Genomic DNA, 57671 nt, shown 5'->3' on the forward strand with positions numbered 1-57671 from the left:
CCAGTACCTTCTTTCCTTTGATCTCGTTCATACCGTAGAGGTTGATCCACTTGTACACCGACATCGCGCAGCCGATCCCATAATATCTGCAGGCTTGCGAAACATTCATGATGCCTGCCTCGATCTCCTCTACCACTGTGCGTTTAAACTCTTCGCTGTAGCGGACTTGGGGACGTGTTTTCTTCATTGGTCATACTCCTTACTATAGGTTTTTGGTCAACCTATTTCAGGACGGGTCACCCTCAGGCCTGGCTCTTAATCACTTCTCTATCCACTGTCTATCACTTGTCTATTATAGACAAGTGATAGACAGTGGATAGTCAAGTGATAGACAGCGTGAAAAGAGGGCGGAAAAAGAAAGGCCGGGGATTCCGCGGGCAAAGCCTGCTTCGATCCCCAGCCATGTTGAATCAACTTGTCAGGCCGGGCTAACGATCTGGCCCAGAGCTCCGTTTACAGGTATTCCAATCCGTAGCCATAGGGGAACATGGGGTGGTAGCCCGGATCGCCCAGATTCCAGTTCTCGTCGTCGTAGCGGGGCCAGGAAAAGCTCAGCTTGCCCTGCATCGGATAATCGCCGAAGAGCACATCCGCCACGCCCTGTCCCTCTGAACCGGGGAACCAGGCGACCACGAAGGCCTTGGTTTCGGCCAATTCCTGTTCGATGACGAGGGGGCGCCCGCAGATCATGACCGCGACCACGGGAATCCCTTTGGAAGTGATGTTCCGGATGGTGGCGATATCCTCGGGATGCAGCTCGTGCAGGTAGAGATGGGATCCGTAGGGGCCTTTCTTCATGATGGGGATGTCTTCGCCGGGCAGGGTTTCGTCCGAGGTCGAGCCCGGGCCGATGTTCAAGCCCTTGGCCAGGCCTTCGACGCGGATGTCGCCGAGCATTTCGGCATAGGGGACTTCGCCGATGACCACGATGGCCAGATCGTGTTTGGAGGGATCGGCATCGGAGCCGTCACTGCTCAAAACGGCGTTGGGCGCCAGGTTCCGGATCCCCTCCCAGACGGATGTTCCGCCGATGATGGCGGAGCCCCAGGAATCGGCGCTCTTGTCACTGGCGTCCCTGGGCTTTTCTTTTTCGGCCTGATCATAGATCCCCGTTTCGATGGGAGCTTTGTCATTCACGCCCTGCCAGGCGACAGTGAATCCGCCGCACTGATGGCCCCGGTTGTGGGCGTTCTTTCCTGTGACCAGGATCCGGGCGTTTTTGTCCAGAGGCAGGATGTCGTCCTCGTTCTTGAGCATGACGAGGGATTTGCGGACCGCTTCGCGGGCGACCTCACGATGCTCGCGGGAACCGAAACTGGAGTGGTCCAGGGAAAGTTTCCTGAGGGCGGGACGGGGCTTGTCAAACATGCCGAAGGCGTATTTGACGCGCAGGATCCGCCTGACGGCATCGTCCAAGCGTTCCTGGGGTATGCGGCCGTTGGCAATGTTGGTTTTGACGTGCGAGATGAATTCCTTCCATCTGGAGGTGACCATGAACATGTCCATTCCCGCGTTCAGGGACATGACCACCGCTTCGCCGTAATCTTCTGATAAATAGTCAATTCCATCCCAATCCGAGATCACGAAGCCTTCGAAGCCCAGTTCCTTTTTCAGCAGATCGGTGAGCAGGAATTTGTGCCCGTGGCACTTCTGACCAAACCAGCTGCTGAGCGAAACCATGACGGTGAGGACGCCGGCCTTGATGGCGGCCCTATAGGGCGGAACGTGGATCTTCCGCAGTTCCTCTTCTGAGATGCACATGTCGCCCTGATCGATGCCGTGCAGCGTGGCGCCGTCGCCGACCCAGTGCTTGGCGCAGGCGATGACCTTGTCTTCACCAAAATCGCCCTGCAGGCCTTTGACAAATCTGGGTGCGTATTCCGCCACGATCTTCGGATCTTCGGAATAGCTTTCGTAGGTCCTGCCCCAATGGTCATTGCGGGCCACGGCCAGAGTTGGCGCAAAGGTCCATTCGACCCCGGTGGCGGTGATCTCTTTCGCTGTGGTGGCGGCGATCCGCTCGACCAGATCTGGATCATGGGCCGCGCCCAAACCTATGTTGTGGGGAAAAACCACGGCTCCGAGCACGTTGGTGTTGCCATGGATGGCGTCGACCCCATAGATCAGGGGTATGGGCAGATGATCCTCGTCTTCCTCCATGGAGGCGGCCCAATAGGCATCGTTCATCGCGATCCAATCTTCGGGTCTGTTTTCCCCGGGGACCGATCCGCCTCCGCTCAGGACAGAGCCAATGTGGTATTTCTTCACTTCCTCGGGTGTGATGAACTGGCGTTCCGGCTGGAGGATCTGGCCGATTTTTTGCTCCAGGGTCATTTTCGCCAATAGGGCGGAGACCTTTTCTTCGATCTGGTTCATGTTTGTTCTCCTATGTTTTCTTAAAATCTTATGCTATCTAACGCAGTTCCACTGCTATGCTCAGGATCTCACGAGCACGGATCTGCCTGACAATCTCTCCGCTGAGGGCCGCTGTTTGAAACTCCCGCGAAATTCCCTGGAGGTCAAGCACTTTCCAACTGGCCGGGGAAACTGAATCAGGCCCGAAAGTGTCCTTGCGCGAGGGATTGAGGTAGGTCACCAGGATCTTCCCCAGGAACATGAAGCTGAAAGTATCGGCCTCAAACTGGACATCCTGCCATGCGTCTCCGATCAACAAACGGCTGCGCCTTGCTTCCGGGGTGAACAGCCAGCCGGGCAGGACAGGTTTGAGGTTAAGCCGCAATTCTCCCGCGGAGTCCAGTTCGAAAGGATTTTGCCCCACCGTCATCAGGTGCAGGATATGGATGAATTCAGCCGTCGCCCCGCTCAGGCGGGCCACAAAGCCATTGCCGTGCAGCGAGGGATCGGGATTGGCGCTGCTGACGATGAAGGAGGAATTTTCCAAGATGCTGCGGCCATAAACTTCGGGATCGAAGAAGGGAACGAACACCTGTTTGAAATCCCGGAAAAACTCAGCATGGAGCCCGTTGCGCAAGAGTTCCAGCATGTATTTGTATTCCATGTGCAGCCAGATCGATTCATTCTCAAACCAGCCGGGGGAAAAGGTTCTGGCCCGGCCGATCTCCATGGGCTGGTCTGCCAGGGATTCATTGACCTTGTACATCTTGAGTTTGGCGTCATAGAGCCCGCTGTTCCTGACTCCAGCGGCAAGTTTTCGGGCCTCCTGGGGGTCCGATTGGGCGCGCAGGAAATGCACCGGACCCTCCAGAAAGAGGGGTAAGGGAACCTGGTTGAACTTTTTGGCCCGGAAGCAGGATAGGCCTTTGGCATTGCACTTGGCTTCCAAACTGCCGTCCCGGGAGGGTACGGTGATCTGATCATATTCCACGGCTTCGTTGATGAAATAAGTGGAAACCACATCGTTGTTCCAGGCCCTGGCTATGCCGGCGTCCAGTTTCTGCAGACTGGCTTGCAGAAAATCGATCAACTCGCTGAGCGTGATATTCTTTTCTTTTCCGCTGACTCCCAGCCTGGTTTTGGCCCGGTAGTTTTCCTTGAGCGCGGTGGCCCGGTCCCAAAACTCAAAGGCGGAAAGCCCGGATCCAAGCAGGCCGCTCAGAGTTGCGATGAATTCATGCAATTCCTCATATACGGCAAACTCCAGGCCTTGATTGAAGAATCCGGCCAAGGTATCTAAAAGGAAGAGGATATGGCGTTTTAGCTCCAGGGTTTCGCAGAGGCTGGAACCGATCAGGCCGGGCATGCCGTTCAAGGCGTCGTACCAGCCGGGTTTGTCGGCCTCCATTTCCACTCCCACGCCTTCGGGATCGAGAGAGGCGAGTTTGTTGGTGATCAGACTCAGCATCACCGTAAACAAGGTAGTTTTGTAGACCTCTCCTTGCCCGTATTGCATGCGGACCTTGTTTTGGTCGTGGCAGCGCTGGCTGATGAGCAGTTCTTTCTCTTTGTCAAGAACCACGGAATTCAATTGCATGGCCCGCCCCCCCCAGATGACGTATTTCTCGTCCCGGGGCTGGACCCGCTGCGGGTTGTCGTAAAATGTGAAAGTTTTGTTTTCGAACAGAATCTGCTTTTTTTGCTCAGGATAGACAGCCAGAAAGTTCTCCAGCAGGTCCAGGTTGTAGGTCCAGTGATCGATCCAGAACCCTTCGCCGGGCTCGGTGCCGTAATGCTTGGCGCTGATGCCCAACAGGTCGCCGATAAAGATGTTCGCATCGCCCTTGATCGCGATCCCCCGGTCATGCAGGTGAAGCAGCAATTCGCCCGGTGTGTAGGTATCTTGAAGATAGGCCGCGACCTCTCCCACCCTGCCGGGATCGAGATATTGGCCGAGGACCTCATCCAGCCTGGCGTGCTGGGAGATGCTAAAACGGCTCTCTTTGACGACCAAAGGATTGAAGCCATCGAGCTGGATCAGGCTGGCAAACTGGAGCACATTGCCCTCAGCCACCTGGGGGTTGAAAAACAGGTCGCAGCGCCGGTTCTGGTTCACATCCCGGAAATGCCCGTTACCTTGGGAATAGGGTGTGGGAGTAAGACGGTAGTCGTTGTAATCCCGTTCCAGGTCTCCATGCTTGCGGGAATAGAGATGAAGTACGGAAGAGCTTTCCCTTCCCTTCAGCGTGTGCGGGAATCCGCCCCGCATCACGTTATCCAAAAAATTCTGCCTTGCGTATTGATCCAAAACGAGTTCTGCACTGCAGATGAAGTTCTTTTGGGTCAATGCCGAAACGATCTCCTGATTGGCAACAGCCTTTCTCTCAATGTATCCGTTGTGGACAATATTGGGGACCAGTTCATTCAACTCACTGGCTGAACCGGCGTGGCCAATAACTGAGGTATAGGTGCATGTGCGATGCGTGGCTATGGTCGTCTCAAAAGATCCCATCGCGCAAGGCAGACGGTTCTCATAAATCTGTCCGGCAGCGAGTTCCTCGCTGGAACTGCTCAAAAATCTCTCAGGGTGGGCGTAATCGCCCCGGATGCCAAATATCTTCACGGGGTCATAGATCGGATCGACCAGCTTGGAATCATCCATGAATCCAAGATAGAAATTGCCCTTTTTGATCCTGACCACGTCCGGACGGTCGGAGGGCTCGACTTTCAGCTTGTAGAAGGGAACCTTGTTTTCAAAGTTGGTGACCTCTACAAAGGCCTCGAACAGGCGCCGCATATGTTTGAGGCCATAGTCGTCCAGACCATAGGGCACTATTAAAGGAAGGCCGTCCAATACCTGCAGTCGTACCGGATCCGGGTTCAGGTTTTGGATCGTGAGCCTGCGCACGAGGCCGGCATAGTTTTCCTGCGGGATGTTGAAATACTCCACGCTGAATTTCAGACCCAGGGTTTTGTTCACTTCCTCAAGGGTCAGTTTGGCTGGGGCGATGATCATTCTTTGCGCTTTCTGGTACTGCTGATCATCGGCTTTGTTCTGAAACGGTTCGTAGAATCTGTTGGATGACTGGTCCACCAACTTGATAAAAGTCCTGAACCCCTGGGTGGATACGAGATTATAAGCCCAGTTGGCGGGCAGGAATTCCATGATGGGATGATGTTTGCCTTCAATGCCCATGCTGCAGACGCATTGCCCGCGATTGACGTAAAAGGTCCACATGGGAATGCCGTTCTTTCCGGCAATGCCCGGGAAGAAACTGGAAAACAACTTGGCGGAGTTGTAATCCGTGATAATGAACTCACCGTTGTCAGTGAGCTGGTATTTGGCTTGGGGGCTTCGATCCAGCACTATTATGTTTCCCAATTCTGTTCTGAGTTTGTTTTTAGAAAGATCAGCCGATACAATAATCCGTACCGGCTGATCTTCATGTTCATTTAAGCAGCGCCAGGCATTTGAGTTCAGACGCTTGGTCGCTGACTTTCATTTAATTATTAGCCGGGTTATCTGTGTTCCTAATTGGCATTTGCCGTCACATAGTAGAATCTGGCCGGTTCAGTGACAGAAGAGGACCAACTGGTCCCGTTGTAGGTTCCGTCAGCAACCGGAGCATAGGTCCCGAAGGGATCTTGCGAGGCATACACCGTATAGGAAGTCGCGCCGGCAACGGGGTCCCAGGTGACCGTCACCGTATTCGCGGTCTCGGTTATGGTGACATTCGCGGGTATGTCGAGTCCCATGGCGTAGAAATAGAAGTTATCGATATACATGGTGCCCAGAGGGTCTTTGGACAGGATGTACTGCGCCATGTTTCCAGTGATGTTCAGACCGGTGAAAGCTGACAGGGGGATGTCGTAGGAGATCCAAGATCCCGTTTCGGGAGTTTCAAACATCAACTCATGTTCCGTGTCATCACCACCGCTCCAGGCGCCGTCGGCACCCCAATCCACCAGCTTGAACCTGAAGTTGTTGGCATCGGGTGTCCAGAGGTCCAGATGCACGTGGGTCATGCCGGAAACATCGATCAGATTCGGTCCCACTGTTTCGATCCCGACAAAGTTCACCAGGGTGTACTTCTTGACCGGATTTCCCGCGACCACAACCTCTTCATAAACTCCCTGCGACCAGGGGGTCAGCCAGGTATCGACAACTACATCGGTGTAGGCGTCGCTGAACAGGGAAATGACGTTAGCGGGGTTATGCGTCGGAACGGGCGGCACGGAATTGGGATAGGTGATCGCAAAGGCCACTGTGTAGGTTTTGGTGTTAATTCCATTCTGGGCTGTCACCAGCACGGAGGCGGTTCCGGGAATGCCGGAAGCCTGGGTGATAACGTAGGTGGCATTGGGATCGGTGGTAGTGACTGAGGTGATCTGGGGAACGATCACGGTTCCTTCGAGCAGGCCGTAATTGTAGCCCTCGGTCAGGGGCGTGAAGCCGGCTAGCGTGGCTCCATCGACCTGCAGATCGCTCAGAGTGGCGTCCGTGCCCTGAGCAGTGGGGTTTTTCCAGAAGTAGAGGTTGTCAAACCATATATCCCCGTTCCCTTCCACCTTGAATTGGAAGACATTGGCCAGGTTGACCGGAGGAACAAAGTAGGAAAGGGGAATATCCACGCTGACCCAAGTGCCGGGAACGATCGTGAACACATACTCCGTCTCAGCGCCGGGGCTGATCAGATAGATGCCCAGGTCGGTGGAATTGACGGTCCAGAAATCCACGTGCAGATATTCGTAGGCCGAAACATCCTGAGGAGTGTATTCCGTTCCCTGGTAGTTGAGGTTTTGATAAAGCAGAGTGTTGTTGCCCGCTATCACAACGTCAACGGTGACAATTGTCTGTTGGCCCCAATAGGGGTTGAAATTGGTGCCTGGCAGATTGGCGTAGGCATCGCTGTAGATGGATATGACATCCTCAGGTTCGTGGGTTGGAACGGGTGGAGCGTCAACAGGAGCGGTTTGGGTAACAAAGTTAACCGTATAGGTCAGGGAGGTGATTCCATCCTCAGCGGTCACCACGACTGTTGCGGTTCCTGGAACTGCCGTGGCCTGGGTGATCACCATGGTGGCGTTGGGATCGTTTTTCGTGGCCGAGACGACCGGCGTTCTGGCCCCTGTAACCTGGTAAGTGTAATTGAAGGTAGCCGGGGAAAATCCCGGGATCGTGACATTGTCGACCCGCAGATCACTTAGAGTGGCGTCACTGCCGGCTGCTCCGGAATCATAAAAATAGACATTGTCCACATACACGGTGTTGGGGTCGCCGGAAATGATCAATTGGGCCAAATGTCCGGTGGTCGTCAGGTTGATGAAATTCGCCAGGGGGATGTCGAAACTAATCCAGTTTTCGCTCACCAGGGGCGGGATTGAATCGGCATTGAAGCTAAGCTCATGCTCAACATCATCTCCGCCTCCCCAGACTCCATTGGCCCCAAAATCAACCAGTTTGATCCTGAAGGCCGCCGGCAGGGCAGTGGGATCCGGGGTCCAGATGTCCATGTGGAAATGGGTCATGGCTGTGGCGTTGATGGTCTGGGAGGTGAATTCGATCCCTGCATAAACCAGATTGGTATAGAGCTTGGTGTCATTGCCCGCGATCTGGACATCAGCAACATCCGCCATGTCCCAACCAGCAGACCAGGTGTCCACGGGAACATTGGTATAGGCGTTGCTGAACAGGGAGATCACGTTCGCGGGATCCACGGTTGGGGTTGGCGCTGCCACGGTCGGTTCCGTTGGAGGAGCCATGTTTCCCTCAGGGATGCGGATGTTGTCGAAGTAGATGATGTTATCCTGGTTTCTGGGCGCGAAATCCGGTATGATCACGATCCTGCTGTAAGTATTCCCAATGACAGCTGAAAAATCAAAGGTTAGTTCTTCCCATTGATTTACCAGGGTATTTGTAACTTGTAGTTCCAGTGGTGCGCTGCCACCCTCAAATTTTACCGCCACTGGGCTGATCACAGGTTTGTAGACCATGATCTTTACCAAGGCGTTGGACGCGTTGAACTGGAAGGTTTCGATATCGTCGGTAAAACACAGGGCCCAATCCATCCCTGCATCCAGGGCAGTGAATTGGGCTACCGTCGGCGTAGTGTTGATTCCGCCCATTACAGGGTTGGCAGGAAAGGTTAGCGGAGGGTTGGCTCCGTTTTCTCCCACCACCCAATTCCAGTCGGCTCCCAGGCCGCCTGGCTCAAAATCAACTGTGATGTATTGTGCAAACATAATGGCTGTGAACGCCATCATGAAAATCACCAGCAAAAACAGTTTGTTAGCTCTCATTTTTCTCTCCTTGCTTAAGTCAGATAGTTGTTGTTTTTCAAAGTCAGCCGGCACCAAAACGGTGCCGGCTGATCTTTATGATTATTATTTCAGCAGCACCATGCGCTTGGTGTCGATTGCTTGATCATCCACTGTCAAACGATAGAAATATACGCCGGAGGGAAGGTTTCCAGCATTCCAGACCTGTTGGTAGGAATTGGCCGCCATCTCTCCTTCCACCAATGTGTCAACCAGACGTCCCCTGCTGTCATAGATCTTCAGAGTGACATGAGCAGATTTTTGGATCGAATAGCTGATCGTGGTGGCTGGTTTGAAGGGATTGGGATAGCTATTGCCCAGCACCGAAGGATTCGGTACGGAGATGTTATCACTGATATCAACTATACCGCTGTGGAAATACACGTTGTCCACATAGACCGTATTGGGATCACCTGAGATGATCAACTGGGCCAGGTGTCCGGTGGTCGTAAGGCCAGTGAAATCAGCCAGGGGAATGTCGAAACCTATCCAGGCTTCGCTTGTCAGGGCCGGAGTTGTGTTGGCATCGAAAGTCAGTTCATGCTCAACGTCATCTCCTCCACCCCAGACTCCGCCTGCGCCAAAATCAACCAGTTTGATCTTGAACACAGCCGGTAACGCTGTTGGATCGGGGGTCCAGATGTCCATATGGAAATGGGTCATGTCAGTGGCATCAATGGTCTGCGAGGTGAATTCGATCCCAGCGTAGACTAGATTGGTATAGAGCTTGGTGTCATTCCCGTCAATTTGGATATCAGCCACATCCGCCATGTCCCAAGGAGCGGACCAGGTATCGACAGGTACATTTGTATAGGCATTGCTGAACAGGGAGATCACGTATGCCGGATCATGGATGGGATCCGGAGCGGCCTCAGCGGGTGCCGGTATCTCAATTTGCGCGGAAAAGGTGATGTTATCGAAATAGACCACGTTATCGGTAACTCTGCCGGCAAGGTCGAAATCCGGGAAGATAACGATCTGATCGTTGGTTTCACCTATCCGGCTGGAAAAATCGAAAGTTAGTTCCTCCCATTGATTGATCAGAGTATTGGGGACCTTGATCTCGCCGGAGGAAGCGGAACTTGCGGATACGAACTTGATCCCCACGTCACTGATAACGGGTTTGTGGACCATGATCTTGACGGTGCAGTTGGAGGCATTAAAGGTAAAGGTCCCAATGTCAGATCCGTGCTGGGATTCACAGCCCGCCCAAGGTTGCCCGGCCACCAAAGCCGTGAACTGGGCCACCGTGGATGAGGTGTTGATCCCGGAGGCATCAGGATTGGCCATGATCTGCACCGGAGGATTGGTGCCATTTTCAAACACGGTCCAAGTCCAGTTGGCTCCCTGGCCGCCAGCCTCAAAATTGATCGGCGCGTTTTGTGCGAATAGCACAGAGCTCATCGCAATGATGATCACTGTGGCGCAAAGCATGATTGAATTTCTCATTTTTCTCTCCTTCTGAGGAATTGATCTTCATCTTTGTTTTCTTGTTTGCTTAGGTAATTGATAAATGATGTTTTGGGGGTTCTATCCTGATAAAATACACCCCAGTTCTTCTCGATCTCATTTGGACCGGAATCCTCTCCGCCGCCTTTCCAGGGTTCGTCAAAGACTTCAAACAGAAAGGTCGTGATCTGGTTGTTTCGCACCCATTGGTCCAGCTCCAGCAAAAACGTTTCCTGGGCCTTGATTCCCACCTCTCCTTTTATCAGGGTTCCCTGTTCGCCATCACCCTTTTTATCCGGATTATAATTGGTTGCCCAGCCGATTTCTCCGAGAACCAGCGTTTTTCGGGGATGTAGCTGTTTGACATCATCGAAAGTTTCATCCAGCAACTTAATCGCATTTTCCAGCGTTTTGCCATTCCAAAGGGGATAGATATGGGTGACCATGAAATCAATTTCATCCGCCACTTGTGCGCTTTCAGCTTTATTCCAATAGTTGTAGTCGTCAGCCGTGGTCACTGGAACTTTAGTGTGAGTGCGGACGGCGCGGATGTATCTGATCAAGCTGGCGGTATCGAGTTTATGCCCGGACCAGAATACCTGGGTCTCATTGCCAACATTCACCGCCGTGACTATGTCTGGATATCCATTGGCAAGCTCTATGCCGCGCAGTACGTTTTCGATGTTCGATTTCCTGGCTGCAGGGTTGTTCTCCTCGTTTTCCAGCCAGATACCCAACATCATTTGAAGAGGAAGGCCATTTTCACTTATCACCTCAAGAATCCTCTGGGTGTCGTCATCGGCGTTGTACACCCGGATAAGGTTCCAGTGTTTGACAATGATTTCCAGATCTTCCAGAATCTCTGCCTTGTTAGGCCCTGAAACTCCGGGGGCTTGACCATCCCTGTAACAACCGTAGGAAACAGCCTGTCCGATCCAGCGGCCATTCATCCAAGGGCTAAACTCCCTATCTATAAAAGGGACCGATCTTTCAACCGCCTGTCCTGATTCGAGTGCGCTTCTCACTTCAGCAGGGGTGTAGCTGTTTCCTTTATGCGCTTGATTGCTTGCGCAAGCTGAGATCAAAGCCGCGATGAGAAGTAGGAAAGGGAGAAATGAAGGAAACTTCGTCATCATTGTTCCTTTGACAATTGGACCCGGACCGTTTGAACCGAGTTTGCCGCTATCTCCAAAACCGCGTTATCGGGGCCGATCTCGAGTTGGTAGACAATCGGCTGTTCGGTGGTGTTCAAGAGTTGGACGCTTAACATACCTGAATTGTTCAGCGTGGCGCAGGCATGCAGATCGTCTTCACCAAGCCCAGCCCTACTCAGATCTGTCTGCACGGCTTTGTCGCCGGGACGAATCGTGCGGCTGAACTGGGAGAGGACATAATACACTGGCGTATAATAAACGTATTGGGACTCCGTGTCGATCATGAGCGGAGCTCCGCAGAAATTTCCGACGTGGTTGGGGCCGCCAAACCGGTCCAGAACAATGTTCCAGTCGATCCAGCCGGTTACCCAATGATCAAGGCTGACGATGATATTGCGGGCATATCTGTGCACGGGGGTATACATGGGATGATCTTCCACGGCCACACCTTCCCAGGTAACAGAATAAGCCCAATCGGTAGCAGTTTTACTCCACCAGAATTCATCGTTGCCAAACCAATTTGATTCTTTGAAGCCAAGCGGGTCAGTTACTCCACCGGGCGCGTCTTTGCCCAGATCGTCGATGCAACCCTCGGTGTGCATGATGGCCATGTCAGGGTACTTGTCATGAACCCGGTCGAAGGTATCTTCATACACTTTGAAAGTGCTTTCATACCAGTGAACTGCCGCGCCATACAAAAAGGGACCCGTTTCCGGATCCGCATAGATAACATCCGTCCAGTGCTCCAAACCATCCCGGTTCTGATCGTAGATCAGCAGCCTGGCGTCCGCATGCGCGCTGGATTGCAGCTTTGGCCCCAGGTGATTTTTGATGAACTCGTTCTGTGATTCCGGGCTGAAGTTCATGCTTTCCCATTGTCCGTTGTTGCCGTGTGGCTCATTGACCGGGGTCAATCCCCAGATTTTCACGCCTTCTGTAAGGTATGCATCAAGATATTTGACGATATAGTCAGCATAAACGGGAACATATACTTGCTTCAGGGAACCCCCGGTGCCCTGCCAGTTATTTTCAGGTGACCCGGGAATGTACCAGGTTTCGATATCCTTCATCCAGGCCGGAGCGGTCCAGGCCGAAGAAACGATCCTCATTTCCCTATCGCTTTGCCGACTCTTGATGGCCAGAGCTTCTTTGATCATCGGCAGCAGATCGTAGGCAGTATCCTTGATCCCCGGAAATACATCGGGATCAAAGCCCTCCTTATCCGGAGCGATGCTAAAGCTGTTCAGTTCGAAGTCGCCGGGAACATCAGCATAGGAGTACTTTCCTTTTACAGTGAAATCACAGGACCCGATATGAGTGCGGGCCAAGGAAAAGTTCGCTCCCGTCATGCCGTAGATGTTTTCCATTACCTCCCATCTTTTCTCTTTGTCCAGATGGGCCAGCACGAAAGCTGAAGACTCAGTGAAGGAAGTTCCGATGCCGTCGATGGTTTGCTTCACGAGATCAGGAAAAACGCGGAGGACCGTACCTTGAACCGGCCCTCCGCCAAAGGTGACATTTTCCTGCACGGCCAGCTTGTCGCCCGCAGCCGAGGTCAACAGGATCTCGGAAGTGGATTCAATCCCATAATCGGCTGTGGTCGCGTATCCCCATGAACCACCCAGGAGCAAGACCAAGGCCAGTACTGGAAACAACTGCTTTGGCAATCTTTTTCCAAACATCCGGACAACCTATGAATCAGACACTGCAGTTTCCATGGGTTCCACTATCTTCTTGTGGCGCTCTTCCAACTCGGCGCGGATCTGGTAGACCCGCTCTTCGGTAAGCGTGTACTTGAAGATCAGCCACAGCGCGATGGCGGAAGTTATTATGGGTATGCCCACGTCGAACACTCTCAGCAGGTAGAGGGTCCGTTCTTCCTGACCCGCTCCTAGCGCCAGATCGAATTTGGAGACTTTGAGCAGCACTCCCGTCAGCAGTCCTGCCAGTGACATCCCGATTTTCACCATCCACCAGTAGATTGCGCCAAAGACACCTTCACGCCGTTTGTGGGTGGTCAATTCGTCGTAATCGCATACATCGGAGATCATCGCCCCCATCAGCGTGAACAGGGATCCGGAACCAAAAGCCACCAGCGGGGCGGCGAAGAGCAGCCAATAGGGATGCGCGGGATTGTAACCAAACCACTTAAGCGCATATCCCAGCATCGATAGTGAAATTGTGATCAGGAAAGTTCTGCGTTTGCCGATCCTGGTAGCCACCCAGGCGGTCAATTGGATCACTCCCAGGGTGGCGATGGAAGTGAGCATGCCATACCATCCCAGCAGTTTCCCGGCACTGGAGTTGTTTCCGTTGAACAAATAATAGATCATCACATAGATCGCGAATGAGGAACCCAACTGAAATCCGTTGAAGACCAGGAAGGTAGCGCCACAGAGTTTGACGAAAGGTTTGCATTTGAAGGTGGTCTTGATCCCCTTGAAGAACTCGCTGAGGTTTTTCCACACGCCCTTGACAGCCCTTTCCACGGGTTCAATAATTTGGGTTTCCCTCAAAAAGATCGCCGGAATTACTCCCAAACCTGCCACAAGGATTCCTACTGCAATTGCCAGGGTGCGAGCTCCATGCACCGTATCCCGGAACAGGGTGCTGGACATGATCGCGTAAAACCAGGGCACTCCAAGCCAGGCCAATTGGCCAACCGTATTGGCAAAGGCGTGAAGCCTTGTCCGCTCATGATAATCGGGTGTCATTTCATAACCGAAGGCGACAAAGGGAGTGGCGTAGATCGTGTAGGCAAGGAAGAAGAGAATGGACATTACCAGGAAATAGATGAAGTATTTGGTGAAAAATCCCTCGCTTTTCCTCAGCTTGAAAGTGCTGATGGCAGCAGCTCCGGATCCTTCAGCCCCTCTGAGATCGACCCTGATGCTGGCGATCGACTGGATGTCAAGCTGATTGTTTCCTTGTTGGCTTTCTTCCGAGTCAAGCCGCTTAAAGTCTTCCAGTCTGAATTTATACAGATTGCCTTTGCCTTCCTGGGAATTCTCCTGCGTAAGATCAAGATAATAGGACTCAGGTGCTTCCACGGCATCAGTTTTGGCTTCATTGATCACTACCCGCAGGGATTCATAGGCGGGGAATTTTACGTTCATTTCGATCTGAGGGTATCCGTCAAGATCGGTGGCAAATCCGGAATCATTTTTCTCCGAGAGCAGTTGGGGTCCGTAAAGCACATAGGATATATCCGGATTCTCTGTGTCATAGTTTACGGAGATCCCTGCGTCTTCATCGACAACCGCGTCGTTGGTTTCCAGGGTTATGGTTTGATGCTGCGCCACTGGGTCTTTGCCCAAAATGTTGATGTATCCAGATGGGACCTGCCACATCACGGCAAAGATCAGTCCCGCCAGTAAAGCACCAACAAAAATGAAGGGCCTGCGCCGACCCCATCTGCTGCGATGGTTGTCGGATATATAGCCCACCAAGGGGTCTGAAATGGCGTCAAAGATGCGGGGAATTGATCCGATGAGGCCCACCAGCATCACATCCATGCCCAGTCCCAGGTTGAGAATTACAACCATGGCCGGAAGGGCGGCCGCCTGCAGGTTGTTTACAAACATTCCCACAGCGTAAGCTGATTTCTGTTTTAAGGATATCCTGTCTTCAGGTCTTGTGGTATGACGTACGTTTTTACCCATTTTCGTTTCCTCAGTTCGTCAAATGAATGTCATCGAAATAAAGTTGTCCCACTATATAGGTGTTTCCACTGGTGAAGGGATTCCACAAGCCCAGGTATTTCACCGCGCTCAGGTTCACCGCTGGAAAATGGCTCACGGGAATCTCGTAGCGGGACCAGTTTCCCGAAATCACCGGCGTGTATGAAGCCAGATCGACCTCGGTGGCCCCTCCCGTGTTATCTTCGAACTTGATGCCAAGGTGGGCCAGATCAGGCATGGCCGTCTTATCAACATTGATCACAAAGGTGGAATATCCTGAGATATCCTGAGCGCCAAAGTTAAAGGCGATCCCGCCCCAGCCGGCTCCCAGATCGGTGAAATTCACGGAAAGCACATAAATGCCGTCAACCGGTGTTACCGCGGTGCTTTGTTCATTCGGTTCCGCCGAATTTCCGCTCCAGTCGGCGCTGTTTATGATCTGGCTGTAGACAAGCATGGGATCGGTATGGGTTTCAGAATATATCCCGATCGCGTCCGGGCTGCTTCCGCCTGAAATATTGGCCGTATCAGTTCTGATGGTGCCGTAGGTGTCAATGTAGGTCGCGGTGACAAAACCACCCGCCGTGATGGCGATCGTGTCCGTATTGTCATTGGTGGGGCCGAAATTCAGGATACCCGTGCCAATGCCCGCGCCCCCAAGGGTAATTCCAAGACTGACCGTCTCCGAACCATTGCTTACATTAACGGAAACAAGCTGTCCTGCTGCCGCCGCGTCTTCTACCGTGATCGTAGCCGCGGTCGTGTCTTGCGCGTAGCTGTCCATGTCAAAGTAAACTCTGCTTGCGGAAGCTCCTCCGCCATCCCAATAAATATCGTCGATGGCAAACTGGCACTGGATTCCGTTCTCTTCCAAGATGATGAATTCATAGCTGAGCACTTCCAGGTCGACATTGCCCCTGATATCCGCCACTGGTATTATGGCCTGTCCCCATTCACCGTTCCGGACCAGGCCATAGCTTGTCTGGCCGGCGGGAAACAGCACATAGCTTTCAGTCCCAGAAGCGTCGTTGATCCCGATCTTGAAGCTGACGTTGGCTGGGATCTTGATCATGAATTTGATGTTTCCTTCCGCAAATCCAGATAGGTCTAGCGGGCTGTTTGAACTGATCCCGGCTCCGAACCAACCTTGTCCGGTGGTGGACCAAGAAATTACGTTGGGACCTTCATAGGGCGGTATGGTTCCGCCGGTAAGAGTGTTCTCCCAGACATATATCTCGGCATTCACGCCAATTTCCAAACCGGCGTCCACTGGTGTTTCGTCTGTAAAAATGCCAAAAGTCTCGATCGGGATCAGCGATTCCTCGCTTTGATACACCCGGATCCAGTCGACATACATGCTCTGAGGCCAATTGGTGGTCGCGTCTGGTGCGCCACCCAAATTGCCGCCCACAGCAACATTGAGGATCAGGAAAAACTCCTTGAGGAATTCATCCATCGTACTGGGGTCAATTACCTTTATAAAATATGTGATGTCATCGATCTTGCCAACGACCCGCTGCTCATCCCATTCCACTTCGTAGACGTGGTAGTCTGCGGATAAGGGCTCGTTCAGTTTCTTGTGCTGGCCGTAGGAATTGTGGCTGCCAATCTCATCATCCCACCAATGCAAAGTGCACAAGGTTGTTCTGTCATCGTGCAGCAGGGGGCTGATCTCCATGATGTCGATCTCCCCGCACTGGGGCCAACCCAAGGTGTCATAATTCTTGCCCAGCATCCAGAAAGCCGGCCACATGCCGGTATCGGTGGGAGCTTTAATCCGGGCCTGAACTTTGCCGAATTTAAACGAGAATTTATCTTTGGTGTTAAGCCGGGCTGAGGTGATGGAACCATCGCGCTTGCCAGGGACAGGATAATTGATCGAATCCCAAACTGCCGAAATTACCAGATTGCCGTCTTCCACCCTCACATTTTCCGGAGCATTGGTATAAAGTTGCCATTCATCATTGCCCCAGCCATTGCTGCCATAACCAAGGTCATAACCCCAGTTATCGCTGTTGGGAACCGGGCTGGCCTGGTCAAATTCATCTGCCCACACTAATGTATAGTTGGGGGGAACGGTGGTATCTGGCACCAGATCCGGAGGCGTTATCCTATCGCATCCAAAGACCAGAAACAACACCATTGCCAAACTGAGCAAACTTAACGTTTTAACTGCCATTTGAACCTTCCTTTCAAAATAAGCTATTTATTGTCTATCCTAAAAGCAATGCGACTTTGACTGCTATATAGCACTATTTGAATTACCGCAATTCGTGTCAAGCTTTTTTTTCAGCTCAACCAAATTCGATCTTGCCTGGTATCTTTTTAAAGCCTACGGTAAAAAGAATTCTTGACTAAATCTGCTCCTTTGTTTTAAGTGGTAATATTGCTTGATAGCAATCCAGCGCAGTTGATGTGTCGCGGATTGGAAAGACTTGGATTGCTATATTACCTATGTATATGTAATAGAAGATGACAGAAGCTTTATGATAAACACAACACATAAATACATCAGAATCAAAAACCGGATCAAGGACATGATCACAACCGGTTTGCTGGTTGAAAGGCTCCCGGGTGAGAGAGTTCTGGCCAGTGAACTGGAAGTTTCCTACATGACCTTGCGCAAGGCCGTGGCGGAGCTGGTGGAAGAGGGCATCCTGTACAAAGACAGCACCAAGGGAACATTCATAGGCCACAAAAAGAACAATTCCAGGATTACAAAAAACATCGGTTTCTTCTTGGACGACAGCATCAAAGAAGGAATCTCAAGCCCATATTACTCTCTTGTATTCAGATCCCTGGAGGAAGAAGCCACCAATCATGGCTACAATATCCTGTTTTTCTCCGATTTTGATGATCTGAACCCGCTGAAGAACAAGAAAAAAGTCGATGGGGTGATAATTTGCTGCTTTCCCCGCTTAGAGGACAGGATCCAGGAAATCAAGAGTTTTGTGCCCATAGTCTTGTTGGATAACATCGCCTCAGATAAATCCATTCCCTCGGTAACGATCGATAATTTCAACAGTTGCAGCCACTCCACCGAATATTTGTTGTCGCTTGGCCATAGACGCATCGGGTTTGTCTCCGGACTCCTGGATTCAGATGTCTGCAAGGACAGGTTGCTCGGCTACAAGAACGCTCTGGCCCGTTTTGGCCTCAAAGAGGACAGATCTTTGGTGTTCAAGGGAGATTACTCTTGTGAATCGGGTGAAAGAGCCGGAAAATATTTTGTCTCCCTCTCCGAACCTCCAACCGCGATTGTTTGCGCGAACGATTCAATGGCAATTGGCGCATTGAAAGTGATCCGCGAAAGTGGCTTCAAGATCCCCGGGGATATCAGCCTCATCGGCTTTGACGATATCCTGCTGGCTTCCAAGGTTTTCCCTACCCTCACCACTAATGCCGCTCCCATAGCAGAAATGGCCCGCAAAGCAGTGGAAATCCTCCTCACCGAAATGAAAGGCGGAAACACGGATTTTCTGCATGTGATCCTGCAGGCAAAATTGATCAAACGGGATTCCTGCGCACTCTTGCCAGTCTAAACGACCTCCGCATCCAAATCTCAGTTGCGATGGGATTTTCCCCAGCGATTCTCACTATGCTCAAAAAAAAACCTTGACACAAAATCTGCCGGTCAGGATATTGCTCTATAGCAGTTTTTGCCTGCTTCAGAATCTTTAGCCAGATCAAAGGATTGATGGAGGATCGTATGATTGAATCCCTTATTGCGGCAAAACCGAAACCATTGCTTGGCTTGTTGGCGATAATGCTTTTTTTGCTGATGGCAGTGAATGGATTTGCCCAAACACCTTACACTGTGACAACCTATCAGGATGCAAACGGCTGGAAGCTGCAGGTGGATGGAGAGGATTACTTTGTGAAAGGAGTAGTCTGGGCCTATACGCCGATCGGAGAAAACTACTCCTACAACCTGTGGGGAAATCCCGATGAATTCATCATGAAGGTTCTCGATTATGAATGCGGGCTGATGAAACAGGCAGGGATAAATACAATCCGCAGCTTCGGGATCATTCCGCCCCGCTGGGTAACCTATATTTATCGGGAACATGGGATCATGACGATCATGAACCATCTCATGGGCCGATACGGGTATAACGTCGGAGGGGCCTGGATCCCGCAGACTAATTATGCCGACCGGCTAACCCGGGAAACCCTGAAGCGGGACATTGTCAGCCTTGTGCAGCAGTATAAGGATGTGCCCGGCGTATTGATGTTCGCCCTCGGAAATGAGAACAACTACGGGCTGGAATGGTCGAGCTTTGAGATCGAAAACCTGCCCGTGGGAGAACAGCACCGGGAAAAGGCGAAATTTTTATACAGCTTGTTCGAGGAGATCATCGCCGAGGCCAAAAAGGCCGCACCCCAGCATCTTTTTACCATCGTGAACGGAGACATCCAATATCTGGACCTGATCGCCAAGCAGTGCAAATCCATCGATCTGCTTGGTGTCAATGCCTACAGGGGCATCAGCTTCACAGACATGTGGTCCAGGGTGCACAAGGAACTCGGGCTTCCCGTGATGCTGACCGAATTTGGCAGTGACGCGTTCAATGCCTTGGAGCACAGGGAAGACCAGGCCGGCCAAGCCTATATCGTCAAAGGCAATTGGCAGGAGATCTACAATAAAAGCCATGGCCATGGAGAGGAAGGAAACGCAGTCGGGGGCACCCTCTTCGAATGGCGTGACGAATGGTGGAAATACTTGCAGGAGGAAAACCTCTATGTGCAGGACACCCACGCTTCCTGGAGCAATGGCGGTTATGCCTTTGACTACGTGGAAGGCGTCAACAATATGAATGAAGAGTGGTTTGGGATCTGCCGCCTGGGCTGGCCCAACGACGATGGCGTATACGTGGCTGAGCCGAGAATGGCATACGACGTGTTGGCCAAGATTTGGCGCATTAACCCCTACGCAGTGGACAAAGCCAAAATGAATGAGAAATTTGCCTCCATCGACATGGAACTGCTCAAACTGGTTGCGGATGTCCGACTGCTGAAGAGCGAAAAAAGGAAAAGCGACGCGATCCGCATTACCGGAGGCAGTCTGAGGGGCGACCTGGTTTTCAACGGCTTAGCGGCAGATGTGGAAGCCAATGGCAAGAATGGGCTGGATTTTTCCCACGGTGAGATGCTGTTCCTGGATTTTGAATTCAATCCGATCAGCAGGATAAAGGGCGATTTCACTCTGAACATCCTGGGCAACGTTGTTGACAAGCAGCTTGATGAGTATTACGGAAAACGCGGCCAAACCTATGTCACCGTGATCACCGAACCAAACGCGAACGGGCTGGAAGTAAACACCACCAGAGAGGTCAACGATGCGGAACGCCTGGAAGTTTATGATTTCCAAACGACCTACATGACGGACCATTTCGACCTTACCGCCTTTTATCATATCCCCCGCTACCACTGGGGCTATGAGGGCGATTTCTTTGGCCTGCTGTATGAAGCCACGGACATGGAGGGAATGGATATCTGGAATGCCAAGGCCCCCTACGGCGTGGAATTCACCGGCAACAAATTCCTGCCGGGATTCACGCTGCTCACGGGCCCAGAGATCTATTGGGGGGCCAATCCCAAGGCCATGCTCAAATACGATTTTGGCGGCAATAAATTCAAATACACCCTCATCCATGCCGAAGACTTTGCCCAGGCCGCCGCGTCTGCCACGGCCACCGAAGCTACTTCCCGCGCAACCAGGCAGACTGCTCTGACCATGGAAACCAAGATCATCCCGCGCACCAAGCTGCAACTCGGCTACCTTTTCGCCGGCAGCGAAAAGCTTGATGATGTGTTCTACTATTATGAAGACGGCAATGTTTATCAGGATAAGATCGAGCTTATGGATACCCAGGGCGCCAAGGCAAAGATAACTGTGGACGCTTTTAGCGGCAGCAAGATCGACGCCGCGGTGCATTATGCCGGACTGGTGGCCGATGGTGGAAGCCCCTTAAGGGAATTCAACACCACCATGCCCTTTTCCTCTTTGGGAAACAAGCTGGAGTTCGAAGGCGGAATGCTGGTCCCCATTGGCAATTTCTGGCTGCTGCCGCGGGCTCTGTATCGGACCAATTTGCTCGATTCCAATCCCAGTCTCGAGCCCTCCATCGATGGTACTGACCTCTTTCCCGGCCTCACACCCCGCAACCGGGACAAGGATCCATTTGCTGTGTTGGACAACCGGCAGGCATTGTCCGGAGAGTTTTTCCTGACTTACGACCCCACCCCGGCCAGCTTTTTCTATGCTTGGGACAGTGATAAGAAGGAAGATGCCCGTTTCGCCTTCAGCATTGGGGGCAATTTCACCCGCTATGAAACAGTGACCGACGCCAACCTCTTCTATTACCAGGAAGGCAAGACCAACGCGCCCTTCGGCAGTGGAATGCCCGCCGCGGATGTCTGGCTTGCCAAAGGCCGGTTTGTCCTCAACCCCAATCCCAGGCTGAAGCTGATCGCCAACCTCGAAGGCGGGAAACAGCAGGCTTCCGGCAATCCTGACGGGGAGTTGGCCGAGTACATTTCCCTGGCCACGGACCTGGTTATCGCCAAAAAACACTACCTCTCAGCCTATGCCAAAAAAGACGCCTGGGGCCCGCTGGACTGGTATCGCCAGTTCAACATCACCTTCCCCTACCAATTCATGCTGGATTATTCGGTCTTGATCGACAACATCCTGGATAAAACTATCTCCAGCCGGCTGGGATTCAGGACCCTGTTCAGAACTCTTAACGCAAACTCACCCGTAAATGAAGGTGCCGCTGTCAATAGTGACTACCAGTTCCAAACGGGCGTCTATCTCAGACATGAATTCTAAAAGGAGCAAATCGTGAAGAAAAGACATATACTGATCATCCTGAGCCTGGCGCTGATCTTAATCGCGGGCTGTGACCGCCGGACCGGCTACATTTCCAATGTGGTTGACTTGCCAACTGATCACATGCTGGACCTTTACGGCGCCAATGAAGGAATCCATCCGGACCAGAGTGTTCTGACCGATCCTGCCAATCCCTTTGCCGACGCGAATCTGAACATGCAGAACGTCTGGGATCTGACTGAAGTATGCCCCTCCCCCAAAGCAAGGTTCTATCTGTGGGCGACCATTTTGGCCAACATCCCCATCGGCGAGTATCAGTTTTTCACCGGCAAATCCCTGCATGAGCTGTACACTGCCGGCGGTAGCGAGAATGCCCGTCAGCAGGCCAAAAAAGCCTATCGCGCCACCCTGGACCACTTTTTCGATTCTGTCACCTGGTGGCGGGCTGATTGGATCGTGGAGGAAACCTATTACGCTGTCCTGCTCCGGAACATGGTGGCCAAAAGCCTCTATGACCCCTCCGAAATGAACCTCCTGCCGCTCTACAGCGATCCCGTGCTGGCTCTTGCGGACCTAAGCGAATGGGGTTATGTCTACGACATCGAGACAGGAACCGTATCCAGAAGGGACTAGGATCAGCCTGTTTATAAAGACCATTAATCACAAAGCCCGGTCGGCAATTGGAGTCAACCGGGCTTTGCTCGTTTATGCAGACTCCAGCCTGGCGCTGCAAAGGATAACAAATGAAGCCATCCATCAAAAACTTAGTTTGCTCCTCCCTCCTGCTGGTCCTGCTCTTGTCAACTGGCGTCTTGGGCGCTCAGATCGGAGACCTGCTCTGGGCGGATGATTTCAACGACCTGGGCAACTGGATCATCGAAACCGGAAACGGTTCCTGGGGCTGGGGCAACGGGGAATTGCAATTCTACCAAGCGGCCAATGTAACCATCTCCGAGATATCCGGCGGGCCGGGGAACAATGCCCTGCGCATCACCGCCAGGCAGGAAACGGGCCCGAACATCGTGGACCAATGGGGAAATCCCCTATCCTACACCTCGGGTAGATTGAACACCAAATCCAAGGTGTCGGTCAAGTATGGCCTGATCGAGACCAGGGTCTGGATACCAAACATAGACCTGGGCGGTTGGCCTGCCGTCTGGATGTTGGGAACGGCAAACTACGCCTGGCCCCGCAAGGGAGAGATAGACATCATGGAAATGGGATTCAAGCAGGCGTTCAGAGACCTGCATGACGAACATAACGGCGGAAACGGTTTGGACAACTCCACGGTCAATCAAATGGTTGGTGCCAACGCCATTTTCTATTCCGATGATGCCGTCAATCCCGGCAATCCTTCCGGAGCGGCCAGCCTGGCCTGGGATCCCGAAGACGAATTCTGCCGCCCCTATTACAATTATGACCCGTCCTTGGTGAATAGGTTCCTCATTTACCGCACCTATTGGGATGAGGACAGCCTGCGGTTCACCGTGATTGATAACGGCACGGAGCATGACCTTTTCACGGCCCCGTTCGCCATAGACGCCGTTTCTGCCGAATTTCAGGATCCCTTCCATTTTGTCGTTAACCTGGCGATCGGCGGCGCTCTGACGGATGCTTACAATCTGGGCGATCCGGGCAGTGGGCTGCCTGTCACAATGCCTTTCCCGGCGAACATGTATGTGGATTACATCAAAGTCTGGGAGTGGAACGGGCAGGGTGAAGTCCATCTGGGGCCCCCGGAATTCGAAAGCGGGACCTATGGCATTTATACAGACGAAACCCCAACTGACAACGGCCTGGAGATCGGCTTGGATGCCGAGATCTATGTCTGGGAAGGCACTCTCGCCTCCGGATCGATCCCGCCCTACGAGGGTGACAACGGCATTTCCTGGGTCACCACCGGCCTGGGCTGGTTTGGCGCGGGGATCATGTCGATCCAGCCGGTCAACCTGTTCAATTTTGGTGCTGGCAATCTCAAGTTCATGATCAAAATCCCCCCCAACGTCACTTTCAAGATCGGCATCATCGATGCCTGGGGCAATCAAAACTACGTAACGTTTCCAGCCGGCCAAACCACCTACGGCCTGGTCCGGAACGGCGATTGGGGCCAGGCGACCATTCCGGTGGCCGATATCCGCGGCCTCTATATCGACCTGCGCATGCTGAGCTATGAGTTTGTGATCCTGGAAGAACAAGGCGTCCAGTGCGAATTTGCCCTCGATGACATCTACTGGGAAGGCGGCACAACCAACCTTTCAGACCAGGTGGCGCCGCCGAGGCCTTTTGAGTTGCGGCAAAATTACCCCAATCCGTTCAATCCATCCACCAGCATCGGTTTCGTACTCTGGGAATCCTCAAATGTATATCTGCAGGTCTACAATACGCGTGGACAAAAAGTCAAGGCCCTCCTCTCTGAACGCCTGGGCCCTGGAGAGTTTGAGGTTGTTTGGGATGGAACCGATTCTGAGCATAGGCCCGTCCCCACAGGCTTTTATTTCTACAAACTGGAAACCGGCCAAGGATCTGAGCTTAGAAAGTGCCTGTTGCTGAAGTAAGCGAACAAAAAGGCCTGAGGATCGCGCTCCTGCTCATCCTGCTGCTGCTTGTCACAGCGGGAATTTACGCCCAGGCAGTTTCGGTGGAGTTGGTCCAAAGCGCAGACGGAAACTGGCAACTTCTGCGCGCCGGCCAGCCATATTACGTTCTGGGCGCGGGCGGAGACGGATCCAAAGAACTGTTGGCAGCCTGCGGAGCCAATACTTTCCGGACCTGGGGCGTGGGCCCGGACCTGGAAGAGCAGCTCGATCAAGCCTGGGCGCTTGGTTTGACCGTGATCGTGGGCCATTGGCTGGGGCACGAACGCCATGGTTTTGATTACCAAAACGCAGAGCTGCTGAATGAACAGAAAGCCCGGGTCCGCGCGGACGTGCTTGCTTACAAGGACCATCCCGCCGTGCTGATCTGGGGTCTGGGCAATGAAATGGAAGGCATCGGCGCGGGCGACGATCCCGCGATCTGGAACCATATCCAGGAATTGGCAGCCCTGGTCAAAGAACTCGATCCTTTCCATCCCACCATGGTCGTCACCGCGGATATCGGCGGCAAAAGGGTAGAAATGATCCACAAGCTCTGCCCCGACATCGATATCATGGGGATCAACACCTATGGCGGTTTGCCCTCTCTACCAAGCCGTTACAAGGAATTGGGCGGGACCAAACCCTATCTCGTAACCGAGTTTGGGCCTCCCGGGGTCTGGGAAACGGGCCGGACGGAGTTTGGGGTTCCGCCAGAACTTTCCAGCACCCAAAAAGCCGTCCTCTACCAGGAATATTTCCAGAAGGGGTGCCTGGCTGAGCCTTTGTGCCTGGGCGGATGCGCTTTTCTCTGGGGCTCAAAACCCGAAGCCACCGCCACCTGGTTTGGAATGCTGCTTCCGGGCGGCGCCAAGCTCGCCGCGGTGGATGCCATGACTGAGATCTGGAGCGGAAAACCGCCCTCCAACCTTTGCCCTGAGATCAGAAGCCTTGAGCTCGCCGGACCCGCTGTGCTGCAACCCGGTCAGACCGTGAAGGTAAACCTGGAGGCCGTCGATCCCGAAGGCGTTGAGGTGAAAGTGGACTGGAAGGTCTGCCCCGAAGCTCCACAATACGATACCTTTGGCGAAACCTGGTGGCAGCCTCTGGAACTGGGTGGGATCATCGTCAGTTCTTCTGCCACGCAGGCGGAACTGATAATGCCCAGCGGAGGCCTCTACCGTCTGTATGTGACTGTCCTTGACGGTTCCGGCGGCGCGGCCACGGCCAATATTCCTTTCAAGGTCGAGGGTGAACCCAGCACACAGCGGCTCAAACTCCCGCTTGATGTCTTTGCTGATGGCGCTCCCCAGCCCTGGGCCCCTTCCGGCTGGATGGGCGATTATCAAGCCCTCAGCATGGATGCCGGATCGCGCGTCTCACCCCACAGCGGGGATAACTGCCTGGAATTTCGCTATGCGCAATCCAGTTCCTGGGCCGGCGTGGTCTGGCAGGATCCGCCCAACGACTGGGGCGAACTGCCAGGCGGTTACGACCTGACCGGAGCGAAACAGCTCACTTTCTGGGCGCGGGGCGCTTTCGGCGGTGAAATTGTAAATTTCGGCGTTGGCCTGCTCGGCCCGGAGAAGAAATTTTCCGACACCCTGGCCGCCAAACTGGAAGCCGTGAAACTGACGCAAGACTGGAAGCAATACCGGATCAGCCTCAAAGGCAAGGACCTGTCCCGGATCAAGACCCCTTTCTATTGGTCCGCGTCCGGCCAAAAGCATTCCCTCACCTTGTACCTTGATGATATCCGTTTTGAATGACAAGGAAGCCGCGCATGAAAAACTCAGTGCTTTACTCCATTTTCTTGCTGCTTGGCCTGCTTCTCGCTGGAGGCCTGCGGGCCCAGTGCATGCTGGCCAATCCCAGCTTTGAGGTATCCGGGCAAGGTGGCACCGTTTTTACCGGCTGGGAGCAATTTGGCCAGACGGGAGCGTCAACCGAGTCCCAGCACGGTTCACTGGCGGCGAAAGTGAGTGGCCAAAACACCGGCAGCCTCAATGTATCTGGTTTTTGGCAAAGGCTGGATTGTGCCCCAGGCGAAGAGTGGCATGTCCGGGGATACGTTCTGAACACGATCGATTCGCCCCTCAGCGAAGATTCCTTCGCGCTGGTCAATGTGGAATGGCGAAACGCCGGAGGCGAGCTGATCGACTATGACAGCTTCACCGTTGCCGACGCAGCGTCTCCCGCGGGAGTCTACGCAAGCTTCGATCTGCTCAGTTCGCCCGCCCCGGCCGGAACTGCAGCGATCCATCTTCTGCTTGGTGCTCTTCAGGCCCAGAACGATCCGCCCCCAGAGGTCTTGTTTGACCAGATCACCTGTTACAGCACCGCTTTCCCCACCATCGACGACATGCAATGGAACGACTTTCCCAGCGGGCGCAGCCTGGAATTTTCCAACCGGACCTGGCGGGTAAAAGGTTCAGGCTGGTACGGTCCCGGCCCCAACAATTTCAGCCATCTGCCCTCCAGCGTTTGGGTGGATAGCGCAGACCGCCTCCATCTGACAATCAAACAGATCGCCGGAGTCTGGTACAGCACGGAAGTAACGCTGTTCGACACCCTCGGCTACGGCGATTACGTCTTCACCACCCTCGGTTCCCTGGGCCAACTTAACGAGCGAGCCGTACTCGGCCTCTTCCTCTGGCAATATGGCCCTTGCTATGATCAGGACAATGTTTGGTGGAATCCCTACAACGAGATCGATGTCGAATTCAGCCGCTGGGGAACGCCGGGCAACCAGATCGGCCAGTTCGTCGCCCAACCTTGGGACTGGCCGGGAAACATGGCCCGCTTTGACGCGGTTTTGGGAGCGGAACAGCTCGCCAGCCATGCCTTCAACTGGCTGAGCGACAGGGTTGAATTCCGCAGCTGGTTGGGTGGGCCCCAGGACGAATCCCCGGCCAACCTGATCTATGCCTGGAACTACACCGGGCCGCACATTCCCCGTCCCGAGCAGCCCCGCGTGCACCTCAACCTCTGGTATGTGGGCTCTCCTCCAAACGCAGACCAGGAGGCAATCCTAACCGCTTTCACCTTCGTTCCGGCCGGCGGAGGCTCCCCAATCCAGGACCAGGTTGCAGGCCCGGTCCCGCTTGAATTGAACCAGAATTTCCCCAACCCCTTCAATCCCAGCACCAGCATCAGTTTTGACCTTTCCCGGCCGGGGCGGGTCAGGCTGGAAATCTTCGACCTCCGGGGCAGGAAAGTTGCCACTCTGGCCGACGAATTCAAACAAGCCGGACACCACGCCCTGGAATGGGACGCGCGGAACCAGGCCAGCGGAATCTATTTCTGCAGGCTGAGCTCCGGTTCCGAGTCCATCAGCCGCAAGATGCTCCTTCTCAAATAGGGGCGGTCATCCTGGCTTCAAAATCAAGCCTCCATGGAGCCAGATTGGGAATCCGATTTGAAATCTCAGCCTCCGCCCTCCCTTGACGGCGTTTATCACTTGCCTATCCACTGTCTATCACTTGTCTATAATAGACAAGTGATAGACAGTGGATAGGCAAGTGATAGCCAGGGTGAAAAGAGGGCGGATCAAACGTAAAATGGCTAGCAGCCTTGCTTGCGGGCTGGGGAATGAGAATCCGGAAGCAAAATTCAATTGACATAATGCGACGGATGCATTCATTTGTTTGGAGACAGGATCTTCCTGCCAGTCCAGTATCCGTGAAATGAATCAGCAGAGGAGAACAGAATGGTCGGCATCGTCAGAACTTACACCACGATCGGGATCGACGGCCAGCAGCTTACCGTGGAGTGCGACGGCACCTCCCAGGTCTTTGCGGTCAACATCGTCGGCATGGCTTCCAGCGCGGTCAAGGAAAGCCAGGACCGCATTTTCGCCGCGCTGCGCAACTCCGGCTTCGACGCCGCGGTGCGCCGTTTCACGATCAACCTGGCCCCCGCGGACATCAAGAAGGACAGCGCCGCGCTCGACCTGCCCATCGCCATCTCCGTGCTCCAATGCATCAAACAGCTGCCTGTGGAATACCTCACCAAAACGGCCATCATCGGCGAACTCTCTCTGGACGGCAACTTGCGCCCGGTGAAAGGGGTTCTGCCCATCGCTTTGGCTGCCAAACGCGATGGGATGGACGCGCTGATCCTCCCGGCTGAAAACGCCGAGGAAGCCGCCATCATTGAAGGTTTGAAGGTCATTCCAGTCACCTCCTTGCGCGAGGCGGTCCTCTACCTGCGCGGCGAGAACCAGATCGATCCGGCCAAGGTGGACCGGGACAAGATCTTTTCCGTGCTCAATGATTTCCCGGTCGACATGCACGACGTAAAGGGCCAATATCAGGTCAAACGGGCTCTGGAAGTTTCCGCGGCCGGAGGCCACAACCTGCTGATGATCGGGCCTCCCGGCAGCGGCAAGACAATGCTGGCCCGCCGGGTGCCCACCATACTGCCAGAACTCTCTCTGGACGAGGCTTTGGAGGCCACCAAGATCCACTCCGTGGCCGGCTACTCCAAGCATTTCCGCAATGGGATCCTGACCACCAGGCCGTTCCGCAGCCCTCACCACACGATTTCAAATAACGCATTGGTGGGAGGTGGGGCCTTTCCACGTCCCGGCGAAGTTTCCCTGGCCCACAGCGGAGTTTTGTTCCTGGATGAGCTGCCTGAGTTCAAACGTGACGTTTTGGAAGTGATGCGCCAGCCCCTGGAAGACGGGGTCGTCACGATCTCCCGGACTGCCACCAGCCTCACCTTTCCCGCGGAATTCATGCTCATCGCCTCGATGAATCCCTGCCCCTGCGGCTATTTCGGCTCCAACATACCCAACCATCCCTGCACCTGCGAGTTCGGCGCTATCCAGCGCTATCGGGGACGGGTTTCCGGGCCGCTGCTGGACCGTATCGACATCCATGTGGAGGTCCCTGCGGTCAGCTATTCAGACCTTGCTGCGCTGCCTTCGGGAGATCGGTCTGCGGATATCCGGGCCCGGGTCAACAAAGCCCGTTCCATCCAGCGCGAACGCTATGCCACGGAGGGGATCTTCTGTAATGCCCAGATGAGCAGTAAACTCCTGCGCAAATACTGCCAGATGGATGATGCCATTCAGGCCCTGATGCAAAACGCTATCGACAAGCTGGGCTATTCCGCCCGCGTCTTTGACCGGATCCTGAAGGTCTCGCGCACCATCGCCGACCTGGAAGGCCTGGCCGACATCAGCAGCGACCACATCTCCGAAGCCATCCAATACCGCACCCTGGACCGCAAATACTGGGGCTGAGGCGCTGCGCCGGCTTTGGACCGTATCCCGTTATTCTACTGGCTGACAGCCACCACCCGGAAAAAGCGTTTGTTCAGGACAGTTTCCGTCCAGAGCGGATTGGTCGTGATTCCCAACAAGGCATAAGGCCCGGCCGGATCATCCGCTGCCAACACCCGATAGGAAGCGGCGCCGATGATCTGGTCCCAGGCGAGGAGCAGATTCACTCCATCGATGCTGGCCTGCGGATCGGGGATCCAGTCAACGGTGAATTTCAACACCTGTTCCAGGCTTCTCTGGCCGCGGGTGGAGATCGCGTAGACGTGGAGAAAGTAGGTCTCGCCTTGCACCAGATGGGTGAGCGGGATGGCGTGGTCGGCCTGGACGTCCTGGCCCGGCGTCATGCCCGGCAACTGATATGAGCTCGATTCATCCACCTCGGGGCCGGTGAAATACCAGGTGATGCTCTGGATATCGGCAATATCGGGATAGCCGGGCTTGAAGACCGTGAGCCACAGAGGCTGGCCCCAGTTTCCGGCGGAGTTCTTCACCCTGATGCCCAGGTGGTGAAAGCCCAGAGGCGAATCCCCCAGGGCCAGAACGATCGCCTGCTGGACGTCCGCGCCGTCGGCCAGTTCGATGAATTGGCCCCCTCCCTCGCCGGGATCCTCATCCAGCCACCATTCCGCGGAAACCACTTCCGCAAGTGGGGCATTGCCGGTGGCAAAAACCAGTTTGTGGATGGGCAGGCTCCAGTTTCCGGCCTGGTTGCGGGCCCGGACCCCGAAGCGGTGCAAGCCCAAAGCCGCGCCCTGGGTGGCCATCTGGACCAGTTGCTGGACGTCGGTTCCAGCAGCAACAGACACTGAATTGGCGTTCCCGGGGCCAGGATCGGTATCCAGCCACCATTCCAGCTCCTCCACCAGGCTGGGAAGGGGCTCCCCGGAACTCCTGAAAAAAGCCCGGTGCTGGGGCAGGCTCCAGGTCCCGTCAGCGTTTCGCGCCCGGAAGTGGAGATGGTTCAGGCCCGCTTCCAGTCCTGAAGCATCCAGCACGGCTTGGTGGATGACGTCTTCCCCGGGGGTGAAAGGAAGCTCAGCCGCGCCGTCCCAATCCCCCGCGTTCCAATAGTATTGCATCAGGGCCACAGGGCTCAGGGCCAGAGCCAATCCCAGCCAGACCAAGCCCAGGGCCGTGAGCAGAATTATCCTGCCGCTTCTCATATCCGCACCCCCTTTTAGTGGGCGTGGGCCTTGATCAGCGCCGGCAGGGTGAATCCGGAGGCAGGAGCAGTGAATTCATAGATCGAGGGGATCCCTTCCGGCATTCCGGAAAGCACGTAGGGAGCCGGGCCGCCATACATTCCGCAATCCGCGCCGCCCACGCCCGCACCGATGGCTGGGGAACCTGGCAGCAGCATGTACATCCCGTCCGTGGAGCCGCTCAATGTGAAGACCGTGGCCATGTCCACGTTGCTCTGATTTCCGTTGGCCGTGCCAAACTGGGTGGCGTTGCCGATATTGTTGAGCACCGTGTTGGTCGCGTTGGCGGTGAAGTTCCCGCTGCGCATGATGTTGTTTTGGAAGATGCTGTTGTAGATGGTTACATTTCCATTGCCGCCCACAGCGTGGAAAACATTGTGCTCGATGGTGGCAAAGGAGGTCGTGGCTAAGTTCAGGTTTGCGCTGCCATCGACAACGAAGAAATTGTTGGCGATATACAGGGAGTAATTGTTGCCGACGGCATTGAGGCATCTGGTGGTGTACGAAACACCCGCCCGGGACACGTAGTTCTGCACTACCGCGACGTTCGAAGCGCCGGTATTGATGTAGATGGCATCGTCATAGCTGGTCATATTCACGAAATTGCGCTTGAGAGTGATGTTGCTGGCATTGACATACATTCTGTTCGCCTGCAAACCTGAGGCCAGGGAGCCAGCAGAGCCGCTGCTGAATTGAAGCGTATTCAGCTTGGAGGAATGGGGATTGGCCTGCGTAAAGGGATTCTCGGTGAGGAAGTAACCCGCCCCTATCAGGGTCAATTGCTTTTGCAGGTTCAGGTCCCCATAGCTGGTGAGCGAACCGCAGATATAGAGGGTGTCGCCCGGCGCGGCGGCTGTGTAGGCAGCCGAAAGGGTGGTGAAATCGGGATCGGTGTCGGGTGTGTTGTTGACGATGTGGACTGTGCCGGCCAGCGCTCCGGCGGCGATTAGTAAAACCACAAAAAATGCTGCTTTCATGATCATCTCCTTTGATCTGATATCGAATTCAACATTAGTGAACCTTGAATATCTTGTCAAGAAAAAACGATCTGGCAAGCATGATAGGACGTTCCAGAAATCAGCTCAATTCTCTATGTATCGGTATTTTATGCTTTTGGTGAGCCTGAGTTTTACTTGTGGAACAGGGCCGGACCGAGTTTGTGATGACAGGTAACATCCAAAACGTCAAAACGCGATACTGTTAGCGATCTCCTCTATTCTATGCTTTTACCCACCCGGGGAGCCACATAGATGTCGGCTTCGATCATGACGTTGTTTTCAAAGAAGTGGTGCACGAAATAGAGGTTTCCCTCCGCGTCCAGGGTCGGTTCGCCCGCGAATTGGGAAATGATCAGCTCCGGCTGGCCCCACTCCCCGCCGCTTTTTTGGGAGCGGAAGATCGCCGGAGTGCCCATGTAGGTTCTGGAAAACCACATTTCGCTGCCGTCCTGTGAGATGAAGGGAAATCCCTCATCTCCGGTCGTGTTTACAGCCGTGACGTTTTCCGGGTCGGACCAGAGCAATCCGCTTCTGGAGGTCAGCCAGATATCGCTGCCACCCTGGCCGCCCTCCCTATGGGAATGGAAATAGAGGTCGTCCCCGTGGATGTGGACCTCGCCGATCTGGATCTCATGCATCAGGCGGTTGCCGCAATAGGTCCAGTTGCGCCAATTCCCGGCGATCAGTTCCGCGGTGAACATATTGACCCCGGTGTAGCCTTCGCGGGCCGAGGCAAACCACATTTCCTGGTCCTGAATGGCCACCGCGCCATCCAAAGCAAGTTTGCCCGGCTCCTGCAGCCAGACCCTCTCCGCTTCGGTCCAGATGTCTTCGACCCTGTGGGATACCCAAACCCCGGAAACATCGTCGATGATCTGGGATTCGGGTGGGACGCGGACATCCGGAGTAAAGAAGAAATAAAGTGTGTTGCCGTCGGGCAGGATGAAGGGTGAATCCTCAGCCCCGGAAGTGTTGATACCAGCGCCCAGGGGAACTGGATCCAGAAATTCGCCCGAATGCAGGATGGGCGGATGCTGGTCGGTCTCGGGGGTGCGTTTGATGATGTCCGAGGGAAGTTTTTCCGCCCGGGTGACCTCGGGATATGTGCTCACAGGGTCGTCACATGCGCTTATTAGGAAGAGGGTCGATAGCAAAGCCGGCAGCAATGTTCCCCAAAGGCGGAAATTTCGGCCGGGCCAATCCTCTCCTCCGGGTCTGAGCTTGTGTTGTACAAACATCTTGACTCCTTCGGGAACTAATTCCCCAACGTAGTTCAAAGATTGACTATACTCGTCTGCGTGTCAATTTCTTTACTTTGGCCCGACTACTACTTTAGCAGGCTCAGCCGGCCCCAGGTCTCACCATCCGCGTGGCGCAGGCGGGCCAGATAGATACCCGCGGCCAAATGGGAATCGTCCTCATTCCGGCCGTCAAAGATCTGGGAATGGTTGCCCCGGAGTTGGACTCCCTGGAATAGAGACCGCACTTTGCGGCCCCGCAGGTCATAGATATCCAGCCAGACCTCGGAATCCCTGGCCAGGCTGTAGCTGAGAAGGGCGGAAGGATTGCAGGGATTGGGCCAGATCGCCAGCCGGGGTAGGTGCGGAGCGTTTTCCTGCTCCTCCGCGGCCAGCGACGGGTAGCCGCTGTGCATGTATTCCAAGGCGTTTGCGTTCTGTTCCAGCAGGCTGTAAAAGGAGTCCAGGACGGAAAGATCCCCGCTTTGCGCGTACTCGAGCCAGGACAGGATAACGGAGAAAACGAGGGTGTTGCCATAGATGTTCAGATGCCCCACCCCGTTGAAGGAAACGTAGCTTTTATAGCTGGAGGCGAGGTTTTCAAAGATGGGCATCTGGTGTTGAGCGGGCGGGGTGATGGTGTCGCTGGATCCGGACAGCGTCAGAGACGGAATAAAAACCTGGGCGGCCGCGCTGATGGCGGAGGGATCGGTGTTCGCGGCAGCGAGAGTGACCAGGGCCGAGGCGCTGGTGTTGGAGGCGGCCAATACGCTGGCCCCGCCGCCCATGGAATGGCCCGTCAGCACCGCAAAGGGAGCCACAATGCCGTATAGTTCAGAGCCGTCCTGCCAGTTCTCCGCCTGCACGCTTTGCAGCACAAACTCCAGGTCCAGCGCGAAATCCAGGTGGTTGGGAAATAGCCCGCTTTCCGTTGTCGGGAAGGCCATGATCCAGCCGTAGGGAACAAATTCCTGCCAGAGTGCCGAATACAGGGAAACCGGCATGATCCAGCCATGCCCGAAGACCATCAGCGGGAAGATCGCCCGGTCTTCTTTTCCGGCCTGGCTTTCCAGTGGATAATAGACAACCGCGCCGATCTGCCGGTTGTCCCGGCTGGGATCTATATAGCTGCGGTTCAACTGGCCGATCTCATAGGCGTTCAAACTCGCCATAGACAGTATGGCTAGCAGCGGCACCATCTTTCTGAGCATTTTCTACCTCCAGATCTGGTATCTTATGATAGTTTAGCCGATATTCAGGGCAGGACGGCGGTCACCCGGTAGAAGTGGAAATCTCCGCTGACCGGTTCGGACCAGGAGGTCGTGGCGCTGGTGCTAACCAGCACAAAGGGCCCCAGAGGATCAGTGCTGCGGTAGATCCTGTATTCCACCGCGGGCAGGGAACAGGACCAGGTGAGCACGAACAAGCCGCCCGTGATCTGGTATGATCCTGAAACATCGGTGATCGGAGACCCTGCTTCCCCTTCCCAATGGATCATGCCGTAATCGTCCTGTTCAAAGACCGATCCGCCGAAATCGCCGCTCCAGTCCAGGAATTGGACAAAACCGTCATCCACGATCTTGCTGACGTTATAGGCCCCGCTCCAGGTGTTGGTGGGGAAATTCGCCCCGGTTACGGTCAGGTTTTGGTTGTTGTTCAGGGTCAGAAGCATGCCGCCACTTCCTCCCTGGCGGAAGGTGCAGTTGTTGAAGCTGTGGGTGCCATCGACGCTGGCCCCGGGTTTGACGTTCACTCCGTTGGAATCCATAAATTCAAAGATGGTGTGGGCCGCGGCGATGGTCCCGCCGTTTTCGATCTCAAGGGAGTAATAGCCCTGGCCGTTGTTGCTGATCCGGGCTGGATCCCCGGCGCTGCCCACGCTTTCCAGATATCCGCCGGCATTGACCCGGAGGATGCCCTCGTGAGCCAGTTTGATCAGGGACGCGCTGTCCATTACCAGAGCGGAGTTGACGATCAAGGCCCCCGTGCATTCGAGAGTGCCATGGTTGAGGCTGAGAGTGCCGGCATTGAGCGTGGCAGTGTATCCATCCAGGACTTGGACCGATCCCAACACGGTAACCGTGTTGGCCGACTGGATGGTGAAATTGCCATAGACCCGGAAGCCGTAGATCAGCAGATTGCTGTTTCTGTTGCCGCCGCCTGGATCCCTGGTCACGGCCTTGTTGATCAGCAGGGAACTGAAGCGGCCGGGGTGATACACTAAGACGGTGTTATTGCCCGTACCGGTGAGTTCGACCGTTCCCCCGGTAGGCTGGAATTGCCCGTAAGTATCCTGAAAATCGCCATTGCAGCGGATCAGGCCGCCGGACACATTGACCATTGCATCGGAGTTGCCGAGAAATCCGATGCCCCTGTCCACGACGCTGAACTGGCCGCTGTCCATGCTGAAAGTGGTGCCGCTAGAACCGATGACGCAGTCGTAACTCCCGCCATGGAGTTCCAAGATCCCGCCGTTGGTAATGGTCACCGACCCATTGATATTGAGGCCGCTGTAATAGCCGGTGTCCTGATGGATCTCAAGAAAACCCGCGTCGGCGGTATAGCCACCCCAAAGGCTCGACTGGTAGAGATCGGAGACGATGACGTGGTTTCCGGAATCATAGGAACCGATAACGCCGCCGTCGGTGTAGGAGGCGATCGTGGATGTATGGCTGCCATGGAAGTTCAGGACCCCGGCGGAGTTTTGGTTGAGGACCGTTTGCAGAGTCGCGGGAGCATGGAAATCCACTCGGTTGCCGACAGTCAGGGTCCCAGTGACGGTGGTGGTACCCTGAAAGGACAGGCCGTCACCGGTGTGGGCATCGACAAGGTTATGGAAGCCGTTCGTGCCGGAGATCGTTTGTGTTCCGTTGTTTCTGGTAAAGTGCACCGTTCCCGACGAGGGATTGAATACCGTGCTGGGATCCCTGGTCCAGTCTCCACCCACGTACATCATCGGCGGGGCGATAACACTGCCGCTTTGCAAGTATAGATCAGCGATCAAGGCCAGCTGCCCCTCTATAGTGACATAGTAAGTGGAGGAAGTTTTATTGATGGTTAGGTTGGTCAGGGTACTGTTGGCCGTACCCAGCAAAGCGGTCTGCAGGCTGCCATACAGTACCAGATGCCCGCCCATGTGGAAATCACTGCGGTAGATCCGCACACTGCCGGCGGTACGAAGATAGCAGGAAACAATCGTACCGTTGAAGGGCCGGTCCGCGACCACCTCGAAGCCGCGATTCTTGAAATCCAGAGTACCGTAACTCATTGACAGTTGGGATCCGTCCGTGGGGTTGAGTTGGCAATCGGCGGCTCCGCCATGGACGTTGAAGGTGCCCCCGGTTATGGTTATCACGCCGTATATGTGGATATTGGATCCAATACTGGTGTCCTGGTGGAGATTGATGATACCGGACACAAGGTTGATATCTCCATAGATACCGGGATCAACAAGGTCATTGGCGGTGAAAGTGCCGCCGTGGACAGTGTATCCGCCGGTATCCACATCCAGTTTGTTACAGGTGAGAAAATTATCCGACCAGAGGTAGAATCTGCCATTCTGGAGTTTGAGGGTCGAGGAGGAAAGCGAGGTTATGTTTACCGTCCCGACAATGCTCACCGCCAGATTCGAGGTCGCCAGGTTGATGGTGACATTGTTGAAGGTGCTGCCCACTGTCCCCTCCAGGACCGAGCTGGAATTGCCACAGAGCTCGATCGTACCGCCACTGGGATTGAAATCGGGACGCTGAACAATGAAGTAGCCGGAGGTGCGGAGGGTCCCGCCGCTAATGTTGTCATTGAAAGTGAAATTCGGCCCGATATAGATTCCCACGTCCTTGAAATCGAGGACGCCCGTACCGCTGAGGTTCAGGGTCGGATTGCTGTCATTGGTGAAGCTGGAAGAGCCGAGACCGCCATGGACATTGAAGATGCCGCCGCTGCCGATGGTGAGATTTGACCGCAAATTGATCTGCTGGCCGCTGTCCTGGTAGTAATTGACAGTACCTGAACTGAGGGTTATGGTGCCGTAAATTCCCGGGTCGTAGAGGTCCAGGGCGGTGAAGCTGCCGCCGGAAACGGCGTAGGAACCGGCGATCCATCGGTAGCTGCTGCAGTTCACATTGACCCCGCTGGGTATGGTAACCGTACCCCAGCTTTTGTTCAGGACCAGGTTGTGGAAGGTCTCTGTGGTCAGGGTCTGGTTGCTGTTGCCGTCGAAAGTGACCGTCCGCGTCCCTTCCGTGAATGCCGCCGGGCCAACCAGATTGGTCCAGTTCCCGGCCACATACATTGTCGGCGGGGCGATGAAGGTGCCACCTGCGAGGCGGAATTCGCCATTGATGTCGAAGGTACCCTGTCCCGTTATCACGCTCGCAGCTGAGGTTTTGTTGATGGTCACGTTGTGGAAATTGCTGTTCACCGCCAGCCTGAACTCGCAGCTGGCGCTTCCGTAAAGCTCGACCGTGCCGCCGCTGGGATTGAAATCGTTGCGGTCGCCGATGAACCTTTCGGCCGTGCGGATGGTCCCGCCGCTGATGTTGTCGTTGAAGGTGTAACTGGTGGTGAAGATGATGCCGACGTCCTTGAAATCCAGGACCCCCGATCCTTGCAGGGTCAAGGTTGCCGGGGCGCCCCGCCCAAAAACGCTGGGGCCATTTCCGCCATGGATGTTGAAGGTCCCGCCGTTCGTAAAGGTCAGATTGGCGTTCAGATCCACATAGGAACCGGTCGCGGTGTCCTGATAAAAATTGATGGTCCCGCCATTTACCCTTATCGTGCCGTAGATTCCCGGATCCGCCAGGTCGTAGGCCGTGAAAGTCCCTGCAACCCGATATTCTCCGGCCGTCCAATCAAAACTGGCGCAAGTCACGTTCTGCGCGTACGCGATGGCTGCGGGATACTGGATGTCGCTTTTGTTAAGCTCCAGCGTGGCAAAGGTCTCAGCATTTATCGCCTGATAGTTGGGGCCAGCCAAAATCACCCTTCCCGAGCCTTCAATGAAGGCGGCAGGGCCGACGTTGTTGGTCCAGTCGCCCCAAAGGGTGATGTTATGATTGTAGGTCGCCGGCGGCACCGTCGTCACCTGTACCGTATTCAGCAAGCCGGACTGGATGGTCAGATTGCCCTTGACCAGGATGTCGCTGTTGAGGGTCGCGCTGTATCCGCTGCCTTTGTTTATGGTCAGGTTTTTCAAGTAGCTTCCGTTGTCAGGCATGAACATCACGGAATTGATGTTGCCGTCCATGATCAGGGTTCCCCAAGTACAATACAAGTAGGCGTTGTCAAAAACCCTCAGGTCCCCTTTGAGGTAAGTGTTTCCTGTAAAAGGGTGGTAAAGAATGCTTCCGGATATAACTCTCAGGGAACCGTTGATGGTCAGGGGCGCGGTCGAACTAGTGCTTATGGAGGCGTAGTTGCTGTTTTTGGCGATCGTCAGGTTGTTGATCGCGCAGGCCGTGTAGACATCTAGATCTGAATAGTTTGTGCTCCCGGTAATCGTCAGGGTGCCCAAACTCATGCTAACGCCGCTGCTGTTGAACTCAACATCGAAGTTTACGTTGATGTTTCCGTCCGCGGTGATGTTGGTGCTCGAGAGGGGTTGGAAATACAGCGAGCCCTGGACGTTCAGCACGCTCGAAGTGGAGGTCATCGTGAGTCTGGCGTTGCAGGTAAAATTGGTGCCCACGGTCAGGGTACCCGCGCCAATTGCCACTTCTGGCCGGATCCCGCTGTTGAGGGTCAGGGAATAGCAGTTCGCGGTACCGGTCACCACAGGATAGTTGGTCAGGCCATTGGGGATCACAACGTCCTCCGAACTCAGGGGAACGTGGTTTTGGCTCCAGTTGGCCGCCGTGTTCCAGTCGGTTCCGTGACTTCCGTCCCAGGTGTTGGTGACCCGGAAAGGTTCGCCAGTCCCCAGTTGAGCGCTGACCGCGGCGATTGATACCAGTAGAAACAGAGTTAAAAACGCTTTCATTAGTTCTCCTCATTAAATCTTATCTTAGTTATACCTTGTCCTCCGCGCTGTGTGGCCGATCTGGCTGATCCCCGCACTATCGGGACTTCAGGGCAGGACGGCGGTCACGCGGTAGAAATACAACGCGCCGGGGACCGGTTCGGACCAGCTGGTGGTGGCCGAAGTGCCGACCTCGGTAAAAACTCCATCGGGGCTGGCCGCACGATAGATCTTGTAGCTGGAGGCGGCCACGGAGCTGATCCAATCCAGTTGGATCCGGTTGGTCGCCGGGATATGGGTGATGCTCAGGTCCGTGATCGGAGATCCTGCCCCAACCCAGTGAATCCGGTTATAGGGATCGTTCTCATAAGCCGGGCCGCTGAACTCGCAAGCATAATCAACGAAGGTGATGCTGCCCTGGTTGACGGTCTTGGAAACGTTGTGGGCTCCACCCCAGGTATTGGCGGGGAAAATGGCCCCGGTGACAGGGAAAGCCTGGCTGCTATTGACGGTAAGCAGGGTCCCGCCCGGGGCGCCGTTGCGGAAAGTGCAATAGTCCAATGCCTGGCTGGGGTCCACCAAGGCGCCGTTCTTGATATTGAGGCCCCAGGCATCCATGAGCTCAAATACCGAACGCCGCGCGGAGATCATGGCCCCGGATTCAATGTTCAAACCATAGTGCCCGGAAGGGCTGAGGCAGGTAATGAGCGGCTGATTGGCCTGATCCCCGAAAGCATTGAGGAGACCTCCGTTGTTGACGGCCAGGCTCTTTCCCGCCCCCAGGGCAAGCGAGGCGTTGTATTCCAGATACAGCGAACCGCCATTGTTGATGGCCACATTGCCTGTGCTGATCATTGAGCCATTATCCAGGCGCAGGGAGGAGTTCGAATTGATCGTCGTGTTCCCCCCGTTTTGCAGGTTCAAGAGCGATGAAGTGTAGAAGTTTCCGGATTGAAGGGTGAGATTCCCGGTGACATGGACCGGCCCGTTTCCCGAAACAGCCAGCAGCGAGCTTGCCTTGTTCACGGTCAGGTGGTGAAAGCTGCTGCCGTCGACATTTGACACCTGGGTGTTCGCGCTGCCGTAGAGTTCGACCGTGCCGCCGCTGGGATTGAAGTCGCTTCGATTCACATAGAAGCTCCCCCCGGTGCGGATGGTGCCGCCGGAGATGTTGGCAATGAACTGGTAACCCGCGGGAATGACGATCCCCACGTTCATAAAATCGAGCACCCCGCCGCCGGACAGGGTCAGGGTGGCCACGTCGATGTAGGAGAAAGAGGCAGAGGCTGAACCGCCGTGAACGACGAACTGGCCGCCGGAGATGGTGAGGCTGCCCCGGAGGTCGATTCGCTGAGCGCTATCCTGGAAAAATTCAATGAAGCCTGAGGTGAGGGTTATCGTGCCAAAGATTCCAGGATCGATCAGGTCCGAAGCCACAAAAATACCCCCGGAGACGGTGATGGCCCCCGCCGTCCAATCATAGGTGCTACAGAGCACGGTAACGCCCGTGGGAATGATCATGGTCCCCCCGCTCTTGTTCAAGACCAGGTGGGTGAAGGTTTCCGTGGTCATGGTCTGGGTAAGGCTGCCGTCGATGGTGACCGTTCCCGAGCCTTCGCCAAAGGCCGCCGGGCCGGCCAGATTGGTCCAGTTCCCGGCCACGAACATGGTCGGCGGGGCGATGAAGGTGCCGCCCTGGAGGCGGAAGTCGCCATTGATGTCGAAGATGCCCTGGCCGGTAATCACGCTGGCGGCGGAGGTTTTGTTGATGGTCACGTTGTGGAAATTGCTGTTCACCGCCAGCCTGAACTCGCAGCTGGCGCTGCCGTAAAGCTCGATGGTGCCTCCGTAGGGATTGAAATCGTTGCGGTCGCCGATGAACCTTTCCGCCGTGCGGATGGTGCCGCCACCGATGACGTCGGTGAAACTATAGCTGGTGGTGAAGATGATGCCCACGTCCTTGAAATCCAGCACTCCGTTTCCGCTGAGAGAGAGGGTTGCCGGCGCGCCACGGCCGAATACCGAATATTGGTTGCCGCCATGGATATTGAAGGTGCCGCCTGATATATCAAGAAAGGCGTTCAGGTCCACGTATGAGCCGGCGGCAGTATCCTGATGATAGTTAATCGTCCCGGCAGACAGGAGGATGGTTCCAAAGATACCGGGATTCACCAGGTCGTTGACCGTGAAGGTCCCTCCGTGTACGGAATAAGCGCCGGAGATCCAATTGTAGCTGGCGCAGGCGACCGTCGCCCCGCCGATGCTCATCAAACCCTGGGGCATGTTCAGCACCAGGTTGCAGAAATTTTCGCTGCTCAGGGTCTGGGTCCCCGTGCCGTTCAGGGTCACCGTCCCGGTGCCCGTTCCCTCGATGAAAGCCGCCGGGCCGATGTAATTCATCCAGTTGCCGCCCAGGGTGATGTTGTGGAAATGGTAGATCGGCGGGCTGCCGACCGTCTGGACGGTGTTCAAGGTTCCGGATTGGATGCTGAGGTTGCCGCGTACGTTGATGTGGCTGATCAGCGAGACCGAGTAGGCGCCGCCTTTGTTGATGGTCAGATGGTTGAAAAAATCCCCGGAATTGGGTGTGTTGAGGGTGGCGTTCGCGTTGCCGGAAAAAACCAGGGTCCCTGCCGCCAGTTGGAAGGAACCGGTGGTTTGGACCTCGAGGTTGCCCTGCAAATAGGTGTTGCCGGTATAGGCGTGGATCAGTTTGCTGCCAGGATATACCTGCAAGCTGCCGTTGATGGTCAGAGCGTTGTTTGAATAACTGCTGATATTGACCAGATAGGGCGCGCTTTTCGCGGAGCGCAGATTGTTCAAAACGGTCCCCGCCTGGTACACGAAGATCCAGGAATCAGTTCCGCTTCCCTCCAGGGAAAGGGTCCCGTTGCCCATGTTCACGGCCGAGCCGCTCTGGAACTCCAGGTTGCCATGCACGCGGATGGTGGCGTTGGCGTTCATCGTGACGCTGGATAGTGACCTGAAAGACAGCGCGCCCAGGACATAGAGGTTGCCCGAGGACGAGTTCATGGTCAGGTTCGAATAGCTGTTGAAATCGTTGTAGACCCAGAGATTGCCGGCCTCGATGGTTAGGTTGGAGCTATAGCCGCTGTTCAGGGTGAGCGAATAGCAATAGGCAGTTGTGCTGACCACCGGATAGCGGGGCATAGAAGCCGGTATCACCACGTCATGCGAGGAATTGGGGATCTCATTCAAGCTCCAGTTCGAAGCGACATCCCAACTGGTGTTGAAACTGCCGTCCCAGGTATTGACCAGCCTTTGGGGGTCACCGCCCGGGCCGGCGCCGGCTGGAATCTCCCCCTCCAGTGATTTAACTGACAGGAAGTGATCATCTTGAGTGGGGTGTTCTGAAACTGAGGACGCGGCATTCTCCGCGCCCAGGCTAAAGATACAAAACAACAATACCGCAATAGCGCATCCTTTCATGTTGGCCTCCCTTTGTCATTTCCCTGTACAGAAAGCCCCGAAACATGATCTGATACTTTTTCAGTCACGAAAACATTCTGCCTGAACTTCATTCTGTTGTCAAGAAAAAAATCGGTTATACTCATATTCCTTGCTCACCATTCATCACGACCACGAACATAGCTATTGACAGATTCCGCGGCCGGATATAGTTATCCCAATGGATTCTTGGCCATGGGAGTACCCCTTATGAACAAATACACTGTGCTCGCGATCTTTCTACTGTGCTTGTCGGCTTTGTCTTCCCAGCCTTGGGAACAGGACAATTCTGTTTTCAATCCCAGCGGAGTGCCCAGCCTCACCTTTTCCCAGCCCCGCTTTGCCGACCTCGATGGCGACGGGGACCTGGACTTTTTCCTGGGCAACACCAACCGTTCGCCCCTATACATCCAAAACACCGGCACAGCAAGCTCTCCGGCCTTCGCGCCCGGCCCGGACCTGGCCGCGGGAATCTCCTCACTGGCCGCGGAAATGGGAGTCTGTGCTGACCTCGACGCGGATGGCGACCTGGACTTCATCACCGGCGGCTACACCGGACTGCATCTTTTCCTGAACACCGGAAGCCCCACGGAGCCTGTGTTTGTCCAACAACCGGGCTTCTTCTCCGGACTGGCGGTGGGCTCCATTCCCGTGCCTGATCTGGCGGATGTGGACGGCGACGGCGATCTGGACCTGGTCGTGGGCCTCAGCGAGGATGGCGGCTTGCTGCTTTATACCAACATCGGAACACCCACCAGCGCCCAGTTCAGCCAATCCGCAGTACTGACGATCGGCGACGTCGGACTCTACGCCTATCCTGTGTTTTGCGACCTCGATGGCGACGGGGACCAGGACATCCTCGCGGGCAGGGATTCCCATGGCTTCGTCTATTTCGAAAACATTGGCACCCCCACCGCCGGAAGCTGGCAGCCAAACTCCGCAGTCTTCTCCGGATTGGGCATGCAGACCTACTGGAACTCTCCTGACCTGGTTGACCTGAATGGCGACGGCCTTTTTGACCTTGTTTTCGGCACGGCCTCCGGACCGCTGCAGTATTACGTCAATACAGGTACCGCCACAAACCCCGTCTGGCAGGCCAACACCTCTCTGTTCGGCGGAGTCATTGACGTCGGCGGGGCTAGCTCTCCGGTCTTTTATGACTTTGATGGCGATGGTGACCTCGACCTGATCAGCGGCAGCCAGATGGGCGACATCAAATATTATGAAAACACCGGCAGCATCCACGCTCCCGCCTGGAGCGAAAACAGCGCCTATTTTTCCAGCATCGACCATTCCATCTATGCCGCAGTGGCCATCGGCGACCTAAACGGAGACGGGCTGCCGGACGCGGTGATCGGCGACCTCAGCGGAAACCTCTATTTCCACCGCAACACGGGTTTTGGCTTCAACGAAGAAACCGGAATGCTGCCCAATGCCAGTTTCGGAGGCTGGTCCGTACCCCGCCTTATCGACATGGACTCAGACGGGGACCTGGACCTGGTGGTGGGCAATGAGGCTGGAAACCTGCGCTATTTCGAGAACCAGGGCACACCCCAACTTCCAGATTGGAACGAGGTGAGCGGCTATTTTGGCGCGATCGACGTCGGATCAGATTGCTCCCCGACCCTGGGAGACATCGATGGCGACGGCGATCTGGACCTCTTGGCCGGCAATCTGTTCGGCAACCTGCAATGCTATCTGCGCGGGGCTTTTGGCTGGACTCTGGACGCAACCCTCTTTGCCGGCATTTCCACCGACCAAAACGCCGCCCCGGCCCTGGCAGACCTTGACCACGATGGAGACCTCGACCTCGTTTTGGGCGATTACGACGGCACTTTCAGCTTCTGGCGCAACCTGATGTATTCTGACGCGGTGCTCAATCCGCCCCAAAACCTGGCCGTGGATATCTCTAATAGCAACGTTTTGCTGCTCTGGGACCCGCCCGCTCCGGGCAGTACTTCGCCCTTCGAACACTACCAGGTTTGGCTGGACGGCGAATTTCAGGGCGGCACGGGGATGGAATCCTGGATCCTGAACGACCTCGCGGGGGGCCAGACCTACTTCGTCCAGGTCATCGCCCAATATATTGCGGGAGAATCAGTTCCAGCCGCGTTTGAATTTTCCCTGGCCGCTTCCGACGACCCCCAGCAGCCGGCTTTGGCCCTCTGCAACTATCCCAATCCCTTCAACCCCAACACCACTATCTCCTTCAGCGTGGAAGGCCCCGGCCTGGCTTCACTGCGGATCTACTCCTACCGCGGCCAGCTCGTAAAAGCATGGGATGGCTTCGCCTTTGGAATTCACAATGTTGCCTGGGACGGCCGCGACGAGCAAGGCAAGCCCGTCAGCAGCGGAGTTTACTTTTATCGCCTGGAAAGCGGAAACCGGATCCAGAACCGCAAGATGCTGCTCCTGAAATGAGCCCGCGCCGATGCTGAACCTGGTCCTGAGCGTCCTCTGTTCGGTGCTGATCGCCAATCTGCTGATGGTTTTCAACCGCGGCGGAAGGATCAGCATTTTGCCCATCTTCTTGGGTAACTACCTGATGGCGGGGATCTTCAGCTATGCCAGCCTGCCGTCCGGAAGGCTGGTAGGATTGCCGGCCTTCGACATCCTCTTCGGGATCCTCACCGGGTCTTTCTTCCTGGCCAATTTCTGGGTTTACCAGCGCTCCATCGTTGTCAACGGGCTCTCGCTTTCGGTGGGCGTGATGCGCATCGCCATGATCGTCCCGATCCTTCTGGCGGTGGCGGTTTTCCGGGAAAGCCTGGGCCTCTGGAACATTCTGGGGATCGGGCTGGGTTTGGCCGCTTTCGGGCTCAAGGCCAACCCCAGGGAACTGCATAACCTGCTCTGGATATTGGGTCTGTTCCTCATTTCCGGGCTCACGGACGCCAGCCTTAAGGTCTACAAGGAGCTGGGCAGCGGGGCTGAGCCAGCCTTTGTGTTCATCATCTTCAGTTCCGCTTTCGTCTTCACCCTCGGCGCGATCCTGCTGGCCAGGATCCCCGTCACCCTCAAAAGCATCCTCCTGGGCCTGGCTTTGGGCATTCCCAACCGCTATTCCACCGTCTTTTTCCTCAAGGGGCTGGATAGCGTCCCGGCTGCCATCGCCTATCCCCTGGTGGCCGTTTCCATCGTGCTTTTGAGCATCATCAGCGACCTGGCGCTCTGGAAAAAGCAGGCCTCCCGGCGCGATATGCTGCTCTGGGCCCTGCTGGTGCTCAGTTTGCTGCTGCTCAACCTGTAGATCAATCTCAGCCGGTTCAATTTGGCAGGCCGATTGCCAAGTAGGATTGGAAAACCCATCCAGAGCCTGACCACACCCGCTGGCCAGAACCATATACTTCACTGCTGTACAGTGACATAGATACAATAGTGATTAACGATACTCACGCTATCGAGGTATCTCCAAGCCAGCCATAGATTTACACCGTCCACACTCCTGTCGCCCTCCTTATCAATACGGTGTCAATACGGACTCATTACGGACAAAGTCCGTAGTGAGTCCGTAATGATAGCGTATTGATAAGGGGGGCCACCCCTCTCAGATTCCTATCGGTAAAGGGACCTCAAGCGTCGTCCTGGTGGTGTTTGATGACCTTGCCTATGGCCAGGTAGATGGTGTTTTCAGCGATGTTGGTGGAGAGGTCGCCGGTACGCTCGAGGTTTTTGGCGATGCGCAGGAGGTGGAGATAGCGCTCCGTGAGTTCCGGGCTGGCTTTGATCAGTTCCACCAAGTGGTGGTAGATCCTGCGGTTGAAGTCATCCACGACGTTGTCCGCGTCGCAGACCGCGCGGGATTGCTCCACATCCTCCCTGGCAAAGGCGTCCAGGCTGTTCCTGAGCATGGCGAGGACGGAGTTTTTCATCTCCGCCAGTTCCGGCAGCTGGGCCAGCACGGGATAGCCGAGCAGATGCCCGACGCTTTCAGCTATGTTGACAGCCTGGTCGCCGAGGCGCTCGAGGTCGTTGTTGATCTTGTAGATCATCAGGATCAGGCGCAGGTCCTTGGCTTCCGGCTGATGGAGAGCGATGGCGGCGGTGCATTTGTTTTCCAGTTCCAGTTCGATCTGGTTGACCCTCTCCTCAAAGACCAGAACGTCCCGCAGGAGGCTTTCGCTTCGGGTGTAGAGGCCGTCGATGGACATGCAGACCATCTTTTCCACGAGGGAAGCCTCGGACATCAGCAATTGCTTTAATTCCAATATTTTCATCTGTAGCATCTTTTCTCCTTGATCAACCGAAAACGCCGGTCAGATATGCTTCGGTGCGCTTGTCCGCCGGGACGGTGAACATCTTTTCCGTGCTGTCGAACTCCACCAGTTCGCCCAGATACATGAACGCGGTGTGGTCGGAAATCCGGCCTGCCTGGGCCACATTGTGGGTGACGATGAGAATTGTCACGCTTTTTTTCAGTTCCAGGCAGAGTTCCTCGATCTTGGCCGTGGACTGGGGATCGAGGGCTGAGGTGGGCTCGTCCAAAAGCAGGACCTGGGGGCGGTTCGCCAGGGCCCGCGCGATGCAGAGCCTTTGCTGCTGACCGCCGGAAAGGCACATGGCGGAATGGTTCAGCCGGTCCTTCACCTCATCCCAAAGCCAGGCTGCTCTGAGGCTTTCCTCGACGCGGTCCACGATCTCGCTTTTGGCGTGCTTTCCCTGGATATGCAAGCCGTAGGCCACGTTGTTGAAGATCGTTTTGGGAAAGGGATTGGGCTTTTGGAAAACCATGCCCACCCGGGCGCGGATGGTGGTGACGTCGGTCTTGGGGGCGTAGATATCCTCGTCTCCGAGGGTGACGCGGCCTTCGATGCGGGTTTGCGGGATGAGGTCGTTCATGCGGTTGAAACAGCGGAGCAGAGTGGATTTCCCGCAGCCGGAGGGACCGATCATGGCCGTGACCCGGTTGCTGTAGACGGGCAGGTTGACATCGTGCAGGACGTGGTTCTTTCCGAACCAGAGGTTAAGGTCTGAGGTCTGTATCTGTGCGGTTACCATTGTCTTTTTCTCCTGATTGAAGACCGGACCAGGATCGCGACGGCGCTGATGACCAGCACCAGGATCAGCAGGACCAGCGCGGTCCCGTAAGCGATCGGGACCTGGGCCTTGGGATGGGTTCCCTCGGTCATGAGGGCGTAAATATGATAGGGCAGGGCCATCACTTCATCGGAAAGGCCCTGCGGTAGGCGGCGAGTGTAAAAAGTGGCCGCGGTGAACATGATGGGTGCGGTTTCCCCGGCGACGCGGCCGATGCTGATGATCGCGCCGGTGAGGATATTGGGCAAGGCGGTGGGCAGCAGGACCCGGGTGATGGTCTGCCGCGGCGTGGCTCCCAGGGCCAGCGAGGCGTCGCGAAAGTCCACCGGAACGCTTCTGATGGCCTCTTCGGTGTTGTTGATGATCACCGGCAGGGCCAGGATCGCCAATGTCAGCCCGCCGGCCAGCAGGGATACGTCCATGTTCATTAAATTCACGAACACCGCCATGCCGAACAGCCCGAAAATGATCGAAGGCGTCCCAGCCAAAGTGTTGATGGCGACCCGCAGAACGCGCACCAGCCAGAGCGGCTTTCCATAATTGGTGAGCCAGATCGCGGTAAAAACTCCCAGCGGCAAGGCCACCAGCATGGCCAGGCCGGTGAGCAGAAAGGTTCCCACCAGCGCGGGCCAGATACCGCCTTTGGTCATGGCCGCGCGGGGCGCCGTGAACAGGAATTCCCAGCTCAGGACAGACCATCCCTGGGAGAAAATGCGCACTAAAAACAAGAGCAGAAAGAGGGCCGTGAGCAGCAGCATTCCGCCTAAAATGCCGGTCGCCAGATGGTTCGTGAGTTTGCGCCGGGTCATTTGGGCCTCTTGGAAAGGAACACCAATTCGGTGACCAGGTTGGAAACGAAGGTGATCAGAAAGAGCAGGATGGCCAGGGCGAATAGGGATCTGTAGTGCAGGTCTCCCATCACGGTCTCACCCATCTCCGCGGCAATGGTGGAAGTGAGCGGACGCGCTGAATCAAAGACGGAACGCGGGATGCGGGCAGCGCCTCCAGCCACCATCAGCACCACCATCGTTTCCCCAATGGCGCGTCCGAAACCCAGCAGCACGCTGCCAATGATGCCGCTTTTGGCATAGGGTACCACGGCCTTGAAAATGGTCTCGGAACGCGTGGCACCCAGGGCCATGGAGGCTTCGCGGATGCTCTTGGGCACGCTGGAAAGGGCGTCCTCGCTCATGCTGCAGATGATGGGCACGATCATCACGCCCAGGATTATCGAGGTCGTGAAGACGTTCAGGCCGGTGTCCAGATTGAACCACTGCCGCACCAGCGGGGCCAAAAAGGCCATGCCGAAAAGGCCGTAGACCACGGAAGGGATACCGGCCAATAGCTCGATCACGGGTTTGGCGATCTCGCGCAGGCCGCTGCTGGCGATCTCGGAGATGAAAATTGCGCTGCCCAAACCCAGCGGAATCGCGATCACCAAAGCTCCAAGGGTAACATACAGCGATCCGGCGATCAGGGCCCAGGCCCCAAATTCCGGTTCCGCGTGGGTGGGATACCAGTTGTTCGTGAACAGGAACTGGAATAGATTCACCGTTTTGAAGAGCGGCAGGCCCTCGCGGAAGATCCCGAAAATGATGCCCAACATGGCCGCAATGGTGAACAGGGAGGCCACGTAAGTGATTCCCTGGAAAGATCTTTCCTTAAGTGTTTTCATATCCTCCCCTTCCTGCGGGAGCCAGGGCTCCCGCTATCTGAGGGTGTCTTGCAGTCCTTGAATTGATGGCTTTCAAACTAATTCAGGGTGATGAAGCCCTGGGCCTGGACGATCTTCTGCCCGGCCGAAGATTGGATGAAGGCCAGGTATTTGTTGACGTTGCCGGTGGCCTTGCCGTTGGTGTACATGTAGAGTTTGCGGGAAAGCTGGTAGCTGCCGTCCTTGACGGTCTTTTCGCTGGCTTCGGTCCCGTTCACGGAGAGGGTCTTGACCTCGTCGGTCAGATAGCCGAGCCCCACGTAGCCGATGGCACCTGGCGTGCTGCCAACCGTGGTCGCGATGGCGTTGTTGGAGGCCAGAAGCTGGGCGGAGGGATCGACCTTGGCGCCGTTGAGAGCCTTGTCATTGAACACTTCGAAGGTGCCGGAGGCCACGTCACGGGATATCACGACTATTGGCAGCTTGGGCCCGCCCACGGCGCTCCAGTCCTTGATCTTGCCGGTGTAGATGTCCCGGATCTGCGCAACGGTGAGGTTCTTCACGGGATTTGATCTGTGCGCGATGATGGCGATGCCGTCCAGGGCGACCGCGTACGGCGTGGGATTTATGCCTTTGGACTTGGCCTGGGTGAGTTCCTTGGATTTCATGGGACGGCTGGAATTGGCGATCTGCACGGTGCCGTTTTGCAGGGCGGCGATCCCGACGCCCGATCCGCCGCCGCGGATGGAGATGTTGATGTCTGGATTCAGGTCCATGAAGGCTTCCGCGGTGGCCTGGGCGATCGGCAGCACGGTGGTGGAGCCAGAACAGGTGATGGTGTTTCTTTGCGCCAGAAGGGGCAGGATGCCCAGCACAAGGGCGAGGATGAGGACGATGATCTTATTATGCATGGTGTTTACTCCTATTTGATGGTTTTGGAAAAGCGCCATTTAAGCTGCAGCATCAGGGTGGTGGAATCCGCGGATTCGCTCACGCTATTGCTTTTGGCGGTATAGTTCAGTTGCAATTGCATGGCCGGCACGGCGCTGGCGTTGTGCATGAAGTTGTAGTTCACTCCGCCGGTAAGTGTTGTGAGGATGTTTTCGTTGGCAGAGCTGTCGGTGGGGTCATATCTGTCGTAGCGGCCGATCAAATCGATATCGGCACCGGCGATCTTCTTGAGATTAAGGCTGGGCATGACCATCAGGGCGTTGGCCGTATGGTCTTTGCCGCTGTCATGAGGATAGCTCACATCTTTGGAAAGGTATTCCACCCAGAGGTCCACAGGGCCGTAAGCCGCGCGCAGAAGGCCGTCCAGCAGCATCTGGGTGTTGCGGTTGGCATTGTCCGTGGCGTCGGCCAGAAGCTGGTCCCTCTCGCTGCTGTTGGCCATGATCGAGCCACCGATGGTTATTCCGGCGAGCGGGGTCAGGCGCAGGTTGGCCAGCAGGGCGGGGTCGATGTTGTCCTTGAGGTTGATGCCGTAAGCTTTATAGCCTTCGCCATTGTACATGCCCAGGGCGTATTCACCCCAGCCGCCGGGAATGTAGCCATTCAGGGTGATACCGTAATCGGCGGAATTGGCGAACTTGTATTCATCAGAGGGCGCCTTGCCGATCAGCTTGTAGTTCCAGTCATAGATCGTGCCGAAATAGACTTTCTGCAATCCGACAGTCGTGGTCAGGTCCGGCACGGGGATCAAATGGGAAAAATCCAGATAGGCGTATTTGAGTTTGAGCCCGGCGCCGTCCTTGATCAGGTCGGTGCTGAAGATGTCAACCGTGAAGCGGCCTTTGACGGTTTCACTGAATTTGGGTTCCAGGCCGAGATAGCCGCGTTCTAGCGAAAAGAAGTTCTTGAGGGTGGCGTCGCTGCCGTCTGGCGCGGTTCCATTTTCCATTGTCCAGCGGTTCCACATTTCCCCGGCAATTTTCAATTCCTGTGCCGTCAGGCCTGCCAGCAGCAGGATTCCCAGCACTGTTAGCATGAGCAGTTTTTTCATGTTTTACTCCTGTTTCCTTGTTAAGGTCTGCTCTGTTATACGCTGGAAATGTTAGGATTTTATAAGGCTGGGGTTAAGAATTGTTAACTTTGCTGAGTTGGGGATCAGAGGGTGTGCTTAAGCCGGCGCAGAGCTTTGCCGCGCAGCTGTTTAACTCGCTCCACGGGTATCTGCAGGGCTTGGGAGATTTCCTTTAAGGTGAGCTTATCCTGGCATGAGAGGATCAGTATCTGGCGCTCCAGAGGAGGAATTCCTGCGGGCAATATCAGGTCTGAATCCCGTACTGGAGCGGGATTCGGATCTGGCATGGCTTCGAGGTCCTCTTGGGCGAGGGTTCCAATGTCATGAAACGCCTCTGCCTCTTTTTGCAAGGCCAGCAAGACCTGTTTTTTGATCCACCAGACAGCATAGGTGGAGAATTGCGCGCCCTTGTCCGGTTGGAACCTGCGGGCAGCCTGGATCAGCCCCAAAAGCGCCTCCTGGCGCAGGTCTTCGAGAGGAACGCCCCGGTTTTTATACTGGTTGGCTATGCCATGGGCCAGTTTGCCATGCTCTGACAGGATCTGATCCAGAGAAAGGGATTCGCTTTCGGGACATGATCCGTTAATAGGGAGTCCGGCCGGTTTGTTCATGTTGCCGATTCCGCTTGTTTGAGCCGGGGCAGCAGCAGCCGGAACACGGTTCCCCGCCCCAGGTCGCTATCCACGCTGATCTCGCCATGATGCAGCAAAACTATGTGCTTGACTATGGCCAGGCCCAATCCGGTGCCGCTCTGGCTCTTGTTGCGGGAGGGGTCCGCCACGTAGAAGCGTTCAAATATCCTGGGCAAATGCTCTCTGGCAATGCCTTTGCCTGTATCCACCACTTCAAAAACAACCCCGTTTTCCCCAGCCTGGCTGCGGATCGTGATCCCGCCTGAATCCGTGTAGCGGAGGGAATTTTGCGCCAGATTGATGAAGACCTGTTCAAACTTGAAAGGATCGCAGACCAGGCGAGGAACCGCTGGATCAAGCTCGATCCTGAGATATAGCCCCTTTTCCGCGATCTCCGGTTCCAAGATGAGGCGGATGTTATCAAAGAAGGTCTTTAGGCTGATCTCCCGGTTTTCAATTTCTGCCACGCTTTCCAGACGGATAAGCTGTTCGAGGTCGCGGATGAGGTGGATCAGGCGCTGGGTGTGGCTGTGGATGATCGCCAGATAGCGGGAATGGTCTGTGCCCGGGCTTTCCTGCATGGCCTCGGTGAAGCCTTTGATTGCGGTGAGTGGGGTGCGCAGTTCGTGAGCCAGATTGACGATGAAGTCCTTTTTCATTTGGGAGGCTTGCTGGATGGGATCGATGTTGTGCAGGATAAAAACCATACGCCGGGCCTCGTCATTGCGACTGAAGGAAAGGATGTAGCTGTGCTCCCCGATCAGGATGTCCGCCGCCTGGCGGTCCGGCTGGTCCTGCATTGACCTGATCAGGTCCAGTAATCCGGGATCGCGGATGACTTCCCAGAACTTTTGCTCCCGGCGGGAATCGAAAGCCGGAAAAAGCTCGCGGAACGGCTTGTTCGCCCATTCCAGCCTACCCTCGAAATCCTGGGACCACAGCACGTCTTCGATCGAACTGAGCACCAGGCGCAGTTCCTCGCGGTGCACGGCCAGGTGGCTGATGGTGGAATCCAGGCTGCCCAACATGTCGTTCAGTTCCCGACCCAGAAGGTCAAACTCGTCCAAAGACAGGCTGGGAATCCTCTGGCTGTGATCGCCCCCGGCTATCCTGCGCGCCACTTTGGAGATGATGTCGTAATGCCGGCACAGGTTTTTCCCGATCATTAAAAGGACTGCCATGACCACCCCGGCCATCACGGCAATGATCAGCCAGGATGGGGTTTTGAGCGTAAGCAGGATCGCCAGCACCGCCAGGATCAGCAGTTGGGAAAAGAAGAGCAGCCGGTTGAGGCTGGGTTTATCCACTTTCTTGATCTTCCCTGGCAGCGGCGGAAAATTTGTAGCCCAGTCCGCGCACGTTCTTGATCATCGAGGCAAATTCGCCCAGCTTTTCGCGCAGGTTGCGGATGTGAACGTCAATGGTGCGTTCGATCACGATCTTGTCGTTTCCCCAGAGGTGATCGAGAATCTGGTCCCGCCGGAACACCCATTCCGGGCGCTTGGTGAGAAGCTGCAGGATCTTGAACTCGGTGAGGGTGAGGTCGATCCTTTTCCCTTTGATGAAGGCCTCATAGCTGTTGAAATCGAGCCGGAAGTCCGGGTTGATGGTCAGCACGTTTTTGCTGCTCTCCCAGCCGCTGCGGCGCAGCACTGCCTTCACCCGGGCCAGCAGTTCGGAACTGTCGAAGGGTTTGGTGACATAGTCATCCGCGCCGTATTCCAAGCCACGCACGCGATCCTCGATGTCCACCCGGGCCGTGAGCATCACGATCGGGATCCGCTCCCAGGCAGGATTGCCTTTGATCCGGCGGCAAACTTCCAGGCCGTCGATATCAGGCAGCATCAGGTCCAGCACGATCAGGTCCGGGATTTCCCGCTCCAGGCGTTCCAGCATCGGCCGCGCGCTTAAAAAACAGCGTGTCCGGTATTCCGCGGCTTCCAGCTTGAGCCGCAGCAGTTCGAGGATATCGGCCTCGTCCTCAATTACGAATATCATGGATTTCATTTTATGGATACCTATGCCGGGACCATAACCTGAACAGCCGGAATGTGGCAAGAAAAAACAGCTGGTTTCCAGTTAATTATTCTTAACAATCAAAGACATCCCCGGCAGCGTATTAACCCCAGGCATTATCAGCGTTTAACATCCCAGAAAGCGGCACAAAAAAACCGTGGGGAGCACCGGGTGGTGTCCCCACGGACTCGGAGGGCATTCTATGTAGGGTCTGTGTTGTATAAACTAAAGAAGCCCGCCATCTTGTCAAGCATTATTTCGCAATTTTGCTCTTTTGCTTTCCTTTGGCAGGCCTGGATTTTGCTTCTGATGGGGGATTGTGGAGGTCCAGGATTTTTTTCCAGCTGTCTGGGCCGCCAGGCGAATCTCATCCCGGAGGGTTTGTATCCAATCCGGGCCAATCTTGGTAGATCGACGCGGCGGCGGTGTTTTGGGTCTGGTCGTATAGCTCCAGCAGTGATTTGACCACGTTCAGGGTCCTGGAATCGCCCTTGCCAAAGAACCTTTGGTTGATCTGGAGGGCCTTGAGCAGATGCTTCTCTGCATCCTTCCAGCGTTCTAGCTTGAGATACAGGCTGCCCAGGTTGCTCAGGTAGATCGCCGTCACTGCGTGTTTCGGGCCCCAGTGCCTGCGGGCGATCTTCAGCGCCTTGTGGAGCAGGTTCCCTGCTTCCTCAAGTTTCCCCGTCTGGGCGCAAACGCTTCCCAAATTGCCCGCACAGGTCGCTATGAACCAGTGTTTTTGGCCGTAGCTCCGTTCCATGAGTTCCAAAGCCTCACGGAACATGGCTTCGGCCTTGTCCAGCTTGTTCTGTTTGCCATACAGGTGGCCCAGGTTGTTGATCCGGTCCGCGACATTGGATGATCCTGGAGACTGCTTCCTTTCCATCGCCAGAGAGCGCTTGAGCAGCTTTTCTCCTTCGGAAAAACGTCCGGTGTCCTTGTAAAACCTGCCCAGGTTGTTGATGTAGGGGCTCAAAGCCAGGCTGCGCGTGCCATGCTTGCGGGTGGCGAGTTCCATGACCTCGTTGTACAGGGGTTCCGCCTCCTCCATCCGCAGGAGGTAGTGATAGAGCAAGGCCAGATGGAAGACCATCTCACCGTATTCCATGCCATCTGTGCCATGGGCTTGGGCGGCCAGGCGAATGGCGGAGCGGAAGTTTGCTTCGGCTCGGTCGAAACTGCCCTTATCCCAGTTATGATCTCCGGCTTTGTCATGATAAAATGCCGCTTTGTCCGTAACCCCGCCTTTTTCGAAGTGCATCGCGATCTCTTCCGCGTGCTCGTCCAGGTTCAGCTCATAGACCCTTTCCATGGCCTCCGCCGCGCTCAGATGCAGCTTTTGCAGTTTGCCGCTCAGCATCCTGTTATAGACCGCGTCTTGGATCAGCATATGGGAAAAGATGTAGAAAACCTCGTCCAGGTCTTTCCAGATCTGGTTTTGGGTTCCGTTGGCGAGCAGCTCGCGGGGATCGGAATTCAGCATTTGGGACAGCACGCGGACGTTGAACTTATGGCCCAGAACGCTGGCGTTTTCCACGCATTCGCGCACCTTGTCCGTGAGCCTGTCGATCCGGCTGGCGATGATGTCGTTGATGCCGAATACAGCGGCGGAGCCAGCATCAGAGAGTATCTCGCCGTGAGCGCCGATCCTGCCGTTTTCCTGCAGATAGGTGATGTATTGTTCGATGAAAAACGGATTGCCGGCAGCCTGATCCGTTATCCTGTCCAGGGTTTCCGGCGGCAGGTCCGACATTCCCAGCAAGACTTGGGAGAATTCCCTGCTCTCATCTTCAGAAAGAGGTTTGAGGTGGAGATGCAGGTCCTTGTAATGGAGCATGTCCGTTTCCTTGACATAGATGCCTTCCTCGTCGCGAATGGTGGCCAGGACACAGACGGTTTTGATCCCGGCCTCTTCGACCGCCTGAAAATACCAGGCGGTTTCCGGATCCATCCATTGCGCGTCATCCACCCAGGCCAATATTGGTTTGGGGGCTGCCAATTCGCGCAAATAGGCCAGCCAGGCTTCCAGCAGGCGCTGGGGACGGTTTTGGGGCGTAAGGTACTCCTGGGCCGAGCCCGGCCAGGAAAGCCCCAGCCAAGACCCAATCAGGATTTCGAGGCCGGCCAGGCGCGGATTTCCCTTGGCCCAGGCATTCCAGGCTGACCTGAATTGGCTGACAGCTTCATCCCCGGTCGCGGTGACACTGAGGCCCAAATGCTGGCGGATCAATTGTTTAAGAGGCTCCAAGGGCTGGGGCAGGATCCTGTCGCAGGCCAGGCTGAACTTCTGGCAGGAAGAATCCGGGATCAGTTTCATCACTTCCTGCGCCAGCCTGGTCTTGCCGATCCCCGCTTCGCCATGGATGAAGATTACGCAACTCTTCCGGCTGGCCAGTGAATCTATGACGGAGCCGCTGAGAAGGTTCTTTTCGATTATCCTGCCCACAAATCTGCCGTCAAGATCCTTGGTTTTTTCTGCAAACTTGGCTGCCAGGCGATAACTGCGCACTGGCTGTCCGAATCCTTTCAGGCGCAGATTCCCGACCTGTTCAAAGCTGAACTCCCTGTCCAATTCCTTTTGCAGCCTTGCATCGACGAGGATCTCGCCCGACCGGGCTTTTTCAGCCAAACGCGAGGCCAGGTTCATTGGCCGGCCCCAGGCCGCGTATTCGCCGACCCCCTCGTTGCCGACAAATCCGGCAAAAACCTCGCCAAAGGACATTCCCAGGGAAATTCCCGGTATCGCCTGCGCCATCATCAGCGCGAAGCGCCCGGCCCGTTGCACTGTGTTGCCCTCGTTGCGCGGCATGCCGAAGAGGATGACGGCCTGAAATCCTTTTTCGGAGGTGTTCAAATTGTTCACATAGCCGCCATAGGTCAGCGCCAAAAGCTCCAACAAGCCGACAGAGTCTTCCAACCTGTCCTGGGGGATCTCCTCCAGATTGGCGAAACAACAGGCCACCATGCGTATCTCATTGGCTGAGAGCAGGTTTTGAAAACGGGAGTTCATGAAACGCAGGGCTGTTTGCGGCTCAAAATCGTATTCCAGCCTGCGCGGGGGAACTTTCGGGATCTCGCAGTCGGGCTCAAAACCCCTGCCCCGCCTGACGAAATTGTCTTTCCCGATCTTCCAGGCCGCCGCTTGGGTGAACACCAGTTCCTGCTTCAGTTCGCTGAGCCTGAGCAATTCCTGCATCACCCGGCCGCTGAACAGGTATTCATTTTGCAGGTCATTCTCGAAGATACGCCAATCCAATGTGCCAAAACCCACGCACTGGCGCGCCTTGATCCGGAAGCTGCCATAGGGGGTGGCATATTCTCCCAGTTTCCGGAATTGATCGCAAGTCCCCAGCACCGCGGCCAGCACATTGAGCGGCTCAGGATCAGGGAATATCGCCCAAAAGCCGTCTCCGGTGAAGCGGATCGCGAACCCGCCGTTGCTTTCCACCCAATGATGCGGTCCCTGGCTCAGGTTGTCCAGCATCCGGGCCAGTTCCTCCGCGCCGAGCTTTCCCGCTTTGTGCAGCTCATTGGTGATCTGTGTGAAATCGCCGAGGTCGAAGATCAGCACAAAGGCCTGCAGGGAGCCGCTGAGGACACCGCGCTCGAAGTTGTGCAGGATGAAGGGAGGCCGGTAGCGGATCATCGCGTGGGGTTCCTCCCTGCTGATCTGATTGCAGGACTGGTTGCCGTTTTCATCGCTCACTCTGTTTGGAAACTCAGGGTTGCATGGTTCTGCTGCCGCAATCGGGTTTCAATCTTTGCAAACCCTTGTTCATGATCTGGCTTG

34 protein-coding genes are annotated in these 57671 nt (G+C 55.4%); 9 read left to right on the top strand and 25 right to left on the bottom strand.

All coding sequences use genetic code 11. The features are described 5' to 3' along the window. From K0B87_00335 to K0B87_00375, 9 genes are all read right to left on the bottom strand, one after another. Positions 1 to 187: transposase (locus K0B87_00335; GenBank protein MBW6513193.1), on the bottom strand; the 187-nt coding region annotated here is incomplete at its 3' end. Between the two features lie 266 nt (positions 188 to 453). Then, positions 454 to 2376 carry a glycoside hydrolase family 3 protein gene (locus K0B87_00340; GenBank protein ID MBW6513194.1) on the bottom strand — a complete coding sequence of 641 codons (1923 nt, stop codon included), beginning with the start codon at positions 2374 to 2376 and terminating at the stop codon, positions 454 to 456. A 37-nt stretch (positions 2377 to 2413) separates the two neighbouring features. Further along, positions 2414 to 5722 (bottom strand): hypothetical protein, encoded by a 3309-nt coding sequence (locus K0B87_00345; GenBank protein MBW6513195.1) that lies wholly within the window; start codon positions 5720 to 5722, stop codon positions 2414 to 2416. Between the two features lie 164 nt (positions 5723 to 5886). Further along, positions 5887 to 8655 carry a cadherin-like beta sandwich domain-containing protein gene (locus K0B87_00350; protein MBW6513196.1) on the bottom strand — a complete coding sequence of 923 codons (2769 nt, stop codon included), beginning with the start codon at positions 8653 to 8655 and terminating at the stop codon, positions 5887 to 5889. 84 nt (positions 8656 to 8739) lie between these two features. Then, on the bottom strand, positions 8740 to 10122 hold the full coding sequence (locus K0B87_00355; GenBank protein MBW6513197.1) for a T9SS type A sorting domain-containing protein: 1383 nt from the start codon (positions 10120 to 10122) through the stop codon (positions 8740 to 8742). After that, complete coding sequence (locus K0B87_00360; protein MBW6513198.1) at positions 10119 to 11255, bottom strand: glycosyl hydrolase family 17; 1137 nt, start codon at positions 11253 to 11255, stop codon at positions 10119 to 10121. The genes K0B87_00355 and K0B87_00360 overlap by 4 nt, the downstream gene beginning before the upstream one ends. Beyond that, complete coding sequence (locus K0B87_00365; protein MBW6513199.1) at positions 11255 to 12958, bottom strand: glycosyl hydrolase; 1704 nt, start codon at positions 12956 to 12958, stop codon at positions 11255 to 11257. The genes K0B87_00360 and K0B87_00365 overlap by 1 nt, the downstream gene beginning before the upstream one ends. 9 nt (positions 12959 to 12967) lie before the next feature. Further along, entirely contained in the window at positions 12968 to 14938 is a 1971-nt protein-coding gene (locus tag K0B87_00370; protein MBW6513200.1) for an MFS transporter, read from the bottom strand. 10 nt (positions 14939 to 14948) lie between these two features. Then, a complete protein-coding gene (locus tag K0B87_00375; GenBank protein MBW6513201.1) occupies positions 14949 to 17135 on the bottom strand; it encodes a family 16 glycosylhydrolase in 2187 nt (728 codons plus the stop codon). 307 nt (positions 17136 to 17442) lie between these two features. Here K0B87_00375 and K0B87_00380 point away from each other — a divergent pair, with 307 nt between their 5' ends. The 7 genes from K0B87_00380 (at position 17443) to K0B87_00410 (ending at position 29615) form a co-directional block, all read left to right on the top strand. Then, on the top strand, positions 17443 to 18498 hold the full coding sequence (locus tag K0B87_00380) for a GntR family transcriptional regulator (GenBank protein ID MBW6513202.1): 1056 nt from the start codon (positions 17443 to 17445) through the stop codon (positions 18496 to 18498). A 224-nt stretch (positions 18499 to 18722) separates the two neighbouring features. Next, entirely contained in the window at positions 18723 to 21791 is a 3069-nt protein-coding gene (locus K0B87_00385; protein MBW6513203.1) for a hypothetical protein, read from the top strand. A gap of 12 nt (positions 21792 to 21803) precedes the next feature. Continuing rightward, entirely contained in the window at positions 21804 to 22424 is a 621-nt protein-coding gene (locus K0B87_00390) for a hypothetical protein (protein MBW6513204.1), read from the top strand. A 110-nt stretch (positions 22425 to 22534) separates the two neighbouring features. Further along, positions 22535 to 24346, top strand: coding sequence for a family 16 glycosylhydrolase (locus K0B87_00395; GenBank protein ID MBW6513205.1), 1812 nt, complete (start codon positions 22535 to 22537; stop codon positions 24344 to 24346). After that, a complete protein-coding gene (locus K0B87_00400; GenBank protein MBW6513206.1) occupies positions 24328 to 26133 on the top strand; it encodes a hypothetical protein in 1806 nt (601 codons plus the stop codon). Before K0B87_00395 ends, K0B87_00400 begins: the two co-directional genes overlap by 19 nt. A gap of 14 nt (positions 26134 to 26147) precedes the next feature. Next, positions 26148 to 27725, top strand: a complete 1578-nt coding sequence (locus tag K0B87_00405; GenBank protein MBW6513207.1) for a T9SS type A sorting domain-containing protein — start codon at positions 26148 to 26150, stop codon at positions 27723 to 27725. Positions 27726 to 28073: 348 nt separating this feature from the next. Then, positions 28074 to 29615, top strand: a complete 1542-nt coding sequence (locus K0B87_00410) for a YifB family Mg chelatase-like AAA ATPase (protein MBW6513208.1) — start codon at positions 28074 to 28076, stop codon at positions 29613 to 29615. A 35-nt stretch (positions 29616 to 29650) separates the two neighbouring features. Here K0B87_00410 and K0B87_00415 read toward each other — a convergent pair whose 3' ends face one another. From K0B87_00415 to K0B87_00440, 6 genes are all read right to left on the bottom strand, one after another. After that, a complete protein-coding gene (locus tag K0B87_00415) occupies positions 29651 to 30817 on the bottom strand; it encodes a hypothetical protein (protein MBW6513209.1) in 1167 nt (388 codons plus the stop codon). Positions 30818 to 30831: 14 nt separating this feature from the next. Beyond that, positions 30832 to 31833, bottom strand: coding sequence for a hypothetical protein (locus K0B87_00420; protein ID MBW6513210.1), 1002 nt, complete (start codon positions 31831 to 31833; stop codon positions 30832 to 30834). Between the two features lie 236 nt (positions 31834 to 32069). After that, the gene (locus K0B87_00425; protein MBW6513211.1) at positions 32070 to 32966 is read right to left on the bottom strand and encodes a hypothetical protein; all 897 of its coding nucleotides are present in this window, start codon (positions 32964 to 32966) and stop codon (positions 32070 to 32072) included. 215 nt (positions 32967 to 33181) lie between these two features. Continuing rightward, complete coding sequence (locus K0B87_00430; protein ID MBW6513212.1) at positions 33182 to 34303, bottom strand: hypothetical protein; 1122 nt, start codon at positions 34301 to 34303, stop codon at positions 33182 to 33184. A 44-nt stretch (positions 34304 to 34347) separates the two neighbouring features. Then, the gene (locus K0B87_00435; GenBank protein ID MBW6513213.1) at positions 34348 to 39069 is read right to left on the bottom strand and encodes a hypothetical protein; all 4722 of its coding nucleotides are present in this window, start codon (positions 39067 to 39069) and stop codon (positions 34348 to 34350) included. An 87-nt stretch (positions 39070 to 39156) separates the two neighbouring features. Beyond that, positions 39157 to 42498 (bottom strand): hypothetical protein, encoded by a 3342-nt coding sequence (locus tag K0B87_00440; GenBank protein ID MBW6513214.1) that lies wholly within the window; start codon positions 42496 to 42498, stop codon positions 39157 to 39159. Between the two features lie 228 nt (positions 42499 to 42726). Between K0B87_00440 and K0B87_00445 the strand changes: the two genes are divergently transcribed. Both K0B87_00445 and K0B87_00450 read left to right on the top strand, forming a co-directional pair. Beyond that, positions 42727 to 44937 carry a VCBS repeat-containing protein gene (locus tag K0B87_00445; GenBank protein ID MBW6513215.1) on the top strand — a complete coding sequence of 737 codons (2211 nt, stop codon included), beginning with the start codon at positions 42727 to 42729 and terminating at the stop codon, positions 44935 to 44937. A gap of 10 nt (positions 44938 to 44947) precedes the next feature. Then, positions 44948 to 45766, top strand: coding sequence for a hypothetical protein (locus tag K0B87_00450; GenBank protein MBW6513216.1), 819 nt, complete (start codon positions 44948 to 44950; stop codon positions 45764 to 45766). A 322-nt stretch (positions 45767 to 46088) separates the two neighbouring features. On the opposite strand, the gene phoU is transcribed toward K0B87_00450, so the two are convergent. The 10 genes from phoU to K0B87_00500 form a co-directional block, all read right to left on the bottom strand. After that, positions 46089 to 46742 (bottom strand): phosphate signaling complex protein PhoU, encoded by a 654-nt coding sequence (phoU, locus tag K0B87_00455; GenBank protein MBW6513217.1) that lies wholly within the window; start codon positions 46740 to 46742, stop codon positions 46089 to 46091. A 13-nt stretch (positions 46743 to 46755) separates the two neighbouring features. Continuing rightward, complete coding sequence (pstB, locus tag K0B87_00460) at positions 46756 to 47514, bottom strand: phosphate ABC transporter ATP-binding protein PstB (GenBank protein ID MBW6513218.1); 759 nt, start codon at positions 47512 to 47514, stop codon at positions 46756 to 46758. Continuing rightward, positions 47508 to 48362 carry a phosphate ABC transporter permease PstA gene (gene pstA, locus K0B87_00465; GenBank protein ID MBW6513219.1) on the bottom strand — a complete coding sequence of 285 codons (855 nt, stop codon included), beginning with the start codon at positions 48360 to 48362 and terminating at the stop codon, positions 47508 to 47510. The genes pstB and pstA overlap by 7 nt, the downstream gene beginning before the upstream one ends. Continuing rightward, positions 48359 to 49228: a phosphate ABC transporter permease subunit PstC gene (gene pstC, locus K0B87_00470; GenBank protein ID MBW6513220.1), complete on the bottom strand. Its 870-nt coding sequence runs from the start codon at positions 49226 to 49228 to the stop codon at positions 48359 to 48361. Before pstC ends, pstA begins: the two co-directional genes overlap by 4 nt. A gap of 77 nt (positions 49229 to 49305) precedes the next feature. Beyond that, positions 49306 to 50118, bottom strand: a complete 813-nt coding sequence (locus K0B87_00475) for a phosphate ABC transporter substrate-binding protein (GenBank protein MBW6513221.1) — start codon at positions 50116 to 50118, stop codon at positions 49306 to 49308. Positions 50119 to 50129: 11 nt separating this feature from the next. Continuing rightward, a complete protein-coding gene (locus tag K0B87_00480) occupies positions 50130 to 51209 on the bottom strand; it encodes a hypothetical protein (GenBank protein MBW6513222.1) in 1080 nt (359 codons plus the stop codon). A 104-nt stretch (positions 51210 to 51313) separates the two neighbouring features. Continuing rightward, a complete protein-coding gene (locus K0B87_00485) occupies positions 51314 to 51841 on the bottom strand; it encodes a sigma-70 family RNA polymerase sigma factor (protein ID MBW6513223.1) in 528 nt (175 codons plus the stop codon). Next, entirely contained in the window at positions 51838 to 53169 is a 1332-nt protein-coding gene (locus tag K0B87_00490) for a HAMP domain-containing protein (GenBank protein ID MBW6513224.1), read from the bottom strand. Before K0B87_00490 ends, K0B87_00485 begins: the two co-directional genes overlap by 4 nt. Further along, positions 53162 to 53869, bottom strand: coding sequence for a response regulator (locus K0B87_00495; GenBank protein MBW6513225.1), 708 nt, complete (start codon positions 53867 to 53869; stop codon positions 53162 to 53164). The genes K0B87_00490 and K0B87_00495 overlap by 8 nt, the downstream gene beginning before the upstream one ends. Before the next feature lie 376 nt (positions 53870 to 54245). After that, positions 54246 to 57587 (bottom strand): tetratricopeptide repeat protein, encoded by a 3342-nt coding sequence (locus K0B87_00500; protein MBW6513226.1) that lies wholly within the window; start codon positions 57585 to 57587, stop codon positions 54246 to 54248. Positions 57588 to 57671: the final 84 nt, after the last annotated feature.

The organism is Candidatus Syntrophosphaera sp. (assembly GCA_019429425.1).
Classification (GTDB): Bacteria; Cloacimonadota; Cloacimonadia; order Cloacimonadales; family Cloacimonadaceae; genus Syntrophosphaera.

Coding starts and splice junctions, on each gene's coding strand:
- K0B87_00360 (MBW6513198.1), bottom strand. CDS start 11,255: ATGACGAAGTTTCCTTCATTTCTCCCTTTCCTACTTCTCATCGCGGCT.
- K0B87_00480 (MBW6513222.1), bottom strand. CDS start 51,209: ATGAAAAAACTGCTCATGCTAACAGTGCTGGGAATCCTGCTGCTGGCA.
- pstC (MBW6513220.1), bottom strand. CDS start 49,228: ATGAAAACACTTAAGGAAAGATCTTTCCAGGGAATCACTTACGTGGCC.
- K0B87_00495 (MBW6513225.1), bottom strand. CDS start 53,869: ATGAAATCCATGATATTCGTAATTGAGGACGAGGCCGATATCCTCGAA.
- phoU (MBW6513217.1), bottom strand. CDS start 46,742: ATGCTACAGATGAAAATATTGGAATTAAAGCAATTGCTGATGTCCGAG.
- K0B87_00340 (MBW6513194.1), bottom strand. CDS start 2,376: ATGAACCAGATCGAAGAAAAGGTCTCCGCCCTATTGGCGAAAATGACC.
- K0B87_00440 (MBW6513214.1), bottom strand. CDS start 42,498: ATGAAAGGATGCGCTATTGCGGTATTGTTGTTTTGTATCTTTAGCCTG.
- K0B87_00430 (MBW6513212.1), bottom strand. CDS start 34,303: ATGCTCAGAAAGATGGTGCCGCTGCTAGCCATACTGTCTATGGCGAGT.
- K0B87_00485 (MBW6513223.1), bottom strand. CDS start 51,841: ATGAACAAACCGGCCGGACTCCCTATTAACGGATCATGTCCCGAAAGC.
- K0B87_00385 (MBW6513203.1), top strand. CDS start 18,723: ATGCTTTTTTTGCTGATGGCAGTGAATGGATTTGCCCAAACACCTTAC.
- K0B87_00420 (MBW6513210.1), bottom strand. CDS start 31,833: ATGAAAGCAGCATTTTTTGTGGTTTTACTAATCGCCGCCGGAGCGCTG.
- K0B87_00370 (MBW6513200.1), bottom strand. CDS start 14,938: ATGGGTAAAAACGTACGTCATACCACAAGACCTGAAGACAGGATATCC.
- K0B87_00355 (MBW6513197.1), bottom strand. CDS start 10,122: ATGAGAAATTCAATCATGCTTTGCGCCACAGTGATCATCATTGCGATG.
- K0B87_00380 (MBW6513202.1), top strand. CDS start 17,443: ATGATAAACACAACACATAAATACATCAGAATCAAAAACCGGATCAAG.
- K0B87_00395 (MBW6513205.1), top strand. CDS start 22,535: ATGAAGCCATCCATCAAAAACTTAGTTTGCTCCTCCCTCCTGCTGGTC.
- K0B87_00445 (MBW6513215.1), top strand. CDS start 42,727: ATGAACAAATACACTGTGCTCGCGATCTTTCTACTGTGCTTGTCGGCT.
- K0B87_00475 (MBW6513221.1), bottom strand. CDS start 50,118: ATGCATAATAAGATCATCGTCCTCATCCTCGCCCTTGTGCTGGGCATC.
- pstA (MBW6513219.1), bottom strand. CDS start 48,362: ATGACCCGGCGCAAACTCACGAACCATCTGGCGACCGGCATTTTAGGC.
- K0B87_00375 (MBW6513201.1), bottom strand. CDS start 17,135: ATGGCAGTTAAAACGTTAAGTTTGCTCAGTTTGGCAATGGTGTTGTTT.
- K0B87_00365 (MBW6513199.1), bottom strand. CDS start 12,958: ATGTTTGGAAAAAGATTGCCAAAGCAGTTGTTTCCAGTACTGGCCTTG.
- K0B87_00405 (MBW6513207.1), top strand. CDS start 26,148: ATGAAAAACTCAGTGCTTTACTCCATTTTCTTGCTGCTTGGCCTGCTT.
- K0B87_00410 (MBW6513208.1), top strand. CDS start 28,074: ATGGTCGGCATCGTCAGAACTTACACCACGATCGGGATCGACGGCCAG.
- K0B87_00415 (MBW6513209.1), bottom strand. CDS start 30,817: ATGAGAAGCGGCAGGATAATTCTGCTCACGGCCCTGGGCTTGGTCTGG.
- K0B87_00435 (MBW6513213.1), bottom strand. CDS start 39,069: ATGAAAGCGTTTTTAACTCTGTTTCTACTGGTATCAATCGCCGCGGTC.
- K0B87_00350 (MBW6513196.1), bottom strand. CDS start 8,655: ATGAGAGCTAACAAACTGTTTTTGCTGGTGATTTTCATGATGGCGTTC.
- pstB (MBW6513218.1), bottom strand. CDS start 47,514: ATGGTAACCGCACAGATACAGACCTCAGACCTTAACCTCTGGTTCGGA.
- K0B87_00450 (MBW6513216.1), top strand. CDS start 44,948: ATGCTGAACCTGGTCCTGAGCGTCCTCTGTTCGGTGCTGATCGCCAAT.